This window comes from Saccharopolyspora oryzae (genome assembly GCF_027853915.1).
In the GTDB taxonomy this organism is placed as follows: Bacteria; Actinomycetota; Actinomycetes; order Mycobacteriales; family Pseudonocardiaceae; genus Saccharopolyspora; species Saccharopolyspora oryzae.
Genome location: NZ_JAQGLA010000043.1, coordinates 1 through 57,376 on the forward strand (window position 1 = coordinate 1; position 57,376 = coordinate 57,376).

A 57,376-nucleotide genomic window follows, 5' to 3' on the forward strand; every position below is an offset into this window, starting at 1 on the left:
CTGGCGAGGACGGCCCAGCCGCCGTGTATTGGCATACATAAGGGTGGGCACCCGGAGTCCAGGCGGGCGCTGAGGTTCCGCTACCGGCACCGCCACGCAGGACGAGGATGGAAAAACCTCATTGAATTTGCGTCTCCCGGTCGGGTGGGGCTGCCGTCAGGTGGTCGAGGGCTCGGTCTCGTTCGCCGCGGTGTTGGTCTGCTGCTTGGCGTAGGACTTGAGGTCGAAGGCCGGGTCGGCTGCTTGTTCCGGGGTGAGGGGGAGGCCCTTCGCCAGGAGGCGGCGCGCGGCTACGTGGTCGGCGGGTTGGTTAGCGGACTCGACCGCTGCCAGGCTGCCGTCGCGGAAGCGGAAGATCGAGCACCTCCCGGCATCGGTGTCTCCGCGGAGGATGTTCTCGTCGCCGGGCAGTCCGAGTCCGGCGATCTGCAGCCGCAGATCTCCCTGGTTGCTCCAGAACCACGGAACGTCCTGGTAGGGCGCAGGCCCGTCGAGGATCACGCGGGCGACGTGCCGGGCCTGGTCGGTGGCGTTCTGCACGGATTCCAGCCGGCTGCGCGCCCCGAGGTGGTGGCTGGGGAAGTTGGCGCAGTCGCCGATCGCGTAGATGCGCTCGTCGTCGGTTCGCAGCGAGGCGTCGACGACCACGCCGTCGTCCACGGAGAGCCCCGCCTGCTCGGCGAGTTCCACGCGCGGCGTGACACCGACGCCCACCAGGACGAGGTCGGCCGGATACCGCCTGCCCAGCGAGCTGACCACCGCTGCGACCCGGCCGTCGCAGCCCTGGAACGACTCGACGCCTTCGCCGACCCGCAGATCGATGCCCGCTCGCCGGTGCGCGTCGGCCACGAAGTCCGACAGCGGCGCGGACAGCACTCGTCGCATCGGTCGTTCCGCCGATTCCAGCACCGTCACGTCGACACCGCGTTTGCGGGCCGCTGCGGCGAATTCGAGCCCGATGAACCCCGCACCGACCACCACCGCGGAGCGGGCTTGGTCGAGGTCCGCGCGGACGGCGCGCGCCTCGGCCAGCGTGCGCAGGTGGTGGACGCCGTCGAGGTCGCCGCCCGGAACCCGCAGCGTCCGGTTGGCCGACCCGGTGGCCAGCACCAGGTGGGAGTACGGCAGGACAGCGCCGCTGTCGAGGACCACCTCGCGCCGCGCCCGATCGATCGCCGTGGCGCGCGATCCGATCCGCACGTCGACGTCGATCCCGGTGAAGTGGTCGGCGGCGCGGATGGGCAGCGGTGCGGGTTCACCGCCGGGACGCAGGTAGTCCTTCGACAGGGGCGGGCGCTGGTACGGCGGGTCCTCCTCCTCGCCCACGACGGTGATGGCAGCGGTGCACCCCGCAGCACGCAGTGAATCGGCGACTTGGAGCCCACCCAAGCCGGCACCGACGATGACGACGCGATCCGGTGCGGTCAACGGTCACACCTGCCCGGCGGGGACGTCGACGTCGATCTGCTCCGCGTCCACGCCGAGCGCGATCTGGCAGCCCAGCCGACTGCGCTGCTCATCGCGGGGCGCAGCAGTGCATTCGAGCATCTCCTCCTCGTCCTCGCCGATCTCCGGCAGGCCGTCGAGGAACGGCTCGCGGACGTACACGTGGCAGGTCGCGCACATGGCCTGCCCGCCGCATTCCCCGACGATGCCGCGCACGCCGTTGCTCACCGCAGCCCGCATGATGCTGGTTCCGGACTCCGCCTCCACGGCGTCCACGGTCCCGTCCTGGTGGTGGAAGTTCACCTTTGCCATGGGAAGTTCTCCTCGCTAGTCCTGCCCTGGGTTCGACAAACGGCTCATCACCACAGCACCGGGAGCTGGAGCACGCCGCGGAACACCCACCCGCCCGCTCGCGCCGGTGCGTCCGGGTCCAGGCGCAGGTTCGGCAGCGCGTCGAACAGGCGCGGCATGGCGACACCCACGACGGAGGCGCGGGCGACCCAGGCACCGGCGCAGAAGTGGTTCCCGCCGCCGAAGGCGAGGTGCGGTTGCTTGGGGCGGTTGATGTCGTAGCGCTCCGGGTCGTCGAAGACCTTCGGATCCCGGTTGGCGGCGCCCACGACCACGCCGAGTCGGGCGCCCTTCGGCACCAGCACGCCTTCGAGAACGGTGTCCCGGGTGGATTCCCGGGGGTACATGCCGATGGGAGCGACCCAGCGGATGGACTCCTCGAACGCGGTGGACCACAGCGACGGTTCGGCCAGCACCTGCGCGAGCTGGTCCGGGTTGGACAGCAACGCCCACACCGTCGTGCCCAGCGCGTCCCGCGGCTCGTTGAGCCCGCCGCCGATGGTCATCTTCAGGTTGGCGCGGATCGCTTCCAGGGGGATCGGCAGGTGGGCCAGCCCGGACAGCAGGCTGTGATCGGGATTGTCCCGCAGGTGCGGCAGCATCTCGTCGATCGCGGCGTCGACCTCGCGCGACGACCGTTCGGCCTCGGCCCACACGTCGGGGTCGTCGGCGTAGTTCCCGGTCCCGTCGATCAGCGTTTGCGACCAGCGCTGGAGATCTTCCTGCGTCGCGTTGTGGAAACCCATGATGATCCGCAGGTTCTCGGCGGCGTAGGGCGCGGCGAACTCGGCGATGAGATCGGCGCCGGGACCGGCCTCTTCCAGGCGCTCCAAGTACGTCGCGCAGTTCTGCTCGAAGACCGCGTTCCAGTGCCGCTTGATCGTGTTCGGCCGGAGCACTCCGCCGTAGGACTTGCGGTCGACGTCGTGCGCGGGGTCGTCCTTGCGGAGCATGCTGTGCCCCATCGCCCGCTTCATGAGCGAGCCGGATTCGTCCGCGGAGAAGCGCTCCTGGTCCTGCTCGATGGTGTGGCAGGCGGCGTAGTCGGTCACCATGTACCGGTTCACCGCGGGAACCCAGTGCACCGGTGCTTCGGCGCGCATCCGCTGGTAGAGGGGGAAGGGATCGGCGTGCAGCTCCGGGATGGTGACCCAGTCCGCGACCGGGACCGGGCGGGCCTGCGTCGAATCGACCGTCGGCGTCATCGTTGACTGCCTCCACTTCGTCGAGGATCGCCTGCGAGCCTCGCATCGCGGATCAGCGCATGTAAACTTCAAAGTTGTTCGATATATCCACTACTGAGTAGTGTTTCCGGACTGGCCTGTGCAGATCGGTCCGGGAGGCGGCGGTGGCCAACTACACGCTTCGGCAGCTGGCGTACTTCGTCGCTGTCGCGGAAACAGGTTCGATCTCGGGAGCAGCGGGCGGGTTGCACGTCTCGCCCACGGCAGTCGCATCAGCGCTCACCGAACTGGAGAAGGTCTTCGGCACCCAACTCGTGGTGCGCCGCAAAGCCCACGGGGTGTCGTTGACGCCGTCCGGGAGCTACCTGCACTCCCGCGCCGCGGACCTGCTGCGCCAGGCCGACGACCTGGAGCTCAACGTCGCCAGCGGGGGAGCGGAGCTCAACGGTCCCCTGGTGATCGGCTGCTACTCCACCGTCGCGCCGACCGTGGTGCCGCCGCTGCTGGAGTGGTTCGCCGACAACCATCCGAAGGTGCAGGTGCGGGTGCTGGAAGGCAGCCAGGTGGAGCTGCCGAACCGGCTGCTCGCCGGTGAGCTGGAGCTGGCGGTGGTGTACGACCTGAACCTCCCGACGGGCCTGAACTCCGTGGTGCTCTACGAAGCCCCGGCCTACGTCCTCCTGCCCGCCGACCACCGCCTGGCGAACCGGCCGGCGGTGTCGCTGCGGGAATTGGCGGACGAACCGATGATCCTGCTCGACGTGCCGCCGGCGGCGCAGCACACCATGGCCCTCTTCGACCGCGCCGGCGTGGAGCCGAACGTCGCCCTGCGGGCGTCGGACTTCGAGCTGACCCGTTCGCTGGTCGCGCGCGGGATGGGGTACGCGATCCTGATCCAGCGGCCCGTCGTCGGCCAGTCCTACGAGGGATTGCCCGTGGTGGTCAAGGAGATCCGGCCGGCAGTGCGGCCGATCCGGGTGAAGGCGGTCTGGCCGGAGACCGTTCGGCTGACCGATCGGGGCCGGGCGCTGCTCGACTTCGCGCGCGACGCGGGCTTCGGGAACGCGCAACGGGGCAGGATTCCGGGCGAGACCTCGGTCGTCGTGCGGAGCTAGCGCGGGGAACGCGCTCGACGACACCGGCGCGGTGGAGGTCCACAGCGCCGGTGTCGCGGGGGAGCCGTCAGGCGCGGGGGCCGCCCGCGTTCGACGGGGTGCCCGGGGCGTGGAACGGGCCGGTGATCGCGAAGACGTGACCCGGCGACTGGATGTTGGCGAACAGCATCCGGCCGTCCTCGGTGAAGGTCGGGCCGGTGAACTCCTTGTCGACGCTCACCTCGTTGCGCGCCATCGGGTAGCTGTCGCCCTCCTTGGTGATGCCGACGAGGTGCTGGATGCCCTCGCCGTCCTCGGCGAGGATCAGACCGCCGTTCGGGTCGACGACGATGTTGTCGGGACCGTCGAAGTTCGCGTCCTCACCGGGGTTCGGGTTCACCTTGAAGATGGTCTTCAGGGTGACGGTTTCGGTGGCCGGGTCGTAGAACCACACCTGGCCGTCGTGCTCGTTGGCGCTGCCGTCGCTCGCCCGGGCGTAGCTGGCGACGAAGTAGTGGCCGCCGTCGCCGAAGTAGGCGCCCTCGAGCTTGTGGCTGGAGGTGACCTCACCCGCGCCGAACTGCTTGCGGATCGAGACCTCGGTGGCGAGCCGGTCCGGGATCCCGACCCACTTCACGCCGTAGCGGGTGCCCGGCTGGGTGGCCTCCGACAGGTCGGCGATCCGCTTGGTGCCCAGGTAGCAGACCATCACCTCCAGGGTGCCGGCGGTGTCACCGCCCTCGGAGAGCGCCAGCTCCCGCAGCGCACCCTTGCCTCCGGTGAAGCCGGCCGGCGGGGTCCACCGGTAGTAGAGGCCGTTCGGGTTGCCCGCGTCCTCGGTGAGGTAGATGCGGTTGTCGGCCGGGTCGAGGCTGATCGCCTCGTGCGAGAAGCGGCCGAGGAACTTCAGCGGCACCGGGTTCAGGTTGGCCTCGCGGTCGAAGGCGTCGACCTCGAAGCACCAGCCGTGGTCGTGCTGGAAGGCGCCACCGGCGCGCTGCTCGGTCTCCTCGCAGGTGATCCAGGTGTCCCACGGGGTGCGGCCACCGGCGCAGTTGTTGTGGGTGCCTGCCAGGCTGACGTACTCGTTGACCCGGTTGCCCTCGGCGTCCACGACGATGTTGGTGGTGCCACCGCCTGCGCCTGGGTCGAAGGTCAGGCCGTCCACTGTGGGCACCCGGTACGGTTCGCTGCCGCCGACCTCGTGGTTGTTGACGAGCACGAGCTGCCCATCGCCCTCGAAGATGGCGGTGCCGTCGGGGTCGGACGGGGTCGGCTCACCGGACTCCAGCTTGGTGACGCCGGTCTCGGCCACGATCTTGTACGAGAACCCCTCCGGCAGCGACAGGATGCCGGCCGGGTCCGGGACCAGGGGCCCGTAGCCGGCGACCCGCCGGGTCATCGCCGAAGCGGCGGGCGAGGCGATCGCCTCCACGCTGCCGGCGACCACGATGCTGAACACGCCTGCGGCGCCGGCGCGGAGGACGTCGCGGCGGGACATCGGTGCGGTCAAGACAGTCTCCCTCGGTAGTGCTGATTTCCTGCCGCGGGGCCCGCTGCCGGGAACGCCGGGCAGCGGGCCCCGGTGACTGGATCGACTTGCGTCAGCCGTCGGTGTCCCGGGCGGGGATCGCCGCACCCGGTACGTCGGCCGGGGCGTAGAACGTGTTCTCACCCGGGAACGGCTTCTGCCACCCGGTCGCCTCGTACCAGCCGAGGTGGTTCAGCTGCGCGGGGTTGAACGCGTCGACCTTGTCGGCCGTCCCGTTCGCCTGCTGCTGGGCCTTCCAGTCGGCCCACTGCGCCGCGAGTTGCTGCTTGTCGGCGGGCACCGAGGTGGTCGTCATCGCCGGCTGGGCCGGAACGTCCGCGCCGCACTCGGGCATCGTCTTCAGCCCGTCGGTCAGCGGCACCTGGTTGGGCACCGCGTTGTACGGCGTGAAGTCGGCGTGCGGGGTGAACGCCTGGCTCATCGGCGAAGCCGCGGTGTCCTTCTGGTTCATCGGCTGGATGCCGAGGATCTGCTCCACGGTGCGGAGCATGGTGATCTGGCTGCCGTAGTGGTTGTCCACCACGCCGTGGTTGGCCCACGGGCTGATGATCTGGACCGGCGCGCGGTGGCCGTCGACGTGGTCGGCGGCGGCCTGCGAGTCGTCCTCGACCACGAAGATGGCGGTCTCGGCCCAGTACTTGCTGTGCGAGATCGTGTCCACCAGCTTGCCGAGCGCGAGGTCGTTGTCGGCGACCTGGGCGGGACCGTTGGTCGCACCACCGGTGTGGTCGTTGGACAGCCACATCATGTTGAGGTTGGCCGGACCGTTCTTCTCGAAGTCCTGCTTCCAGACCTCGTACTTGTAGACGTCCGGGACGTTCAGGTCGAACTGCGGGAAGCCCGGCACCGACACCTCGTTCAGCGACGGGATCGCCGAACCGGTCTTGATCGGGTAGGCGCTGGGCTGCCCGGTCGCGGCCATGTTCTTCGCGTCGCACCAGTACGTCTGCCAGGTCGCCCCGGCGGGCTTCTGCTCGAAGTTCAGGAACTCGCCGAAGTTCTTGACGGACTTGCCCGCGTTCTTCGCGCCGGTCCAGATGAAGCCCGACCGCTGGTGTCCCAGCACGTCGTTCTCGGTGTCGTAGCTGCGGATGTACTCGCCCGCGGTCGACTCGGTGTACTCCGGGTTGTCCGCCTGCGTCACGAAGTTGTGGCCTTCGGCGGAGTTGGTGCCGGTGTCGTAGATGTTGTCGTACAGGCCGAACTGGCCGGCCAGCGCGTGGTTGTTCGGCGTGACCCGCTGACCGTAGGAGGCCAGCGACGGGTCGCCGTTGCCCTGCGGCATGTCGCCGAACATCTGGTCGTAGGTGCGGTTCTCCTTGACGACCCAGTACACGTACTTGATCGTCGAGGGGTCGCCGAGCCGGACCGGAACCGGCACCGGCGGCACCGAGCCGGTGCCGGTGGTCTTGGCCAGCGAGTTGCCGCGCCAGCCGTTCTGGGTGAACACCTTGCCGGTCTCGCCCTTGATCACGTCATCGCTGGGCAGCGCGAAGTGCGTCAGGCTCGACGTGGTGTCGTGCGTGCGGTGCTGGTTGGTGGTCGACCGACGGGCGTCGATGCCGCGAGTGTTCGACACGACGATCTCGCCGCCGACCTGGGCGATCTCCGACGGGGCGTAGTCGGTCGGCAGCAGGCCCACGAAGCCGGCCGGCTCCACCGGGTTGGCGTACTTGTACACCGCGACCGCGTTGGCCCGGCCCAGGGTCACCAGCAGGTGGCCGTCGTCGGTCAGCGTCGTCGCGGTCGGCCCGTACCCGACCGAGGCGTCGGCCCACGGCTGCGTCGCGATGGTCTGGGCGACCTTGCCGCTGGCCATGTCGATGACCGACACGGTGTCCGAGAAGGTGTTGGTGACGAACAGCGCGCCGTTCTTCGCGTACAGCGAGGTCGGGTGCAAGCCCACGTCGATGCTGGCCGGCGCGGCGGCCGGGTCGGCGACGTCGATGACGCTGACAGTGCCGGTGGTGGCGGAACCGGTGTCGCCGTTGGCCGGCACCTGGGTGCCGTAGGAGTTCATCGTCGTCTCGCCCGGCTGCGCCGGACGACCGCCCTCGTTGCTCACGTACAGCTTGCCGCCGGCGAGGAGCACGTCCCGCGGGGCGGTGCCCACGGTCCAGCTCCGCGTGATCGCCCCGGTCGCGACGTCGATCGCGACCACCCGGTTCTGGCCGTTGACCGCCGAGTACACCGTCGAGCCGTCGGGCGAGAACACCGCCTCGCCGACCAGCGCGCGCTTGCCGTCGACCGCGGCGACGGGCACGAACGCCGGGTTCGCCAGCGTTCCGTCGGGGTTCACGGTGAACTTGCGGTACCCGTCGGCCTGGCCCAGCCACAGCGACTTGCCGTCGGGGGAGTACGTCGGGCCTTCCTGCCCGATGTCGTTGCCCGGGATCCGGAGGTTCGCGGCTGCGTTGTTGCCGATCAGCTGCTGGACCTTGTAGCTCTTGAGGTCCACGATGGACAGTGCCATGCCGCCGTCGGTGATGGACGCCGCCATGTGCGTGCCGTCGGGGCTGATCGCCGAGGACATGATCTTGCCGTTGTTGATGACCATGCGCTCGCCGTAGGGGGCGAGGTACTGGTCGGAGGAGATGACCAGGCCGTTGTCGGTGGTCTGGCCCACCTGGTCGGTCCCGAACAGCTCGGTCTGGGCGAATCCGATGCCGGTGCCGGTGATGGCGACGACTACCGCCGATGCGCCTGCTGCGGCGAGGCGCACCGGACGGCCACCTCGCCAGGGGAACCGGGAACCGGTGCCCTCGGAGCGCCGACGATGACGCGTTACGTGCATTGCGTGGTTATCCCTTCGGGAGGGTGGGCAGCAGTTCGACGTTGCCGTCGAACTGCCAGAGCGGGTTCGGCGCGTCCCCGATCGGGGTGCGCACCAGGAAGTAGCCGTTCACTTCCTTCGGCCCGTCGCCGTCGGCGACGAACCGCCCGTCGGTGGCGACGTCGAGCTGGTAGATGGCCGATCCGGTGGCCTCGACGCCGGGGAGGTGCCAGGAGACGACGCAGCGCCAGTCGTTGCCCGGGCCTTCGGGGGCGATCTGGCCGCCGCCCTTGGTGCACGCCGCCGTGGTCATCAGCTGCGCTTCGGTGACGTCGGGCCGGTTGAGCTGGCGCGTTTGCAGCCGGTAGAGGTGGGCGAAGGCGGTGGCCACCGAGTTCTGCACCTTCTCCTGCTCGATCCCGGAGCCGGTGGCCCCGGTCGCCGGGGTCACGACCGCGGCGGTCGCGGCGAGAACGCCGACCAGCGGCAGCAATCCGAGCGCGATCGCCCGCCGCCCGCCGCCGTCGTGGGTGAGATCGGTGAAGTCCCGCCGCAGGAACAGCACGTAGGCCAGGGCAGTCGCGGCCACCGCCCACACCAAGCTGACGACGACGCCGATCACCAGCGGCTCGAGCTGCGGGGGAGAGGTGAACAGCCCGTTCCAGGAGATGAAGGCGTAGGTGGGCAGCGCGAGGCGGACCGCGACGGGAACCGGCATCATCTGCACGAACTGCATGGCGAAGGCGACGACGATCGGCATCAGCAGACCCATCGGCGACCGTCCCAACGCGACGGAACCGAGCAGCCCGATCGCCGCGAGCGCGAGGGTCGGCGCGAGCACGCAGGCCCAGGCGAGCAGCACCTTCCCCGCGGCGTCGCCCGGTGCGAGCACGTGCCCGTCGAGCCCGACGAGTTCCTGGCCACCGACCGCCACGATCCCGCCGACCACGCTGGAAACGGCCAGACCGGTCACCATGACCAGCAGGACGGTGAGGCTGGCGAGCGCCTTCGCGGCGAAGATCCGCCACGGCGAGCGGACCGCCACCAGCAGGTGGCGCCAGGTGCCGAGCCGGTCCTCGGAGGCGAACACATCACCGGCGACCAGCGACGCCAGCAGCGGAAGCGCGTACAGCCCCGAAAAGCCCAGCAGCACCAGCGATCCGGCCCACCCGGTGGCGTTCATCCATCGGCCGAAGAGCATGTCGACGGGCAGCGTGGTCTGCTGGCTCACCGCGATGATGAACAGCGCGGGGGCGATCCAGCAGGCCAGGACCAGCAGCCGCACCCGCCACTGCGAAACCAGTTTGACCAGCTCGAAGCGGTATGCGCGCGCCGTCGAAACCGGACTGGCGGCGGGAGCGGGGGCATCGGTGAGGGTTGCGGTCATCGGCTGGACTCCTGCCGCTCGGTCAGTGCGAGGAATGCCGCTTCCAGCGGCGAGACCACGGGCGCGAGCTCGCGCACCGCGACGCCTGCCTGGACGAGCCGCGCCACCAGGTCGTCGAGGGCGGGCACCTGCGCGTTCACCACGAGGACCTCGGAGTCCTGCCCGTCGACGATGCGGATCCCCGCGGCATCGGCGGCCAGGCGGCGGGCGGCCTCGGGGTCGGAAGTGCGGATCTTGTAGTCGAGTTCCCGGTCCTCGGCGGCGAGTTTGCCCAACGGCCCGGAGAACACGACCCGCCCGGTGGCGACGATGGTGACCTCGGAGCACAGCGCTTCGAGATCGTCCATCCGGTGGCTGGAGAGCACGACGGAGGTCCCGTCGTCCGCGAGCCGGGTGAGAACGCTGTGCACGTGCTGCTTTCCGGCCGGGTCGAGTCCGTTGGACGGCTCGTCGAGCACCAGCAGGCGCGGCTTGGTGAGCAGGGCGGCAGCGAGCCCGAGGCGCTGGCGCATGCCGAGGGAGAAACCCCGGACGCGGTCGTCGGCGACATCGGTGAGCCCGACCTGGTCGAGCACGTCGTCGATTCCCGCCGTCCGCGCGTCACGGCCGCGGAGCGCGGCCAGGGCGGCGAGGTTCTTCCTCGCGGTCAGCGAGGGGTAGAGGCCGGGGCCGTCGACGAAACCAGCGACCTCGGCGGGAGCGGCGAGCGCCCTTCCGGCCGGTGTGCCGAGGACGTCGAGAGTGCCGCTGTCGGCGACGGACAGGCCCAGCAGCAGGCCCAGCAAGGTCGTCTTGCCGGCGCCGTTCGGCCCGACCAACCCGTGGATCTGCCCCTGCACCACATCCACGTCGATGCCGTCGAGGGCGACGACGTCCCCGAAGCACTTGGTGATCCCGCGAGCCCGCACCGCCAGGGGTGTTTCCATGCGTCGCCTCCTTAAGCAACGCTGAGAAACTTAGGCCTGGGAACAAACGGGAACGAGGACAACTGGCTGAACGTTCAGGAAACGGAGGGCGGCAAGGGGCCGCGAGACCGGCGTCATGACGGCGGTGAGCATGCGCGCGCCCCCGGACGGTGAACGTTCCGAGGGCGCGGAGGCTCCGCTGGTCCGGAGCGCGTGAAGTCCTGACTAGGCGGAATCCGGCCTGGAGGTGACGTACTCGGTCATCGTGCGGAGCTTGTGGTCGCGGGAGACGCGCTCGATCTCCTGCTGGGATGCGTCAGCGCGGATGAGCGCGATGATCCGGTCGTGCTCGTCCACAGAGGACATCGTCCGGCTGGGGACGAAGGTGAAGCTGGAGCGCCGGATGCCCGACATCCGCTGCCACTCCCGGTGCAGGAGGTCGAGCAGGTGCTGGTTCGGGCAGTTCTCGCACAGCACCCAGTGGAAGCGGTGGTTGAGCTCGGTGAACCGCACCGGATCCAGGGTTCCCTCGCACATCTCCCGCATCTCCGCGTTGAAGGACGCCGCGTCCTCCAGCTGCTTCGGCGTCACGTGCGGGGCGGCGAGGCTGGTGGCCGCGCCCTCGAGGTAGGCGAGCGTTTGCATGGCGTTCGCGTAGTCGGAGGTGTTGATGCCGGCGACCTGCGCCCCCACGTTGCGGGTGAACGTCACCAGGCCTTCGGCCTCGAGCCGCCGCACCGCCTCGCGCACCGGCACGGGACTCGTGCCGAAGTCGCGGGCGATCTGGTCGAGGACCAACCGGTATCCGCTGGCGTAGCGCCCGGACAGGATGCGGGCGTGGAGCTCCTGGTAGACCTTCTCCGACTTCGACAGCGCCTGCTGCTGCGCACCGGCTGTACTGGGCATCTCCCTCGTTCCGTCCTCGGGTGGCGACACCCGCGATCGTATACGGCGGGGGTGGTCCGGCTGCCCGGACCGCCCCCGCCGCGAGCGGTCATCGGTGGGTCGCCGCAGCGAGTTCGCGAGCTCCCGGGATGTCGAGCGCTTCCGGGCCGAGGGGTTTGCCGGTGCGGTCCTTGATGGTGAACGTCGCGGCCAGCCCGATCGCGGTGAGCGCGAACAGGTAGCCCGACACGGCCATGGCGCTGCCGAACGCGGCCTGCAGCCAGGTCGCGATCATCGGGGCGAAGGCGCCGCCCAGGACCGCGCCGAAGGCGTAGGACAGCCCGGCGCCGGAGTAGCGGACCTGGGCGGGGAACATCTCGGCCAGCATGGCCGCCTGCGGCCCGTAGGTGAAGCCGATGCCGATGCTGAAGACCAGCATCGCCACCGCGATCAGCAGCACGTTCTCGGTGTCGATCAGCCAGAACATGGGGAAGACCCACACCAGCAGGGTGACGAAACCGATCTTGTACACCGCGGTGCGCCCGATCCGGTCCGACAGGATCGCGGCCGACATGGTGGTGACGACCCAAGCCGCGCTGGTGAGGGTGACCAGGTTGAGGATCGTGGAGCGGTCCATCCCCAGCACCATCGTGGTGTAGGAGAGCACGTAACCGCCGGTCACCATGTAGCCGGCCGCGTTGTTCGCGGCGAAGGTGAGGGTGCCCTGGAGCACCTGCCGCCCGTTGAAGCGGAACATCTGCACGAGCGGCAGCCGGACCCGCGGCTGCGCATCGCCGGCTTCGGTGAACACCGGCGACTCGGCGACGCCCAGCCGGATCACGGTGCCCACCGCGATGAGCACGACGGACAGCAGGAACGGAACCCGCCACCCCCAGTCGAGGAACTGCTGCTCGGTCGTCGTCACGGTGATGATGCTGAGCACGGCGGTGGCGATCAGCATGCCGACCGGCACCCCGATCTGCGGGAATCCGCCGAACCGCCCGCGCCGGTGCGCCGGGGCGTGCTCGACGGCCATGAGCGCGGCCCCGCCCCACTCGCCGCCCGCGGAGAACCCCTGCAGGACGCGCAGCACGATGAGCAGGACCGGCGCCCAGATCCCGATCGACGCGTAGCTGGGCACCAGGCCGATCAGGGTGGTGGACACGCCCATCAGCATGAGAGTCAGGACCAGCATGGCCTTCCGGCCGAGCTTGTCCCCGAAGTGCCCCGCGACCACCGCGCCGAGCGGGCGGAAGATGAAGCTCACGCCCACGGTGGCGAACGCCATCAGCCGCCCGGCCAGCTCGCCGTACGAAGCGACGAACGGTTCGAAGAACAGGGGAGTCAGCACCAGGGCGGCGGCGTTGGCGTAGATGAAGAAGTCGTACCACTCGATGGTGGTGCCGACCAGCGTGCCCAGCGCGACCCGGCGGTGCTCCCGCCGAGTTCTCCCACCGGTCGGGTCCTGTTCGGGCATGACAGCTCCTTTGCTGTGTCCGGCGCGGTGCTGCACGACCTGTCCGCCGCCCCCATCAACTACGAAATCAAATATGATCTGGGATCTTGATGCTCCCGACCTGCTGTTGTCAATGGTCGGTCTGCCAGCGGGCGTCCTGAACCGGTTCCTCGGCGAAATAAGGAAACGTCCCCATCAGGGCTTGACGAGGTCTGAGCGTCGGCGGTCTGCCGGGGCGCGAGATGCCAACGCCTCTCTGCGTATTCGTATATGTTCGCGCGCGGTTTGCGCGAAAGGTCGGCCTGCTGGGGCTGGGCTCGCGCTGGCCGTTTCGCACCAGCGATGCCGCCGGATTCCGAATCGTGTTGACCTGTCTGGAATTCCTGTTCCGGCGGAGAGCGCTGGGCAGTTCCCCTTTCTCCTCGCACGGGTGCGGGCCAAGGTTCTTGCCTGGCCATCGCAAAGACAACTGTTGACAGATGTCATACAGATTTCGCAGACTCTGCTGAACGCCGGACCGCTGGTCGGGCTCGTGCTCCCGCGCTGGACGGCCTCACTGCGCCATCGCGATACGTCGAAGGGGTGTGCGGAAATCCCATGCAAGCTGAGCTGCTCATCAAGCAGGCCGAAGTGGCCGACGAGACCGGCGTTCGAACCGCCGATGTCGCCGTCGAGAACGGCGCGATCATCGCTGTCGCGCCCCGCCTGCCGGTCGAATCCGCCGGTCAGCAGGTGGACGGCACCGGTCTGCTGCTGATGCCGGGGTTCATCGACCTGCACGCGCACTCCGCGCTGCGGCCGTTCGACGACCCGCTGCTGGCGGCCAAGGTCGGCCAGGGGTTCACCACCGAGCTGATCTGCCCGGACGGCTTGGGGCCCGCGCCGCTGACCGACGCCGCGCGGACCGGCCGTGAACGGTACTTGCAAGGTCTCGAACCGAGCACCGCCGCCCACTGGGAATGGCGGAGCGCGGGCGAATTCCTCGCCGCGCTCGGCGAAGCGCGCCCCTCGACCAACATCGTCTCCTGCGTCCCGCACAGCGCCGTCCGCGAATGCGCCATGGGACCGGTCGACCGCAAGCCGGACGCCCGGGAGATGGCGGCCATGCGGGACCTGGTGGAGGCTTCGCTGGCCGAGGGCTGCCGGGCCGTCTCGTTCGGGATGATCTACGCGCCCGGCCTCTACGCGGACACCGAAGAGCTGATCGGCATCGCCGAGGCGGCGGCGAAGTTCGACGTTCCGCTGGTGCCGCACGTGCGCAACGAAGCGGCCGGGGTCATCGACTCGATCGCCGAGTTCGTGCGGGTCGCCGAGCTGACCGGCGCCGCGCTGCACGTGTCGCACGTGAAGCTCGTCGGCGTCGCGCACCTGCTGGCCGACCTGATCGACCTGCTCACCTCCGCACAGGAACGCATCCGGCTCACCTTCGACCAGTACCCGTACGGCGCGGGCAGCACGATCCTGTCCGCATTGCTGCCGCCGTACGCGTTCGACGGGGGGCCGGAGGCGGTGCTCGAGCGCGTTCGCGATGGGCGCGAGCGCGACCGCATGGCGCGGGACATGCACGCCGGGCTGCCGAACTGGGAGAACCTGTTCGCCGCTTGCGGTCCGGACAACGTCGTCGTCACGCAGGCCGCGGCACCGCGCGACGGCGATGTCGGCAAGACCGTGGCGCAGATCGCCGAGGAGACCGGCGCCGACCCCGCCTTCGCGGTGCTGGACCTGCTCGCCGACACCGGGCTCGACGCGGCCATGATCGACCACTACTCCGAAGAGGAGGTCGTCAAGGAGATCTTCGTGCGCTCCGGCGCGCTGGTCGGCTCCGACGGGGTCTTCAACCCGCACCCGCACCCGCGCCTCTACGGCACGGCACCGAGGGTGCTGGGCAGATTCGCGTTGCGGGACAAGCTGATCACGGTTCCGGAAGCGGTCACCCGGTTGTCGGCAGGCCCGGCGCGGCTGCTCGGCCTGGACGACCGCGGCGCCGTCGTGGAGGGACGACGAGCGGATCTGGTGCTGCTCGATCCGGCGCGCTACGTCGACAACGCCACCTACGACGAGCCGCACCGGACCCCGGACGGTGTCGAACTGGTCACCGTCGGCGGCACCCCGGTCTGGAGCCGCGGTCACCACACGGGTGCGCGCCCAGGCGCGGTCAACGGGGCGGTGAGCTGACGTGGACGAGGCACGGATCCAGGAGTTCCTGCTCCGGCTGCTGGCCGCGCGCAGCTACGCCACCGAGGAGGCGGCTGCCGCGCAGGTGCTCGGCGACGAGCTCGCGGCGGTCGGCTTCACCGTCGACGTCGACGACTGGGGAAACGTCATCGGCACCCTCCGCCTCGGCGACGGACCGACGGTGCTGCTCGACGCCCACCTGGACACCGTCGAGGTGCCGGATCCGGCGCAGTGGCAACACGATCCGCGGGGTGAGGTCGTCGATGGAGTCGTCTATGGCCGAGGCGCGGTCGACATGAAAGGTGCGCTCGCCGCCGCCGTGCACGGAGCAGCGGCGCTGCGCACCGAACAGCGCGGCACGATCGTGATCTCCGGGTCGGTGTGCGAGGAACTGGTGGAAGGGCCCGCGCTGAGCCGGGTCGTCGAGCAGGTGCGTCCGGACGCCGTGATCATCTGCGAGCCCTCGGCGAACCGGCTCGTGCTCGGCCAGCGCGGGCGTGCCGAGGTCGAGATCGAGGTGCACGGCAGGACCAGCCATTCCGCCTACCCCGAAGCCGGGGTCAACGCCGCCGAGGTGATGGCCGACGTCATGACCGCCGTCCGGCAGCTGCGGTTCGGCGAACACCCCGACCTCGGCCCCGGCATGATCGCGCTGACCAACCTCAAGTCGTTCCCCCATCCGAACGTCTCGATGGTGCCGGACCGGTGCGTCGCGACCTACGACCGCCGCACCGTGCTCGGCGAGCACGACGCCGACGTGCTCAAGCCCCTCCGCGAGCTCGCGGATCCGATCGCCGTGGCGGCCGGCGCGCGGGTCGACGTCCGCATCGCCACGACGGAATTCACGACGTACCGGGGAGTTCCGGTCGAAGCCGACTCGTTCGCCCCGGCGTGGTGGACCGACCCGGCGACGTGGCCCGCGCGGGACGCGCTCACCGGGTTGGCGGCTGCCGGACTGGACCCGACGCCCGGCTACTACGCGTTCTGCACCAACGGATCCGCGAGCGCGGGCAGGTGCGGCATCCCCACGCTCGGGTTCGGCCCCGGAGATCCGGACCGCGCCCACACCGTCGACGAATCCCTCTCCCTCGAAGACCTCCACCGCGCCGCGCGCGGCTATTCCGCCCTGCTCAGAGCCGTGCTCACCGCCTGAACGGCGGCGGGCGAAAGGGAAAGCGCCATGAACCTGATCGTGATCATCGTGGCGGTCTACTTGGCCGCCATGATCGGCATCGGACTGTACGCGAAGAGGCAGGTCAAGAGCAGCACCGACTACCACCTCGCCGGGCGCAGGCTCGGGGTGACGATGATGGCCGGAACGCTGGCTGCCACCGAGATCGGCGGTGGTAGTTCGGTCGGCGTCGCCAGCAAGGCCTACGGCGACTGGGGCTTGTCCGCCGGGTGGTACGTCGTGGCGGCGGGCATCGGGATCGTGCTGGTGTCCTTCGTGGCACCGGCGATGCGGCGCAGCATGGCGGTCACCGTCCCGGAGGTGATCGGCCGTCGTTACGGCGCCGCCAGCCAGACGATCACCGCTGTGCTCGGCAGCGTCGCGCTGGTCGCCCTCGCCGCGGTCCAGATCACGGCGACCGCCACCATCGTCTCGACACTCGGCGGCGTGGACCTCGAGTGGGCCATCCTCGCCACCGGCGTCGCCGTCATCGTCTACACGTGGATCGGTGGGATGTGGAGCGTCACGCTCACCGACTTCGTCCAGTTCTTCCTCATCGTCGGCGGTTTCGCCATCGCCGTGCCGGTCGCCCTGCACAACGCGGGTGGCTGGGAGTCCGTCGTGGCGCGACTGCCCGAGGGGCAGCTCGGGTTCACCAAGATCGGTGTCCCGACGATCCTCGGCCTCGTCGTCCTGTACTTCATGACGTTCTCCACCGGGCAGGAAGCGGTCCAGCGCTACTACTCGGCGCGGACACCGCGCGTCGCCGTGCTCGGGTCGTTGCTGTGCGGTGGTCTGATGACGGTCTACGCCTTCATCCCCGCGGTCCTCGGGCTGATCGCGCTGGCCGTGTACCCGGGGATCAACGAGAACAGCGCGCTGTCGACGGTCGCCGTCGGGCTGCTGCCGCCGGTCGTGGCCGGACTGCTGCTCAGCGCGGTGATCTCCGCGACGCTGTCCAGCGCGAGCGGCAACATGCTCGGCTCGTCGACCATCTTCATCAAGGACCTGCTGCCGAAGTTCTCCGCGAAGGTGACCGAGGAGAACGAGCTGAAGTACAGCCGGATCGGGGTGCTGGTGGTCGGTGTCCTGGCCACGCTGATCTCGCTGTGGAGCCAGGCGATCATCCCGCTGCTGATCTTCGCCTTCACGATGCGCTCGACGGGCCCCTTCTGCGCCTTCATCGCGGGCCTGGTCCTGCGGAAGACGAGTCGGCTCGCCGGTCTGGTGTCCATCATCGTCGGCACGGTCGCCGGATTCGCCTGGGAGGTCGCGGGAGAACCCTTCGGCGTCGCCGCGATCATCGCAGGCAGCACGTGCGGTGTGCTGTCGTTCTGGGTGATCCACGTGATCGACGCGCGGCGCGGGCGGCTGGTCGGCGATGGGGCGGTTCCCGCGCAGCAGGACGAGCGGGCGGCGCTGTCGTGACCGGCTCAGCTCTCGCGGCGGCGCCGCAGCTGGAAGGTGAACGAGTCGGGCAGCAGCCACGCTTCGCTGCGGTTGACCACCTTGCCCGCGGTGTCCCGGGTCAGCTCGCTGAGCTGGAGCAGCGGCGTGCCTTCCGGGCAGCCGAGCCGCTTGCGCAGGTCGCCGACCGCCGACACCGAGGTCAGCGTGCAATCCGAGTACTCGGCGAGGTCCCCGGCCAGCAGCAGGTCGAGCACCGAGCCCTGGAAGCCGGCCTGGATCGCCGCGAAGCCCAGCACGTCCTCGGGCACGTAGTCCACGATCCACGCGACCTTCTTGCGGCCGATCTTCTTGGTCCGGCTCACCTTGGTGGCGGGGCCGGGTTCGAGGACGTCGGCGAGCGGGTCGTCCGCGGTGTCGATCCGGGTGATCTCCAGGTCGTCGGTGAGGATCTCCTTGCCCGACTGGGTGGCGTAGGTGTCGAAGGACAGCAACCGATCGATCCCGGACCGGATGGCGTCCGGGCGGGGCAGCACGGTCGAGCCGGAGCCGCGCACGATCCGGATGTAGCCCTGGTCCTTCAAGCTCTGCAGCGCGGTGCGGATGGTGACGCGCGAGGCCCCGAACAGCCGCGACAGCTCGGTCTCGGACGGGAGCCGGTCACCGGGCTGGAGCTTGTTGGACAGGATGTACTCGTTGAGCAGGGCGTCGCGGATCTCCGTCTGCAGCGGTCGGCGCGCTCGGATCCGGGAGATGTTGTCGCCGACGTCAGGAGTGGGGGGCATCGATCGCCTTCCGCGAGGTAATGGGTTGGTCCGGCTGCTGAACGCAGGTTAACAGACCAACTTGTCTCAAGTAACTTGACAGTTGTCATACAGATTCTTAGCTTGGGCCGCAGGGCACCTGCGCTACGGAGGAGCAACATGTCGCACCCCCGCGTCATCCAGAACCCGCTCGTGGACCGGAAAGCCGTCCGGTCCCTCGTGGACGAAAGCCGGGCGTTCCACCTGTCGATGCCGGGGTACGAACCCACGGCGCTCACCGCCGCCCCGACCGCCGCGTCCCGGCTCGGGGTGCGGTCCGTGCACGTGAAGGACGAGTCCGGCCGGATGGGCATGCCGTCGTTCAAGATCCTCGGCGCGTCGTGGGCCACCTACCGAACTGTCCTGCGGGCCTTGGGCATTCCCGCCGATGCCGGGATCGGACTGCCCGAGCTCGAGCAGCGGTTGACCGCCCACCGCGGGCTGCGGCTGGTCGCGGCGACCGACGGCAACCACGGTCGCGCCGTGGCCAGGATGGCCAAGCTGCTCGGCATCGGCGCGCACATCCTGGTGCCCGAGGACATGGTCCAGGCGCGCATCGACGCCATCGCCGCGGAAGGCGCGGAGGTCGAGGTCGTGGCAGGCGGGTACGACGACGCGATCCGGCGCAGCGCCGAGCTCGCGGACGAGGACAACCTCGTCGTCTCGGACACCTCGTGGGAGGGCTACGTCGAGCCGCCGGGCTGGGTCATCGACGGCTACTCCACGATGATCGACGAAATCCTGCAGGAAGTCGGGTCCGGGGCCGCGCCGCGTCCCACGGTGGTGGCCGCGCAGATCGGCGTCGGTGCGTTCGCCGCGGCGGTGGTCCGCGGATTCGCCGCCAGCGGGGGAACCCGCCTGATCGGCGTCGAGCCGGTCAGCGCCGACTGCACGGCCGCCAGCATCGAGGCGGGCGAGGTCGTCACCATCCCGGGCCCGCAGCGCTCGATCATGGCCGGGCTCAACTGCGGCACGCCGTCGCTGATCGCGTGGCCGGACGTCTCGCGCGGCTTCGACCAGTTCGTCACCGTCACCGACGGCGCCGCGGAAGAAGCGATGCGGCTGCTCTACGCGGACGGGATCATCTCCGGCGAGAGCGGCGCGGCCGGGCTCGCCGGCCTGCTCGAACACACTGCCGCGCTGGGACTCGGCGCCGAGGACGACGTTCTGCTCATCTCCACCGAGGGCGCGACGGACGTGCCCGCCTTCAACCGCACCACCGGTGCGCGACTCGTCGAACAGGGGCAGGAATGACCGCGGACACCGCGCTCGTGCGCATCGACAAGGACCGCCTGTGGGACTCGCTCACCGAGCTCGGCGAGGTCGGTGCCTACCACGACGAGGACACCGATCTGCAGGGCGTGCGCAGGCTCGCGCTCACCGACGAGGACATCGCCGGGCGCGAACTCGTCATGGGCTGGATGCGGGAAGCAGGTCTGGCCCTGCGCCGCGACCGGATCGGCAACGTCTACGCCCGCCGGGCGGGCGAGGACGACTCGTTGCCGCCGGTGCTCGTCGGCTCCCACATCGACAGCGTGGCGACCGCCGGACGTTTCGACGGCTGCCTCGGCGTGCTCGGCGGGCTGGAGGTGGTGCGGACGTTGGACGACAACGGGATCTCCACCAGGCGCCCCGTCGAGGTGGCGATCTTCACCGAGGAAGAAGGCGTTCGCTTCGGCACCGACATGCTCGGCAGCGCCGTCGCAGCGGGCCGGATCCAGCTCGCCGACGCCCGGTCGCAAGTGGACCGGGACGGCGTCAGCGTCGGTGCCGAGCTGGACCGGCACGGCCTCGTCGGTGACGTGGCGGTGCCGATCCAGCCCCCGCACGCCTACCTGGAGTGCCACATCGAGCAGGGTCCGATCCTCGCGGCGGGCGGCAAGCAGATCGGTGTGGTGCGCGGCGTGCAGGCGATCACCTGGCTCGAGCTGACCATCGGCGGCCGGGCGGCCCACGCGGGTGCGACCCCGCAGCACCTGCGCAAGAACGCCGGCCTGGCCGCCGCGATGATCACCGTGCACCTCAACGGCATGGTGGAATCCGGCGACTACGGCCGGCTGCTCGCCACCGTCGGCCGCCAGGACAACTACCCGAACCTCATCAACATCGTGCCGGGCAACGTGCTGATCACCGTCGACCTGCGCAACCCCGACGGCGAAGCGATGCAGCGCTCGATCGACGACCTGCAGGCCTACTTCGCCGAGGTGGAGGAGACCACCGGCGTCACGATCACCTCGCGCACCACGGCCAGGACACCGCCGGTCGACTTCCCCGAGCACATGCAGGACCTGGTCGAGAAGCAGGCCACCGAGCTCGGCCTGACCTGCGACCGCATCACCTCGGGCGCAGGGCACGACGCGGGCGAGATCGCCGCCCTCAGCCCGGCAGGCATGATCTTCGTGCCGGGCCTCTACGACGGGATCAGCCACAACCCGCGCGAGTACTCCACACCGGAGGCCTGCGCGGACGGCATCAACGTCCTGCTCCGAGCGGTGCTCGAACTGGCCAACTCCGCGGACTGAGCCCGGTCTCGATCCCCTGCTTAGCAGCAGAATTCGATGAGAATGGGTGGCGCCGCAGCCGGTCGGGTGCGGCGCCACCTGGTGCTCAGTAGCGGAGTGACTCCTCGGATTCCTGGTTGCGGCGGACTTCGTCCTCGGTGAGCCAGGTCGGTTTGCGGCCGTAGTCGACGAACATCTGGAACTGGTCGTCGAAGTGCGGCCCGCGCGTGCCGTCAGGTGCGACGAACCCGTTCTGCCCCGGTGGCACGACCTCGCACCCGGCCATGCCGTCGGGCTGGGACACGACGAGGTTGTTCTCCGTGCCGCGGTTCATGAACACCGGCGTCTTGCGCTGCTCGTCCCGGCCGGCGGACGGCACGCCGAGGTAGTTGGACGTCGAGAAGACGTTCTGCGCGGTCGGTGCCAGCCAGTTGGCCGGGTCCGGGCCGTACTGCTGGCTGAGCGCGTCGTAGGTCCGCCGCAAGGCGTCGCGCACGACAGCGCTCCGGTCCCGGCCGCGCAGGAAGTCGACGTGCTGCGGGACGCTGGATTCCGCACCGAGCAAGGTGTTGAGCAGCACCTTCGTCCCGGGTTGGACGTTCTGGCTGCCGCTGGCGGGCTTGTCGCGGGTCGGATAGCCCGTCGAGCCGTACCGGGCGTAGGTCTCCGGTGGGAGGTTCGGCCGGACGACGTCGTCGAGCATGATCTGCAGCCAGGTCTGGATGATCGCGGTGCCCGCGCTGTCGTAGCGCCCGTCGCGGTCCTCGTCGGCGTTCATCCCGTCCCAGTCGGAAAGTTCCTGGTAGACCCGGTGTTCCGGGGAATCGGCGGGAAGCCCGGCCGCCGCGTCGGCGAGGAAGGGCGTGAAGTACGCCCGGTTGATGTCGGTCAGCGATGCGCGGCGCTGGATCTCCCACAGGTCGTCGGCGGTGATCGCCGGGTCGGCGGCGAGCTCGCGCTGCAGGACCTCGACGCGATCGGCGCGGCCCCAGGGCAGCGAATCCGAATTCGGGTAGCCGGGTGCGGGGGAGTTGTTCCAGTTGGCCAGATAACCGGCCGGTGGGTTGAGGACCTGCGGGTTCCCCGTGGCGGGCGGTTGCACGCCCCGCCACTCCATCTCGCCGGTTCCGCTGGCGGGCAGGCGCGGATCCTGGCCGGCGGGGCGGATCGGGAAGTGCCCGGCGAAGTAGTAGCCGATGTTCCCGCGGCGGTCGGTGTAGTACCAGTTGATGCTGATGGGCAGCGCTTCGGCCTGCCGGTGCCACTGCTGGTAGTCGCGGGCCTGCGTGGACCTCAGCCAGGTGAACAGGGTGTCGAGCTCCTGGCCCGCCCAGCTGCGCTTCTTGGCGTAGGCCACGCCGTTCGCGGTGTCGAACTGGGTGACCGGGCCGTGCACCGTGGAGAACACCTGGACCTGGCGCGGTGCGCCGCCCTTGACCTCGACGGTCTCGGTGCGCTGCGACATGGTGCGGTACTCGCCCTGGTAGAGGTACCGGTGCGGGTCGTTCGGGTCGAGCTTCTCCTGGTACATGTCGACGGTGTCGCCGTTGCCCGCGGTCGCGCCCCAGGCGATCGAACCGTTGTGTCCGAAGAGGACGACCGGGTAGGCGAACGGAGTGTTGCCCACGACGTCGAACCCGGCGCCGTGCAGGCCCACCGAGTAGGTGTAGGCGGGTGAGAACCAGCCGAACTGCGGGCCGTTGAGCAGCAGGCTGTTCGCGCCCTGGGCGCGTTGCCCGCCGACGAGCATCATGTTGGAGAACTGCGGCGGCTTCGCGGCTCCCGGGCGCAGCGAGTCGATCTGCTGGGCGGCCTCGTGCCACGCCGCCGAAGCGGTCGGCTTCGGCGCGATGTCCGGTGCCGGGGTGGAGGCCGGGGCGGTGACGCCGTCGAGTGTTCCGGCGAGGCCGTTGGGCCGGTCCAGCGCGGCTGGTGCGGTCGCGGCCGGGCCGGTGGGTGCTTCGATGCTCGCGGGCGCCTCGGGGTCGACGGGCCAGGCGATCTGGTCGAAGACCTGCCTGCCCTGCTCGGCGCCGTAGCGCTGCTGCAGCTGCTGGAGCATGGCGAGGTTCTTGATCTCCGAGTTGTAGTCGGAGAAGCGGATGTTCATCGTCCCGACCGTGATCATCGCGACGTCGACGCCGGTCCAGCGCGACGGTTCGAAGCCCAGGTCGAGGAACTGCTTGGGCATCAGGTGCGCGCGGTCGGCGGCGACCTGGTCGATCCAGGCGTTCATGCCGGAGGCGTAGCCGTCGAGCACCTGCCGGTCGCGGGGCGCCAGCTCGTCGTACTGCCGTCGGATCGAGGCGGGGTCGTAGTCCGAGCGCACCGATGCGTCGAAGTCGGCGTAGTCCGCGCCCAGGACTTCCGAGACCGAGCCTGCCGCGGCCCGCTTGGTCATCTCCAGCTGGAACAGCCGGTCCTGCCCGGCCGCGTGCCCGTACCCGTAGAACAGCCCGTAGGTGTTGTCGGAGTAGATGTGCGGCGTGCCGTACCGGTCCCGTTTGACGGTGACCGTGCCGTGGAGGTGCTTCTCCGGTGGTGGTTGCGCGGTCGCTCCGGAAGCGGGCAGCGATGCTGCGGCGACGAGCACTGGCGCGAGCAACGCGCCGACGAGACAGCGAGATCTGAACGCTCTCACTGCGTTCCGCCTTTCCCGATGGCCGACGGGCACGTGGTCCGCCGGCAGGTCCGTGCCGGCGGCGCGCAGGCCCCCGGCGAGGTGCGGGTTCGCCCGTGACGGCCGTGGCGGTCAGGTGTGCGCCGGCCTTCGGGTGTGCGGATCGCGCAGTGTGAACAGGGGTTTCCCGCGTGCGGCTTCCCGAACGTTCGGTCGGTAAACCGCGCACATCCTCGCAACGCGCCCCGGCGCTGTCAACGCGCGTGAGCGCGCGGAAGCGGTCCACGACGATGTTCGGGGTGGACGGCCGGGTCCGGCAGGACGAACTGACCGGCCGTCCACTGTGCACCTGCGATTCGGTGCGCCCCGATTCGGCGCGACCACGGGCTGCTGGCCGGTGGTCTGCGCCAGGGCGGTGCCGCACCTGGTCGGATGCGGCGCCGCCCGGTTCCCAGCGGTGCTGAGGCTTCCTCTCCCTCAGGCCCCGGTGCGCATGGTGCCCTCGTCGATGAAGCGCTGGTGCCAGGACAGCGCTTCGCCCAGCAGGTGCGGTGTGTGGCGGCCGTACGACGAGCTCATCGCGCGGTCGAAGTAGTCGCGCAGCGCCGGCCGGAAGTCCGGGTGCGCGCACTGGTCGATGATCCGCTCCGCTCGCTTGCGGGGCGACAGGCCGCGCAGGTCGGCCAAGCCCTGCTCGGTCACGATGACGTCCACGTCGTGCTCGGTGTGGTCGACGTGCGAGACCATCGGCACGATCGACGACACCGCGCCGCCCTTGGCCACCGAGGGCGTCATGAAGATCGACACGTAGGCGTTGCGCGCGAAGTCGCCCGAACCGCCGATGCCGTTCTGGATCCGGCTGCCCATCAGGTGGGTGGAGTTGATGTTGCCGTAGATGTCGGCCTCCACGATGCCGTTCATCGCCAGGCAGCCGAGCCGGCGCACGACCTCGGGGTGGTTGCTGATCTCCTGCGGGCGCAGCACGATCCGGTCCCGGAAGTCGGCCGCGTTCCGGTTGAACCGGTCCACCGCCGCCGGGCTCAGCGAGAACGCGGTGGCCGAGGCGATCCGCAGCTTGTCGGACTCGAGCAGCTGCAGCATCCCGTCCTGGATCACCTCGGTGTAGGCGGTGAGCTGGTCGAACGGGCCGTTCCCGAGCCCGGCGAGCACGGCGTTGGCGACGTTGCCCACCCCGGACTGCAGCGGCAGCAGGCCGCGCGGGATCCGGCCGACGCGCACCTCGGACTCCAGGAAGTCCAGCACGTGCCCGGCGATCCGCTCGGAGTTCTCGTCGGGCGGGGTGAAGACCGTGTTGCGGTCGGGAGATTCGGTCTCCACGACGGCGATCACCTTCTCCGGCGGGCACTCCAGGTACGGCACGCCGATCCGGTCCGCGGGGTGCGTGATCGGGATCGGCTTGCGCTCCGGTGGCAGCGCGGTGCCGTAGTAGATGTCGTGCATGCCGTCGAGGTGCTCGCTCTGCCACGAGTTGACCTCGAGGATCACCTTGTCGGCCCGGTCCAGCCAGGTCTTGTTGTTGCCCACCGAGGCGGACGGGATCAGGTGGCCCTCGGCGGTGATGCCGCTGACCTCCACGACGGCCACGTCCAGCTCGCCGAAGATGCCCTGCCAGGCCCGCTGCGCGACGTGCGAGAGGTGGATGTCGGTGTAGTCCATCCGCCCGGAGTTGATCCGTTCCCGGGTGACCGGGTCGGACTGGTAGGGCAGGCGCACGTCGATGCCGTCGACCTCGGCGAGGGCGCCGTCGAGCTCCGGGGCCGTGGACGCGCCGGTCCACAGGCCGATCTGCATCGGCCGGCCTTCGGCGTTCGCCCCGGCCACCCGCTTGGCCAGCGCCCCCGGTACTTCCTTGGGGTAGCCGGCGCCGGTGAACCCGCTCATGCCGACGTTGTCGCCGGGTTCGATCAGCTCGGCGGCCTCCTCGGCTTCGACGATCTTCGCCGCCAGTTGCCGGTTCCGAATCCTGCCGGTCACTTCCGCCCTCCCGCTGCGCTGGGGTCAAGGGTGTGCGCCGAGGGGTTCCCCTCCGCGGTTGAGCGGAGAGGAACCCGACGTGGCGAGGTGTGCCGGGATGTTAGGCACGGAAACGGCGCTGGAAGTCCGTGATGCACGCCACGTGAACATCCGTGGGCCCGGTCACCTTGTGCTGCGGATCTCATCCCGGAAGCCGTTGAGCTGCGAGAACAGCGACGGGGAGGTGGCGCCGCGGACTCGTCCGCCGATCTGCTCGCCGAGTTGGGGCGAGTTCGCGCCGCGACACCGGCAGTCGTCCAGCGAACATTCCTCGCCGTCTGCGGTCCGCCGAGTGGCGAGTGCGTCGCTGCGTCCCTTTTGTCGCTCGGTCGAGCTAAAAAACCGACACCATCGAGCGAGCAAATATGAGTAACATTCTCGTTTTGCTGGTCGCTCGGTCTTGTTCGTCCTGATCAGGCGCTGTTCTCCCGAGCGCGGATCCGACCGGCCGGTGCCGCCGGTGGCGAGGACGCGGCTAGCGTCCGCTCGGCACTTGATCATCCAGTTCGAGTCGTCGGCGGGTACTTCCCGGCCGGCGCCGGACGCTGCCGACAACAGGTGAGCAAGCGGGTCGGGAGCCGACACCACCGTGGATGGAAGCACCTCTGAACGACGACGACGCGGGAGGAACCCATGCGTAGAAGTGCTTGCCTCGCAGGCGCATTCGCCGCTGGCATCGGAATGCTCACCGGAGGAACTCCGGCGTTCGCGGACACCGCGGGCGACGAGGGCATCAACCTCGGCAACGGCAACAACACCAACGTGGCGCCGACCCAGGTGTGCGGCAACATCACGGTGACCGGCGGAGTCGTGCTGATCCTGGCCCCGGTGGACATCGACTGCGTCAACGCGCCCATCGTGGACCACCCGGAGCAGACGCCTCCGGCCGAGGACGAGACCCCGCCGGTGGAGGGCGAAGTGCCTCCGGTCGAGGAGGAGACGCCGCCGGTCGAGGGCGAGATGCCGCCGGTGGAGGACGAAGAGCCTCCGGTCGAGGAGGAGACCCCTCCCGTCGAGAACGACATGCCGCCGGTGGAGGAGGAGACCCCTCCGGTGCCGCCAGTGCAGGAAACCCCGCCGGTGCAGAGCGAGGCCCCGCCTGCTCACGACGTGCCCCTGGCGAAGCCGGAGCTGCCCACCGCGCCGTCCCCGGCGGTGGTGCGCGGACACGCCGCGGTCACCGGCTGATCGCGGACATCCGCCGGCCTGAACAGCGACAACACGCCGTTCAGGCCGGCCGGTGGCCGAGCTCAGCTCGGTGCAGCGGTGATCCGCAGTCGGCCGGAGCTCACCGGCTGTGGGGCGCCGGTTTCAGGCGGAAGTCGGATTCGATCCGGGAAGCGGTGGCCACCAGTCGCGGCACGATGTCGCGTCGCACGCTCTCCTCGGTCGAGCTGTGGGAGTGCAGCGAGACGTTGACCGCGGCGATGACCTTCCCGTCGGCGTCCCGGACCGGTGCCGCGACGCCGCGCAGGCCCTCCTCCAACTCGTCGTCGGAGATGACGAACCCCTGCTTGCGGACCTTGGCCAACTCGGCGAGCAGCTGCTCCCGCGTCGTCGTGGTGTGCGGGGTGAGCTGCGCCAGGTCCATCGACCGCAGCCGGACCTCCAGGTGCTCCGGCAGCATGCCGGCCAGCAGCGCTTTTCCCATGGACGTCGCGTGCGCCGGGAACCGGGTGCCCACCGGGATCGTCACCGCGAGCAGCTTCGGGCTGGGCACTTGGGCGACGTAGCAGATCTCGTCGCCCTCGAGCACCGCGAGCGCGGTCATCTCGCGCAGTTCCCGGGTGAGCCGGCGCAGGTGCGGTTCGGCGATCTGCGGCAGCGACCGGGTGGACAGGTAGGCGTAGCCGAACTCCAGCACCTGCGAGGTCAGCGCGAAGTGCCGCTCGTCGTGCCGCACGTAGCCGAGGTCGACGAGGGTGAGCAGGATCCGGCGGGCCCCGGCCCGGTCCAGCCCGCTGGCCTGGGCCACCTCGGTCAACGTCAGCTCGGACCGGTCGGGGGAGAAGGCGCGCAGCACCGACAGCGTCCGCTCCACCGAGCGCACGAAATGCCCACCGCGTTCTTCAGGCATGCCGCCCCTCCCGTTCCGACCTGCAATTTTAGAACCCGTTTCGGGTGGTGCTGCCAGGGTGGGCTGTGCCTCCGGCGCATCGGAGGCGAAAGGTCGAAAACGGGCACTCGAGGCATCGCCGAGGAGCGGGAGGACGCCCGCGTCGGGACCGCACGACGTGGTGTTCTCGGAATCGGCGTGATGGCAGCATGTTGTGCCATGACGCGGTCGTTCACCCTGGTCCAGCTCCGCTACTTCTGCGCGGTGGCCGAGTTGGAGAACATGACGGCCGCGGCTGCCGCGCTCAACGTCACCCAGTCGACGCTGTCGTCCGCGGTCGCCCAGCTGGAGCAGACGATGGGCACCGCGCTGTTCACCAGGCTCCCGCGCCGCGGCCTGCGCCTCACACCCGCCGGACGGCGCCTGCACGAGAGCGGACTGCTGCTGCTCGAGGAGGCCGACCAGCTGCCGGGGTTGGTGCGGGAGGAAGGACCGACGCTGGTCGGAGACCTCACCGTCGGGATCTTCGGGCCGCTGGCGCCGTTCCGGGCCTCGCTCATCCTCGAGGAGTTCGAGCGCGAGCACCCGGGGGTGCACCTGTCGTTCTTGGAGGGCGACCAGGAGTTCGTGCGTCGGGCGCTGCGCGACGGCAGGTGCGAGGTCGCGCTGATGTACGACCTCGGGCTCGGCGGTGAGCTGCCGCGCCGGGTGCTGCGGCGCATCCCGCCGCACGTCATCGTCTCGCCGGAGCATCCGCTGGCCGCCACCCCGCAGCGACCGGTGAGCCTGCGCGAGCTGGCCGACGAACCGCTGATCCTGCTGGACCTGCCGCACAGCCGCGAGTACTACCTCAGCCTGTTCAAGCTCCTCGGCGTCGCACCGAAGATCCGCCACCGCGCCAGCGGGTACGAGACGGTCCGGGCCTTCGTCGCCCGCGGCCACGGCTACTCGGTCCTCAACCAGCGATTACCGCACGAGCTCACCTACGCGGGCAGCCCGATCGTCCCGCTGCCCGTGCTGGAGGAGCTGCCGCCGATCGAGGTGCTGCTGGTGCGGCCCGCCGGCAGCCTCCCCACCCTGAAGTCGCGGGCCTTCGAGGAGATCTGCCTGCGCGTCTACGGCGTCGCGCCGGGGCCTTCCATCGACTGAGCCGATCGCGCAGTTCCACTCGAATCTGTTGGACAGATCACATCCGGCTGACCAGCATGGGCACACCTGCGACGGCGAGGTCTCCGGTTCCCCGCCGCACTTCCTGTTGGGAGCAGCCCATTGAGGACCAGCGCACCTACCGCTTCCGGCGCCCCGACCCGCGCCCCTTCGGGCCTGCAGAAGCGAGTCCTGGCCGGTGGCAGCGTCGGTCAGTTCATCGAGTTCTACGACTTCACGCTCTACGGGCTGTCCGCGGTCACCCTCGCCGCGCTGTTCTTCCCCGGTGCGAGCCCGCTGGCCAGCATGCTCTCCACGTTCGCCACCTTCGGCGTCGCGTTCTTCGTCCGCCCGCTCGGCGGTCTGTTCTTCGGCGCTCTCGGCGACCGGATCGGTCGGCGCAAGGTCCTGTACATCACGCTGCTGACCATCGGTTTCGCCACGACGATGATCGGCCTGCTGCCGGGCTACGCCACGATCGGCGCCGCCGCACCCGCCCTGCTGGTGCTGTGCCGCCTCGCGCAGGGCTTCTCGGCCGGTGGTGAGTCGGTGGGCGCACCGGCTTTCGTCTTCGAGCACGCCCCGCTGGACAAGCGCGGCTTCTGGCTCGGCATCACCCTGTCGGCGACGGCGCTGCCCTCGGTGTTCGGCGGAACCCTGATCTTCGTGCTGTCGAACGTCCTGAGCCCGGAGGCGTTCCAGTCCTACGGCTGGCGGATCCCGTTCCTGCTGGCGCTGCCGCTGGCCTTCGTCGGCCTGTGGATCCGCAGCCGGACCGAGGAGAGCCCGGCGTTCCAGCAGGTGCTGCGGAAGGCCGAAGGCCGCGAGCACGCCCCGGTCCGGGAAGCGTTCCGCGAGAACAAGGTCCGCATGCTGCAGGTCGGCTTCGTCATGGGCCTGACCGCGCTCGGCTTCTACTTCCTCAGCGGCTACTTCGTCTCCTACCTGCAGGGATCCGGTGGTCTGAGCCGGGAGGAGTCGCTGCTGGCCAACGCCGCGGCGATGCTGCTCTACGCCGTGCTGCTGCCCGTCGGCGGCATCGTCGGGGACCGGGTCGGCCGAAAACCCATGCTGCTGGCGGGATCCCTCGCCCTCGCGCTGCTGGCCGTGCCGTCGTTCAGCCTGGTCACCAGCGGCTCCCTCGGCCTCGCGCTGCTCGGCCAGTCGCTGTTCGTGCTTTGCTTGATCACCTACGGCGGCGGCTGCTACGCCTTCTTCGTCGAGATCTTCACGACCAGGACCCGGTTCACCTCGGCAGCGGTGAGCTACAACGTCGCGTACGCCCTGTTCGGCGGCACGGCGCCGTTCGTCGGCACCTACCTCGTCGGGCGCACCGAAGTCCCGTCGGCGCCCGGCTGGTACATGGCCGTCGCCGGGTTGATCGTGTTCGTACTGCTGATCGCCACCCGGGTGCCCGAGACCCGGCAGCGCGTGGACGTGGAGGTTGCCCGATGAACTCCGAATCCTTCCTGACCGACTTCCACCAGGTCGCCGCGATCGGGGCGACGCCGGCGAACGGCGTCGAGCGGCAGGCGGCGACACCGGAGGACAAGGAGATGCGGGACTGGTTCGTCGCCTTCGCGGAGGCGCGCGGCTGGTCGGTGCGCGTCGACTCGATCGGCAACCTGTTCGCCCTGGTGGAGTGGCATCCGGACGCCGACTACGTGCTGGTCGGCTCGCACCTGGACAGCCAGCCGCGCGGTGGCCGGTTCGACGGCGCCTACGGCGTGATCGCCGCCCTGCACGCTGCGGACCGGCTCGCCGCACGGGTCGCGGCGGGCGAACCGGCCCCGAAGCACAACCTCGCCGTCGTCGACTGGTTCAACGAGGAAGGCGGCCGGTTCCCGCCGTCGATCATGGGCAGCTCGGTCTTCGCCGGGCTGATGGACGAGCAGGAGATGCTGCAGGTCACCGACCTCGCGGGCGTCACCGTCGCCGACGCCCTGGACGCCATCGGCTACCGCGGCACCGACGAGCGGCCCACCCCGGTCGCCTACGCCGAGATCCACATCGAGCAGGGGCCGATCCTGGAGCGGGAGGGCATCGAGCTCGGCGCGGTGGACCACAGCTGGTACACCCAGAAGCTCGACGTCGAGGTGCTGGGGGAGCAGTCGCACACCGGCGCGACCGCGATGGCCGACCGCCGCGACGCGCTGGTGGCCGCATCCAAGGTCGTGGTGCTCGTCCACGACGTGACCCAGGACTTCGAGCCGGAGTCCATCGTGTCGTCGGTCGGCCAGCTCACCCTGGAACCGAACTCGCCGATCGTCGTGCCCCGCCGGGTCCACCTCGTCGCCGACCTCCGGGCCAACCGGCCGGAGATCGTCCGCGAAGCCCGCGCGCTGCTGCTGGAGCGGATCGCGGCGGTGGCGAGCGAGCACGACCTGACCATCGATGTCCGGGACTTCGACGTCCGGCCGGTGCAGAGCTTCCCGGAGGAAGGCCTGGAGCTCAGCGAGAAGGTGGCTGCCGAGCTCGGCATCGGCATCCGGCGGATCAACACCATGGCCGGGCACGACTCGGTGGCGATGAACCGCATCGTCCCGGCGCTGATGATGTTCATCCCGTCCATCGACGGCGTGAGCCACTGCGAGCGCGAGTTCACCAGCGACGAGCAGATGTCCGTGGGCGTGGACGCGCTCACCGAAGCGACCTGGGAACTGCTCCAGGGCGGGCTGGACCGGGAGGAGACCGGACGATGACGGAGTCCCGGGACGAACTCGCCCACCTCGACGCCGTGTCCGCGCTGCGGGCCTTCCGCAGCTTGGAGCTGTCACCGGTGGAGCTCCTCGACGCCGTCGTCGGCCGGGCCGAGCGGGTCAACAGCGGGATCAACGCGTTCACCGAAACCCTCCACGAGGAGGCGCGGGCCGAGGCGGAACGCGCTGCGGAGGCCTACGTCCGCGCGGCCCGATCCCAGGAACCCACGCCGCCGCTGCTCGGAATTCCCCTGGCCACCAAGGAGAAGCACAACCTCGCCGGACGGCGGATCGAGCAGGGACTGGCCACGCACGCCGGTCGGGTGGCCGACGCGGACCACCCCGTGGTCGAGCGCATCCGGCAGGCCGGCGGCGTCATCCACGCCCGCACGACCACACCGGAGTTCAGCTGCGCCACGGTGACGCACAGCGCCATGTGGGGCGTGACCCGCAACCCGTGGAACCTCGACGCGACGCCGGGCGGCTCGTCGGGCGGGGCGGGCGCTGCGCTGGCCGCGGGCATGACGACGCTGGCGACCGCGTCCGACATCGCGGGTTCGACTCGCGTGCCCGCGGGTTTCACCGGAACCGTGGGCTACAAAGCGCCGTACGGCCGGATTCCGGGGCTGCCACCGCTCGGCGGTGACTGGTACCGCGGCGACGGGCCGATGGGGCGCACCGTGGCCGACACCGCGCTGCTCGCGTCGGTCATGTCCGGACGGCATCCCGCCGACCACACCTCGTGGGGCCCGCAGGGCGTGCCGATCGCACTGCCGGAGGATCCGGTGGCTGCGCTGCGCGGTGTGCGGGTCGGCTTGTCGGTGCGGCTCGGCGACTTCCCGGTGGATCCCGAGGTCGAAGCCGCCACGCTGGACGTGGTGGTTCGGCTGGAGAAGGCCGGTGCCGTCGTCGTGCCGGTGGAGCTGCCGTGGACGAGCGACCAGGTGATGCGCACGATCTTCGCCCACTTCGGCCAGATCCTGGGGCCGGCGATGGAGCAGGAGTCCGGTGACGTGGAGACGCTGGCGCCCTACGCCCAGCGCTTCATCGCCGATGCCCGCCGCCAGGCCGAGCGCACCAGCCTCGTCGAGTCCCTGGCCCTGGACGCCGCGATGCAGCGCGACCTCGCCACCGCGATGGCCGACGTGGACGTGCTGATCTGCCCGACCAACGCGGTGACCGCACTGGACGCCGACGGCGACTACCTCGACGGCATCGACCTCGGCGGGCACCACCACGGGCACTACTGGGAGGCGCACCTGACCAGCCCGTTCAACGTCGCAAACCGGTGCCCGGTGCTGTCGGTGCCCAGCGGTGCGGCGGGCAACGGCGTGCCGACCGGGGTGCAGGTCGTGGGCCACCCGTTCGACGAGGAACCGGTGTTCCGGGTCGCCGCCGGAATCGAAGCACTCGTCCCCCGAGCACCCTGGCCCGCGCTCGGTCGGTGAAGCGGCACCGGCTCGAGCGAGGAGACCAAGCTCGAGCCGGTGCGGACTGCGGCCCGGTCAGCGCAGCTTGCCGACGGCGCCGTAACCGTTGGCGGGCTGCTCGTCGTTGGTCGTCGGCCAGTGGTTGATCGGGGTGAGACCGGGTTCGACCAGTTCGCACCCGTCGAGGAACGCGGCGATCTCATCGCGGTCGCGGACCACCAGCGGTGTCTTCGTGCTGCGGTACACGTTCTGACCGCGGTGGGTTTCGCTCTCGGTCATCGTGATGGGCGACCCGTGCGAGAGCGCCAAGTAGCTGCCCGGGGCGCAGGCCTCGCGGTAGGTGCGCAGGATCCGGGCCGGGTCGTCGGCATCGGGTACGAAGTGCACGATGGCCACGGCCAGCACCGCCACCGGCCGGGAGAAGTCCAGCAGCCCGGAAACGCCTGGTGCGGACAGGACATCGGCCGGGCGGCGGATGTCGGCTTGGGTGATGCTGACGTTCGGCTCGTCGACCAGGAGCGCCCGCGCGTGCGCGACCGCCACGGACTCGTGGTCGACGTAGGCGATCCGGGCGTCCGGGTCGTGCTGGTGGGCGATCTCGTGGACGTTGCCGACGGTGGGCACACCGGAACCGAGGTCGAGGAACTGGTCGATGCCCTGCTCGCACAGGTACCGCACGGCCCGACCTAGGAACAGCCGGTTCATCCGCGCGAACCGGCCGATCTCCGGGGTGATGGCCAGCGCCTTCTCGGCGGCTTCGCGATCGACGGCGAAGTTGGCCGCCCCGCCGAGGTAGTAGTCGTACATCCGCGCCACGTTCGGCGTGGAGACGTCCACCTCGGGTCCGCTGATCTCAGTTCTCGGGTGCGCGTCGTCGCTGCCGGTGCGATCCATCGTCGAGCCTCCCCATGCCGGGTCCGCGACACACTAATCGTTGTCGGAAACCGGAAGTGGGCGATTGGGCTATCCGGGCGAGCCGTTCGAGACGCCGACGCGTTCGGCGAGCCGGCCGATGTAGGCGATGACGTCCTCGGTCGGAGCGTCCGGCAGCCCGAACAGGACCTCGGTCACCCCGCAGTCCGCCCAGGCGGTCAACGCGTCCGGATCCGGTTTGCCGGCGAGCGCGACGACCTCCGGCTCGCCGTCGCGGCCCGCCTCGCTCCAGAGCTCCCGAAGTCGTCGCACCCGGTCCTCGACGTCGCGCTCGATCGGCGTGGTGATCCAGCCATCGGCGTGCCGCGCGACCCAGGCGAGGTTGCGCTCCGTGCCACCCGCGCCGAGCAGGACCGGGACGTGCCCCGCGCGAACGGGTTTCGGCCAGGCCCAACTCGGGCCGAAGCTCACGAACTCGCCCTCGTAGTGCGCCTCCTCCTGCGTCCACAGCGCCCGCATGGCGTCCAGGTACTCGCGCAGCGCGGTCCGCCGCCGGCCGCCGGGGATGCCGTGATCGGCCAGTTCGTCGGTGTTCCAGCCGAATCCCGCTCCCAGCACGACGCGTCCGCCCGACAGGTGGTCGAGCGAGGCGATCGTCTTCGCGAGCGAGATCGGGTCGTGCTCGGCCGGCAGGGCGACGGCGGTGGACAGCGTGATCCTCCGCGTCACCGATGCGGCAGTGGCCAGCGCGACCCACGGATCGAGAGTGCGCAGGTAGCGGTCGTCGGGGAGCTCGTCGCTGCCCGTGCCCGGATGGGCGGCTTCCCGCCGCACGGGGATGTGGGTGTGCTCGGGGACGGCGAAGGAGTCGAACCCCGCTTCCTCCGCGGTCCGCGCCGCCTCGGCGGGCGAGATGCCGCGATCGCTGCTGAACAGCACGATGCCGTATCGCACAGGTATGCCTCCGATCCCGCTGCTCCGCTCGAGCCCGATTAGAACACGTTTCACTCCGCTGCGGAACGGTCGAGCGCGGAAGCGGATCAGCGCACCTGCTCGAGGCAGGCAACGGCTGCGGAGGAACTGCCCGGCTTAGGTCTCAGCGCTTCGGAGCGGGGAGCGCGGCCAGGAGGTTCTCCTCGGTCGTTCGGACCTGGTTGGCCAGTCCGGTCAGCACGGGTTCCAGGCCCTCGGGGGCTTCATCGCTGTCCGGGCGGGCCGGTGCCGGTGGTGTTCGGTCGTCCAGGACGTCGAGGGCGGCACTGAGGTGTTCGGGAGCGGTGAGCGCTGCGGTGGTGCCGAGCGTGGAGAGGTCGTTCAGGGCGGCTCGGTAGCGGTCGAGTTCGGCGAGCTGGTCGTCGTCGAGTTGTTCGCGGTCGGGCGTGAGCTCCGCGCGGGCTCGCGCTGCAGCTCGGTTCAGGGCGACCGTTTCCGGACTCGTGGCGCTGCCCGGTTCGGTCAGCGCGCGCAGCGCTCCTGCGGTTTCCACCCGCGCGGTGACGATTCGGCGTTGCAGGGGTTCTGGGCGCAGGCCCGGGACGACGGCGAAACCGATGACGACGCCGATGGTCGCCGCGGCGAGCGTCAGCAGCGCGTACTCGACCAGGGTGTGGACCGGGTCGGTGTGCCGCAGGGACGTGTTGAAACCGACCGTCACCACGACCATGAACGTGTAGGCGTAGGTCGGGCGGGCCATCATGTTCCACAGCCCGATCAGCAACGCCACCCCCGCGACCACGGGCAGGTACGGGGTGGGCACGACCAGGACGATCACGGCCGACAGGGCTGCTCCGGCGAGCAGGCCGATGACGCGCGGTCGGGCCTTGGACAGCGTTGCGCGCCAGCTCGCCTGCAGGATGCCGAAGGTCGTCATCAGCGCGGTGGCGACCAGCGGATCACCTGGCGGCAGGTACGAGGTCAGGACCAGGGCCAGCAGCAGCCCGAACGCCGTGCGCACCGCGTGCCGGACCTGGATCGAGCGCAGCCGCACGCTCGGCTGCAGGACCGCTTCCCGCAACCGGTGGTGCCGGTCGGCCAGCGGGACCCGCGAGGTGTCGCGCTCGTCGACGGCCCGCTCCACAGCATCGAGGGCGGCCGAGGCATCGGAGAGGAGCCTCGTGCCGGAGGCCGCTTGCTCTGCGCTGGCTTCCGGAGCGGGTTTCTTGGCGCGAATTCGTTCGGCGAGGCCCTCGGCCCGAGTGCGTGCGGAGGCCAACGCCTCGTCGAGTTCTGCCCGGCCTGCGCGCTGGATCGCCTCGGCCGAGCGCAGGGCCAGGCGGTAGCGGGACGCCGCGCCGAGCGCAGCACCGAGCCAGCGGCGGCGGCCATCGGCCAGCCACGTGTCGAAAGCGGCGTCCAGGTCGGGAACTTCGGCGTCGAGGACGTCGGCGATCTTCGCGCGGGTCGCCTTGGACGGGTCCGAGATGCCGAGCAGCACGCGCAGCAGGACGGCGATCACCACACCGGTCACGGCGGCGACGACGACCTGCCAGGGGCCGACGGGTCCGAGCAGCGCCATGCCGTAGGCGAACAGCGTGACCATGCCCAGACCGAGGCCGACCGTGACGAACCGCGGCCCCCGCACCGGCAGCAGCGCCGCGACGAACACGATCACCACGATGACCGCGATCGCAGCGGGCCGGGAGACCTCCCCGAGCAGCCGCGGCACGATCGCCGCGAACAGCAGCAGCGGGCTCAAGGCCGCCGCCAGGCGCAGATCGGGCCGCAGCGGACCGCCGAGGAAGGCGAGCAGGGAGAACAGCGCGACGAACCCGCCCACGACGGAGGCCGATCCGGCGCCCACCGCGTAGCCGACGAGGAACGTCGGGACCAGGGCCACCGCGAACAGGACGAGCAGCAGCGGGCTTCCTTTGGCCCGGGTGGACGCGCTGTCGGTCTTGCTCATCTGCTACCTCGGGGTGCGGATCGGGTGGGGCGGTCGGTGCGCGCAACATGATCGCCCGCCCGAGTGCTCCCCGCAGAGTACGGTCAGCTGCTCACCACCGGGTAGAACAGGGGCATGCCTGAAGACGGTGTTACGGCGCTGGTGGTGCCGCTGCCGGAAGCTGATCGACTGCTGGCCGCGGTGGCGGCGCGGTTCCCGGATGCGGTGCGGCCGGTGCCCGCGCACGTTTCGCTGCTGTACCCGTTCGTGCCCGCTGAAGCGCTCGACGACCGGGTTCTGGCCGCTCTGGCCGAGGTTTTCGCCGGTCAGCCGCGATTCGGGGTGGAGCTCGGCGAGTGCCGTCGAGCAGGCGGATTCGTTTCCCTGCGGCCGACTCCGGAAGACGGGTTCACCGCGCTGACCGGCCGTATTCGCCGGCGGTGGCCGGATCTGCTCCCGTACGGCGGCCGATTCGGCAGCGACGTCGAGCCGCACCTGACGGTCGCGCTGAACACCTCGGACGAAACGGCGGCGGCGGTGGAGCGCGAGATCGTCCCGGAGTTCGCGCCGATCCGGGCCGAAGTCGGCGAGGCCTGGCTGATCGGCTTCCAGGGCGGGTGGGAGTTGCGCCGGCGGTTCGACTTCACCGGCTGACGCCACGCCGTCGCCGGTCCTCGGTCAAGCGGTCCGATGCGCGTCGACCCAGTCCACGATCTCGTCGAGGACCTGCTCCTTCTCGGGCTCGTTGTGGGACTCGTGGTAGAGGCCTTCGTGGAGCCGGTAGGTGAGATCCGCCGAACCGGCGCGTGTGCGCACCAACTCGCTGGCGGTCGGCGGCATCAGCTGGTCCGCGCCGCCGTGCAGGACGAACAGCGGCATGGTCAGCGAAGGCAGCCGTTGCGGCATGGCTTCGGCGGTCCGCATGATCTCGACGGCGGTCCGCGCGCGCATCCTCCCGTTGTGGTTGAGCGGATCGGCGCGGAAGGCCCGCACCACCTCGGGATCGCGGCTGATGGTGTTCGCGTCGATGCGCCGCACGCCGAGGTCGGGCAGCAGCTTCGACAGCAGCGGTGCGAACGCCTTCTCCACGCCCGACACCGGGCCGGGGTCGAGCGCCGGGGCGGAGATCACGGCACCGGCGATCCGGTCCAGCGGCGTGCCGGTGAGGTACTGCAGCGAGATCAGCCCGCCCATGCTGTGCCCGTAGACGAACATCGGAACGTCGTCATGGCGCTCACCGGCCAGCCGTGCCAGCAGGTCGACCCCGGTGACAGCGGCGGCCATGCTGCCGATGTTGCCACGGGTGCCGGGCGATCGGCCGTGCCCCGGGTGGTCCAGGGCGTAGACGGCGTAGCCGCCCGCTCCGAACCGCTCGGCGACGTGCCGGAACCGGCCGCTGTGCTCGTGCACGCCGTGGACCAGCACGACCACCCCGGCCGGCTGGTCCACGGTCCAGCTCTGCCAGTACTGCCCCGAGGACAGGGTTCCTTCGGAGTGCGTCGTCTTCGGCAACGCCTCGTCGTGGGGCTTCGTCATCGAGCACCTTCCCGGCCGACTGCGCTTGCGGAGTGCCTCCGCAAGCCTCGTCCGGTGATCGATTCTCGGCAACCCCGGGATCCGCTCAGCAGATCACGGTGCTGGCTTGGCATCGAGCTCAGTCGAGTCTGCTGTGAACTGAGGAGAACGATGCGGCAATGGTTGTTTAGACGGCCTCGGCCGCCCGTAACGGTATTGCCTGGTCGGGATCCGGCCAGGGGCAGACAAGACGTCGAATCGTCTGCTCCAAGTCACTCGTCTCAGTCGCCAATCGGCCATCACGCGAAATTTCTTCATGCGAGTACTGGCACTCATGGTGGGCTGCCGCGATGTATGGGGTGTCGGTGTTGGGCCGACCGTGACGTAGGAAGGTGGCGATGGGTGTGAAGGCAGACGACGTGCCCGGGCAGCAGGAGGTCGTTCTGGAACGGCCCTTGACGGGTCTGGCATTGGCAGTCGCAGACATGCGCAATCAGGCGATTCGTGCGCGTGATCGCGGGAGGGCGATGAACAGGATGGCCACCACGCTGGCTATGTCTGGAGGGAACGCTCGCGTGGAGGTCGATGAACCGGACGGTGCGCGTTGGTCGATGGTCGTCACTGCGCCGGTGTGCGGCCAAGCGGACGTGCACGGGTGAGCGCGAAAGATCCCGGTCAGGAAGGCGATGAGGAGGACCTCGCGACCTTCCTAACGTCTCACTGGGATGAGCTTTACCGAGTTGTCCGACGCAGAGTGGGCAACCACCACGTAGCCGAGGACATTCGGCAGAACGCGGCCAAGGGTTTCGTGATCTGGTGGCGTAAGCGGCAGCCAGTGCAGACGAACGAGAGGACGCCGATGCTGTTCAGCATCGCACATCGGAAGATCGCCGGCTATTACCGTGAAGGCTCGCGGCGTCCGGTCACACCGATGGAAGGTGGACCGCTCGCAGACGACGCTACTATCTCGACTGAGGAGGAGGTGCTCGCTGAGCTGGGCTACCGCGAGCTCATGCAGGTGCTCTCGTACCTGACTCCTGCACAGCGGCGCGCCTTCGAACTGGTCCGCGTGGACGGCCTCAAACATCGGACAGCTGCGGAGATCATGGGTATCAGTCTGTCAGGTCTGCGAAAGCACTTGGACGCCGCCAGGAAGAATCTGATGCGACGTATCGATGGACTTTCCGAGCCCTTCAATATTGCGGCGTCCAGAGGGAGTTCCCATGACTGACCACCAGGGCACGCACATGTTGAAGCCGTTCGATATGGACCTGCTAAACCGGGCTGTCGAGGAGATGGATCCAGCAGACAGGGATGCTGAGCTGGTAGCGGCCGACCGAATCGCTGTCGGGCACGCCGCTGAGAGCCTCGGTGCCGAGTATTTCTCGCGCGGCGATCTTGATGCCGCCCATCGTTGGTACGGTCTTGCTGTCGACTGCGGAGTGCCGAATGCTCCAGAAACCTTGGCCGACATCGCGATGCTTCGCGAGGCCATCGAGGCACCCGAAATCCGTTGTGCTGCCGCCAACACCTCGCTCGCGCCTCTCAGTGGGGGAGTTGACACTGAGCAGATACCCGTAGCCGATGAGATCTCCAATGCGGCGAGCATAGTTCGAGCAGCCAAGGACGCTGCGGCCCGCATCATCGATGACGCTCATGCTCGCGCGGACCGAATTGTTGCTGATGCCCGTGATTCCCGAGAAGCTGCGCGGGAAACCTCGCGCAGTATCGCTGACTTACTCGATCACGGGTGGTCGAGCGGCCAGGTGGATGCTGGCACTCGCTCGGGCTTGCTTCTGTGTGCTGCTTCTACCGGCAGTGGCAAGACGAATACGATCATGAATCTGATTGATAAGTTGGCCCGCGACGGGCGTCGCACCTTGCTTGTTGCGCCTACGAAGGCGGCCGCTGAACAGGTGGCGCGACACCTTGCCAGGAGATCGCCGTTCTTCCGTGACGCTGAATCTATCTTCGATACGGATGACTGGTCACGGGCCGAGATAAGTCTGGCGTCCGAGTTGGTTCAGTGTGTGGGGCGACTGAACCGGGGCGGCGATCCCCGCATCGGGAGTGCGATGTCCGCGGATTATCGCCAACCTGTTGTGCCGACCTTGACAGCTTCTGCATGCGACGCCAGCGCTTGTTTCACTGCCGAGTTCGCGTCGTCCTTCCGCGTTCTCGCTCGCGATATCGGACCTGATACCGAGCTTTTGCAGTGGAAGAGCGTCCAATCCCGCGCCGTCTCGTACTGGAGGAGGTTGCTCGAAGTATCTGCTGTCTTGTCGGCTGCGGACATACGTGGCAAGGCATGCCCGCATTGGCGACAGGTCTTGGGCGACGTGGGGTGGTCTGTGCAGGCGGATGCAGAGCACGACGTCGAGTGGCTCAAGCTGCTGAGAACTGAACTGAACGAGGGATCGTCGCTGGTCGAGGTTGCTGAGCGCCTGCTTCACCTGCTCGATTCGGCGGGCAAAATGCGGATGGATCCGGAGGCCCGGCGAGATCAGCTCACGCCGGGCCCCGAACTGATCCGGGCACTCGATCAACTAGATCCGGTCGGGAACAGGTCGGACGTGCTCGCGCGATAAGCGGAGTCACCGGACATTCCCGGCCTTGTGTTCGCCGGTGGCAGGCCCGAATGATGTAAAGGACGACGGCGTCCGAGGCTGTCTGGCGCCGTTCTTCGACCAAGTTCCGTTGGTGATGGTTCCGGTTTCGTCCGGCGGACGGCGAGGGGTCAGTACCCGGCTCCGGCTTCTTGCAGGGCCTTCCAGAAGCCGTGGACGATCTCGTCGCCGGGGAGGCCGAAGGTGTTCAGCACGTTCGCCCAGGCCAGGGCGTCTCCGGACTGCGTGAGACCGTCCATCGCGCCCTTGTAGACCTCGTTGTCGTTGAGCAGTTCCCGGGGCATCGGGGCCGGGAACGCGGCCGGGCCCCACGTGATCGGCGCGGAGGGCGGGAGCACGAGGTCGCCGACGTCGGCGAAGTTCGCCGGGCGGGCCCAGTAGTTCCGGTTCGGGTCCGCGTCGCCGTAGGCGCCGTGCGCGGTGGGCAGCCGCTGCATCTCACCGGTGAACGCCTGCGCGTTGGAGATGGGGTTCGCGGCGTTGCACACGAGGTCGTCCTCCCGGCAGATGCTGGCGACCTTGACGCCGCGGAAGTCGCGCGGGCCGGGGGTGTGCATGCCCGGGCCGTCGGGAGCGACCGACATGATGCCGCCGGAGGGGCCCTGCGACGCGGTGTCGGCGACGTGCCTGCGCGGGTCGGCGATCAGCACGGCGTTGAGCAGCTCGTGCGGGACCTCGTTCTTCGCGGCCAGCAGCTCGACCGCATCACCGGAGATCAGCGCGCCGAACGAGTAGCCGACGAGGGTGACCGGCGAACCCGGGCACGCGCGGTGGAAGTCGAGGACCTTCTGCGCCAGGGCCGGGGCAGCCACCCGCCGCGTCTCGTCGAGGCTGTGCGGGTGCACGCCCGGCACGATCCCGTCGTCGTAGCGGAACTTGTCCATCTGCGCCCCGGCGGGCACGGTCGTCCCCGCGTCGTCCCAGGTCTTGCCGGTCAGGCCCCGGCCCCGACCGTCGGTCAGGACGTACAGGTGGCTGCAGTCCGCCGATGCGGTCTGCACCGGTTCGGCCGCCGCGACGTCGGCGGCCGCCAGACCGGTAGCGGTCAAGGCGACGGCGGACAGCGCCAGGCACGCCCTTTTCATCAGATGCATGCGAAACCTCTCCGATCGCGCGCGACGTCGACGTGCATTCCCCGAATGCGCGTTCGCGGCGCTGGACCATTTCAGGCGAATCGAGCCGGTTTACGGGGAGCATGCTCGCCGGGCGATGATCGCGAGTCAACCGGGTTCAGCGTGGAAATTGCGGTCGTCGACCGAATTTCACCGCCGCTTCATCGCCGCCCCGACTCGTCGCGCGGGTGAAATCCCTGGTAGCAGCCCAGGATGACACTGCCATCGAGTTTCTCCCCGAGGTATTCCGCAGGACCAATCGTGCTGCACAGCTGGGAAAATGTGAAAATCTGCCCGCTGCCCCGTGATTCGATCCAGGTGAGGAATTCGCCCTACTAAATGGGGTTCCCCGATTCACCGCGAGAGGTCAATCCGCAACGCGAGGTGCCAAGCGGTCTCGCAGTCGGAGGCCGATGACGGTTCCGGTTCCGTCGCGGCGGACGTCGATGGTCGTGCCGCGTTCGGCGGCCGGTTCGGTGATCACCAGTTCGTCCGCGCCGCACCACTCGACCCGCTCGATCGACGGCGGTTCCAGGTAGTAGCAGCCCGGTCGAGGTTCGGGCCGGTGGATGCGCACCGCCGCGCCGCCGTCCGGGTGCGGGGCGAGCTCCATGCGGTAGAAGGTCGCGTCGAACTCGCCGACCAGCTCGGTCGCGTCGGCGGGGGAGACCTCCGGTGGGGTTTCCGGCTCGACACCGGCCAGTTCGCGCAGCAGCGCGGCGCGGACCTCCTGGTTGACCTGGTCGCCGGACGTTCCGTTGGTCAGCAGCACGAAGGCGGCTCCGCGCTCGGGGATCAGGCACAGCTGCGTGCAGTACCCGATGGTCAGGCCGCCGTGGTGCACCAGGCGCACGCCGTCGACGTCGTCCAGCCGCCAGACCAGGCCGATCCGCTCGGTCGGCCCGCTGCGCTCGCGCTGAGGCGCGAAGGGTTCGGCCGGGGTCGCGCCGCCCAGGTGGTGCTCGGCGTAGCTGAGCATGTCGCGCACGCAGGACACCAGCCCACCGCCGGGCACGTCCCAGCCGGGCAGTTGCCAGCCGCGCTGCCACCCCGCGGTGCGGGCCACCTCGAGCGGATCGCTGCGATGGGGCGCGGCCACGCGGTGGGTGATCACCTCGTCGGCCGCGGTGAAGGTGTGCGACATGCCCGCGGGTTCCAGCACCTCGGTGCGGACCAGGTCCGCGTAGCGCCGGCCGGTGACCACTTCGAGCAGCCGGCCCGCCACGATCAGCCCGGCGTTGCTGTAGGAGTAGTCGCTGCCGGGGGCGAACACCAGCGGCAGTCCGGCGATGTGCTCGACCCCGGTGGCGATCGAGTCGTCCGCGCCGTCCGCGAGCAGCCGGGGGCCGTTGAGGATCAGGTGGTCGCCGAACAGCCCCGACGAGTGGGTGAGCAGGTGCCGGATCGTGATCCGGCCGTCCAGACCGGAGTCCGGCAGGTGGTCGACGACCGGGTCGTCCAGTCCCAGCCGCCCGGACTCGGCCAGCTCGGCGAGCATCGTGGCCACGAACGTCTTGGACACCGAGCCGATCTGGAACAGCGTGCTTTCGTCGACCTGCAGCGGATGGTCCACATTGGTCACGCCGAAGCCGAAGTGCCTGCTGCCCTCCGGGGTGAGCACCCCGACGCCGACGCCGGGCACGCCCCACTGCCGCATCAGCGGCGGGACGATCTCGGTCAGCAGGTCGGCGATGTCGGTCATGCGGGTGCACCATCCTCTGCGGGCGGTCGGAGTGATTCGCCGGGGCGAAGCGGGAAGAAGCAGGACGTGGCCCGGTGGCCCGACTCGACCAGCGGGGGAGCGTCCTGCGCGCACTGCTCCTGGGCCTTCGGGCAGCGCGGGTGGAAGGCGCAGCCGGTCGGCGGATGCATCGCCGACGGCACGTCCCCGGCCAGCACCACGCGCCGCCGTCGCGCTTCGGCTTCCGGGTCGGGCAGCGGGATCGCCGACAGCAGCGACGCGGTGTACGGGTGGGCCGGGGCGGCGAAGAAGTCCGCGCGGTCGGCGACCTCGACCACCTTGCCCAGGTACATCACCGCCACCCGGTCGCACAGGTGCTTGACCACGGACAGGTCGTGCGTGATGAACACGTAGGTGAGGCCGAGCTCGCGCTGGAGGCCTTTGAGCAGTTCGAGGATCTGCGCCTGGATCGACACGTCCAGCGCGGAGACCGGCTCGTCGCAGATCACCACCTTCGGCCGCAGGGCGATCGCGCGGGCGATGCCCATCCGCTGCCGCTGGCCGCCGGAGAACTCGTGCGGGTAGCGGTCGCGGTGGTCCGGGTGCAGCCCCACCAGCTCCATCAGCTCCGACACCCGTCGCCGCACGTCGGGCTGCCGCTGGATGCGCAGCGGTTCGGCGATGATCTCGCCGACGCTGAGCCTGGGGTTCACCGACGCGGACGGGTTCTGGAAGACCATCTGGACGTCGCGGCGCAGCTGGGCCAGCTCGGCGCCCCGCTTGGCGAAGACGTCCTCGCCTTCGAGCAGGACCTGGCCGCTGGTCGGGGTGGCCAGCCGCAGCAGCAGCCGGGCGAGAGTGCTCTTGCCGCAACCGGATTCGCCGACCAGGCCGAGGGTTTCGCCCTTCCGCACGCCGAGGTCCACGCCGTCGACGGCCCGCACCAGGCCGCGGCGCTTGCCGAACAGCCCGCCGCGCACGGGGTAGTGCAGGGCCAGGTTCCGGGTTTCCAGGAGGTGTTCGCTCATCGGCCCGCCTCGTTCGGTTCGTCCAGCGCCGCCGCCAGCGCCCGGAACTCCGCCGCGGTGTGCACGCACGCGGCCCACCGGCCCTCGGCCTTGCGGTCCAGCACCAGATCGGTCGTGGTGCACCGGTCGTCGGCGAACCGGCACCGGGGCGCGAACGGGCAGCCCGGTGGGAGGTCGGCCAACGACGGTGGCTGCCCGCGGATCGGCTCGGGCGCGAGGTCGGCGTCGAGCCTGGGCACCGCGCGCAGCAGGGACCAGGTGTAGGGCATCAGCGGGTCCTGGAAGAGCTCCTTCGGGGTGCCGGACTCCACAGCGCGCCCGCCGTACATCACCAGCACGCGGTCGGCGATCTGGGAGACCACCCCGAGGTCGTGGGTGATCACGATGATCGACATCCCGTGCGCCGCCTTGAGCTGCTCGAGCAGCTCAAGGATCTGGGCTTGGATGGTGACGTCCAGCGCGGTGGTCGGCTCGTCCGCGATCAGGACCTTGGGTCGTCCGGCCAGAGCCACGGCGATCATGGCCCGCTGCCGCATCCCGCCGGAGAGCTGGTGCGGGTAGTCCCGGGCGCGCCGCTCGGCGCTGGGCATCCCGACCTCGTCCAGCGCCTGCACGGCGCGCCGCAGCGCCTGCTTGCGCGAAACCCGCTCGTGGCTGCGGACCGCTTCGGCGATCTGGTCGCCGATGGTGAGCACCGGGTTGAGGCAGGTGGTCGGGTCCTGGAAGATCATCGAGATCTCGCTGCCGCGGATCGCCCGCAGCTCGCGCTCGTCGGCGCTGAGCAGGTCGCGGCCCTGGTACCGGATCCGGCCGCCGGTGTAGCGGCACGGCGGCGACGGGTTGAGCCGCATGATGGACATCGCGGTCACGCTCTTGCCGGAGCCGGATTCCCCGACGATCCCCAGCGTTTCGCCTTCGTCCACGGAGAACGAGACGCCGTCGACCGCGCGGACCACGCCCTCCGGGGTGTGGAAGTGGGCCTGCAGGTCCTCGACTTCGAGCAGGGGCATCGTCATCGCACCGCCTTCGGGTCGAAGACGTCGCGGAAGCCGTCGCCGATGAAGTTCACGCACAGCACCGCGAAGGCGATCGCCAGACCTGGGAAGACGATGGCGAACTGGCTGGTGAGGAACACGTGGAAGCCGGCGCGGAAGGCGTCGGAGAGCATGGCACCCCATTCCGGTGTCGGTGCCTGCGCACCGAGCCCGAGGAACGACAGCGCGGCGATGTCCAGGATCGCCGCGGCGAGGCTGAGCGTGGACTGGACGATCAGCGGACCCGTGCAGTTGGGCAGCAGCGTGCGCAGGAGGATCCGCGCGTGACCGGCGCCCATCGACCGCGCGGCCTGCACGTAGTCGCTGTCCCGCAGCCCGATCACCGAGGACCGGACCACCCGGGCGATCTGCGGGACGGACACGATGCCCACCGCGAGCACGGCGTTCCACAGGCTCGGCCCGAGCGTGGAGACGATCATGATCGCGAGCAGCACGCTGGGGAACGCCAGCAGGACGTCCATCAACCGCATCAGCACGGTGTCGTACCAGCCGCCCCGGTACCCGGCGAGCAGCCCGATCGCCGTTCCGGCCGCGGTCGCCAGCGCGACCGCCAGCAGCCCGGCGGACAGCGTCACCCTGGTGCCGTGGATCAGCCGGGACAGGATGTCGCGGCCCAGCTCGTCCTGACCGAGCAGGTGCGCGCCACCAGGAGCTCGGAAGCGGCCGGCGAGGTCCTGCGCGTGCGGGTCGAAGGGCGCGATGACCGGTGCCAGCACGGCGACCAGCACGAGCAGTCCGAGCACGACGACCCCGAACACGGCCAGCCGGTTGGCGAGGAACGCGCGCCTGCGCCGGGACGGCCGGCTCCGAGCGGTCGGCGGAGCGGTGATCGCCATCAGTACCTCACTCTCGGGTCCAGGACCGCGTACAGGAGGTCGACCGCCAGGTTGACCAGCACGAACAGCAGCGATCCGTACAGCACCACGCCCTGGATCAGCGCGTAGTCGCGCTGGTACACCGCCTGGTAGGCGATCTGGCCGACGCCCGGCCAGGAGAAGATCGTCTCGGTGATCACCGCACCCCCGAGCAGCAGTCCGAGCTGCAACCCGATCACCGTGAGCACCGGCAGCATCGAGTTGCGCAGGCCGTGGCGGAAGGTCGTGACCAGCGGGTGGACCCCCTTCGCCCGCGCGGTGCGGATGAAGTCCTCGGCCAGCGTCTCCCGCAGGCTCGACCGGGTCATGCGCATGATCACCCCGCACGGGATGGTCGCCAGCGCGAGCGCCGGCATCACCAGGTGCGCCAAGGAGTTCCGGAAGGCGGCCCAGTCACCCGCGATCAGCGAGTCGACCAGGTTCAGCCCGGTGACCGCCGGCAGCGTCTCGGCGGCGGGCAGCCGTCCCGGGAACGGCAGCAGGTGCAGGTTCACGCCCAGCACCACCATCAGCAGCATGGCCAGCCAGAAGATCGGCATGCTCACGCCCGCGACGGCGAGCACCGAGGCGACCTTGTCCAGCAGCGAGTTCGGACGGCTGGCCGCCAGCGTGCCGAGCGCGATGCCGACAACAACGGCGATGGCCAGCGCGAACAGCGTCAGCTCCAGCGTGGCGGGAAGGCGCGCGGCCAGCTCGGAGACCACGGGGCGACCGGTCGCAGTGGACTCGCCCAGATCGCCCTGCAGCGCTCGGACGAGGAAGAGCCAGTACTGCGCGAGGATCGGCTGGTCCAGGCCCATCTCGGTGCGCAGCTGGGCGATCTGCTCGGGGGTGGCGTTCTCGCCCAGGATGACCTGCGCCGGATCGCCCGGGATCATCCGCACGGTGCAGAACACGATCACCGACACCCCGAGCAGCACCGGGATCAGCTGGCCCAGTCGGCGCACGGCGTAGGTCAGCACGGTCGCTCACCTCCTCGGTGCCCGAGGCGCGCCTCAGCGGCTGAGCGCATCGAGGTCGTCCATGGCGATGTTGGTGCCGAAGCCCGCGACGGAGGAGCGCAGCGCGACCGGTGGGCTGACGTAGGCGATCGGCAGGACCGGTACTTCGTCGTGCACGATGCGCTGGACGTTGGCGTAGAGGGCACGTTGTTCCTCCGGATCCGTGGTGACCCTGGCCTCGGCGAGCAGCGCGTCGACCTGCGAGTTCTGGTAGAAGGACAGGTTCGAGGAGCTCTCCGGCGTGGCGCTGGCGCTGGCGTACCAGTAGTTCAGCGGGAAGTAGGAGTCCACGCCGATCGTGGTGCCGCCGTAGATGGCGATGTCGTGCAGGCCCTTGCCGGTCCGCTCCGAGTAGGTGGCCAGTTCGTAGGTGACCAGTTCGGCGGTGATCCCGACGTCGGCCAGGTTCGCCTGCGCGACCTGGGCGACTCCCTTGCCGTCCGGCAGGTACGGGCGGGCGGTGGACATGTACCAGAGGCTGGTCCGGAACCCGTCGGGCAGACCGGCTTCGGCCAGCAGCTTCCGCGCCAGCTCGGGGTCGTGGGGGTGCGGCTGGATGGAGCGGTCGACGAACGCGGAGATGCCGTACAGCGGCGCACCCGCCACCTCGGCCCGTTCGCCGAAGAAGTGCTCGACGATCGTCGGGAGGTCGATCGCGTGCGCGATCGCCTTGCGCACCAAGGGGTTCTGGAACGGCGCGCGGCGGGTGTTCATGGCGAAGTAGCTGAAGCACTCCTGCGGGTGCTGCACGACGGTGAAACCCGAGGTGTCGCGGATCGCGTCGGCGTCCTGGGGGACGATGCCGTTGACCGCGTCCAGGCCACCGCCGACCAGCGCCGCCACCCGCGCCGTGCTGTCCGGCATGGGGGTGAGCACCACGGTGTCCACCGGCCGGCCCGGTCCGGTCGGCCGCTTCCCCCACCAGGATTCGTTGCGGCGCAAGGTGATTTTGCTGCCGTGCTCCCAGGACGCCAGGGTGAACGGGCCGGTGCCCACCGGGCGTTCCCAGAACCCGTCCACGTCCTGCCGGATCGCGGTGGGGGAGGCGATGCCGAACTGCGCGCCCGCGAGGGTGGGCAGGAACGGTCCGTAGGGTTCCCGGAGCGTGAAGCGCACCGCGTGCGAGCCGACCGCCTCGACGCCGCTGATCACCGACTTGTCGTCGAAACCGCCGAAGAGGTTCTTGTAGTAGGCGAACTTGCTGCTCTGCGGGCCGCCGCCCCGGTGGTAGGGGTGGTCGCTCTCCCGCCAGCGGCGGAAGTTGAACACCACGGCTTCGGCGTCGAGCGGGGTTCCGTCGTGGAACCGCACGTCTTCCCGGAGCTCGAAGGTGTACTGCCGCCCTTCGTTCTCGGGCGCGGGCACGGCTGCTGCCAGGGCCGGCAGCAGCGTTCCGTCGGGGGCGTAGCGCAGCAGCGAGTCGAAGATCTGGTGGATCACCGCGTAGGACTCGCTGTCGGTCTGGTTCATCGGGTCCAGCGAGGTGGCATCCGCGCTCCGCCCGTAGACGAAGGTCGCGCCACCGGTTTCGGCCCGCCCCGCGGTTCCGCAACCCGCAGCCCCGAGCAGCACTGCTCCGGCCCCGGCGAGCTGGAGCAGACCGCGGCGGGTCAGCTCCGGCCCGGTCCGGGTGAGCTTGTGCGTCATCGCCGCTCCCTCGTGGTGTTTCGGTGCGCCAGGGATTTCCACGTGGCGCGAGATCCTCGTGCGGTCCCGCGCGTCCGGAGCAGAACGGTTCCGGCGTCCCGCAGGTCGTGCGGGTCGGTGCCGTGAATCCCTTGATCTCGCGTCGGGTTGGTCTAGAGTGTGGACTCGCCTGCGGATGAACAAGCTCATTCGCTCGATTCGCTCATTTTCATCCCGTGGAGAGCGAGAAACGTGCATCAGGACTTCTCCGAAGACGATTTGGCGCTCATTCATGCCCTCCAGCTGTGGCCGCGCGCGCCTTGGGCGGCGCTGGCCCCGGTGCTCGACGCCTCGCCGACGGCGTTGGCGCAGCGCTGGACCCGGCTCCGGGAATCGGGGCTGGCCTGGATCACGGCGTACCCCGAGTACGGCGAGCTCTCCGGCGGCGCGATGGTCGCGCTGGTCGAGATGAACTGCGCCCCGGGCGCGGTGGACGACGTGGCCGGACGGCTGGAGCGGACCCACCGCGTGCACAACGTCGAACACGCCGCCCAGGGCCGGGACCTGCTGCTGACGGTGGCCGCCAGCTCGTTCGGCGAGCTCTCCGCGCTGCTGCTCGACGAGCTGCCGAAGCTGCCCGGCGTGGCGTCGCTGCACTCCCACATCGGGACCAAGCGGCACATCGAGGGAAGCCAGTGGCAGCTGGACGCGCTGGACCGGGCGCAGCGCGAGGCGATCCGGCACGCCGGGCGGGCCGAGCGGGACCGTCCCAGCGAGTCGATCTACTTGCGCTCCAAGGTCTTCGCGCCGCTGGTGTCCGCCCTGGCGCACGACGGCCGGGCGTCCGCGGCGGAACTGGCCGAGCGGCTGGACCGGCCGACCTCCACGGTCCGCCGCCAGCTGGCCGCCCTGCTGCGCTCCCGGGCGCTCCGGCTCCGCTGCGAGGTCGCCCAGCTGCACACCCGGTGGCCGATCGCGGTGATCTGGTGGTGCCGGCTGCCCAACAGCGCGCTCCCCGAGGCGGTGTCCCGGCTGCGGGAGGACTCCCGGGTGCGGCTGTGCATGTCGGTGACCGGCTCGGCGAACCTCGTGGTCAACGCGTGGACGGCGAACATGGCGGACCTGATGAGCATGCAGGACGACCTCGAACGGCTGCTCCCGCCAGGAGGAATCGTGAACAACTCGGTGATCCTGCGGACCCGCAAGCGCGTCGGCTGGCTGATGCACCCGGACGGCCGCTGCACCGGTGAGGTCATCCCGCTCCCGGGTCCTTTGGCCGAAGCAGGCGCGGAGTCCTGACGTCGGGAAAGGCCGGCAGCTCGAAGCGATCTGTCCACATCAGACGGCACGAAGTCTGATGTGGACAGCTCCGCTCGGTGAGGTGTTAGCTCGTTGGCGTTGTCGGTGCAGTGAGCAGGCCTTCGGCGGCGTCCACGAGTTCGGCGATCCACGGCTGCGCGCGCTCGGCGGTGTCGTGCGGTCCGGCTCGTTCGTGGTCGGCGATCGTGTGCACGACGAGGTGCTCCAGCATGCGCAGGCGGGCCCGCGCCGTTGCTTCCGGCAAGTGCGACAGGTGCCGGCGGAGACCGCGCCACACCAGTCGCAGGCTCGTCGCGGTGTCCCAGTCCCAGGCGGTGGAGTGGTGGGGATCGGCCGAGAACTGCGCGAGGAACCGGGCGTAGTAGCCGTGCGGTCCGGCCGCGGTCGTCGCGAGCGGGACGATGAACGCCTCCAGCAGCGGGCGCAGTTCGTCGTCGGGCCGCTCGACCTGCATCTCGGCGAGGTGTTGCAGGCGCTGCTCGTTGATGGTGCGCATCCGGTGGTCGAAGATCGCTTCGATCAGCGCGGACTTGTTCCCGAAGTGGTACTGGGCCGCGGACGTGTTGCGCTGGCCCGCCGCGGCGCCGACCTCGCGCAGCGACACCTCGCCGATGCCGCGCTCCGCGAACAGCCGCTCGGCGGCGAGGATCAGCTGCTCGCGCGTGTCGCGCTCAGGCGTGGCCGGGCTCGCCATCTCGTCTCCTCGGGGTGCGCTCGAGCGGTTCGACCCATTGTGACAGGTGCCTTGTGTGATTAACACATGCGCTTTAGCGTCTGGAACACGCGGTTTAGCCTTGCCCGCACCGCCCGGACGCACGCCGGCCCTCGAAGGAGGAGCACCGCCATGACCGCACCCGAGCTGGACTGGGACGACGACACCGATCGGCAGAACGCCACCCGCGGGCTGCTCGGCCGCCTCGACCCCTGCGTCATCCGCGATGCATCTGGGCGCGTCGTCTGGGACATCGAGCGGTGGTCGTTCCTCGCGGAGGACTGCCCCGGCACGGCGCACCCCGGGCTTTGGCGGCAGGGGCGGCTCAACGCCCTGGACGGCCTGTTCGAGGTCGTGCCCGGCGTCTACCAGATCCGCGGGTTCGACGTCTCGAACATGACGCTGGTCGAAGGCGACTCGGGAGTCGTCGTGGTCGACCCGCTGATCAGCGAGGAGTGCTCGGCCGCGGGGCTGGCCCTCTACCGCAGCCACCGCGGTCCGCGGCCGGTGACCGGGGTCGTCTACACGCACAGCCACGCCGACCACTTCGCGGGCGTGGGCGGTGTGGTGGACCGGGCCGACGTGGCAGCCGAGCGCGTTCCGGTGCTCGCACCTGCGGGGTTCATGGAGCACGCGGTCGGCGAGAACGTCTTCGCCGGTCCGGCGATGCTGGCCCGCGCGCGCTACATGTACGGGAGCAGGTTGCCGGCCGGCCCCGGCGGCGCGATCGGCTTCGGGCTCGGGCAGGGCACGTCGACCGGGCGGACCGGCCTGATCGCGCCGACCGGGTCGATCACCCGCACCGGGCAGGAGTGGGAGGTCGACGGCGTCCGGATGATCTTCCAGCTGACGCCGGGTACCGAAGCGCCCAGCGAGATGAACTTCCTGCTGCCCGAGCACGGAGTCCTGCTGGTGGCGGAGAACGCCAACCACACGCTGCACAACGTGCTGACGCTGCGCGGAGCCGAGGTCCGCGACGCCCGGGCCTGGGCGGGCTACCTGACGGAGACGATCCAGCTGTTCGGCGACCGGGCCGACGTGCTGGTGGGATCGCACCACTGGCCCACCTGGGGGCGCGCCGAGCTGATCAGGTTCTTGTCGGAGCAGCGCGACGCCTACGCCTACCTCCACGACCAGACCGTGCGGCTGATGAACCGCGGCCTGACCGGCGCGGAGATCGCCGAGGAGTTGCAGGAGTTCCCGCCATCCCTGGCGAAGGCGTGGCACGCGCGCGGCTACTACGGCTCGCTGAGCCACAACAGCAAGGCCGTCTACCAGCGCTACATGGGGTGGTTCGACGGCAACCCCGCGCACCTGTGGCAGCACCCGCCGGCCGAGTCCGCCCGGCGCTACGTCGAGTTCATGGGCGGCGCGGACGCCGTGGTGGACAAAGCGCGGAAGTCGTTCGCGGACGGTGATCTGCGGTGGGTCGCCGAGGTGCTCGCCCACGTGCTCTTCAGCGATCCGGACCACGCCGCGGCCCGGCAGCTCCAGGCCGAGACCTTCGAAGAGCTGGGGTACGGCGCGGAGAACGGCACGTGGCGCAACTTCTACCTCTCGGGAGCTTGGGAGCTTCGACGGGATCCCGAGGAGCGCCGGACCACGACGGGCAGCGCCAACCTGGCGATGGTTCCGGCGTTGTCCGTCGAGCAGCTCTTCCAGTCCTGGGCGGTGCGCTTGAACGGGCCCGAGGCCGCTGCGCACCGCATCCTGCTGCGCTGGGAATTCACCGATCTGGACGAGACGTGGACGTTGCTGCTCGCCAACGGCGTGCTCACCCCGATCCGAGGAGAAGCACCCCGCGGCGAGCAGCCCCACTGCGCGCTGCGGCTGGAACGCGGGGTGTTCGACCGGATCCTGTCCGGCCAGGCGGACTTCCCGGGTTCGATCGCCGCGGGTGAGGTCGTCCCCGAGGGGGACGACCAGGCGCTGCGAACCCTGCTGGGGCTGCTGGAAGAACCGGCCCGATCGTTCCCCATCGCACTGCCCTGAGACCCCTGCTGCGGACCAGCGGCCCCGGGTGCTCCGCAAATTCAATGGAATTTGGACATCCGATTTCCATTGAATTTGCGTGACCCCCCTGGGAGGGCGTGAGGATCCGTTGCCGGCGGCTGGGTCGCGGTCGGTGAGCACAGTGGACGTCGGTGCGCGGGGATCGATTACAGTGGTGGGGTGGGGAAATCGGCTTCGGACGGCGATTGGGGAAACTCGGTCGGTGCGCGGGTGCGGGAGCTGCGCCGGGGGCGCGGCCTCACCTTGAAGCAGGTCGGCGAGCGCGCCGAGCTCTCGCACGCGTTCTTGAGCCAGTTCGAGCGCGGCCTGACGACCGCCAGCGTGAACACGCTGCAGCGCATCGCAGTGGCGCTGGGCACGACGGTGTCCGCGCTGCTGGCCACCCGCACCGAGCAGGAGATCGGCGTCCTGCGCGCGGGCGAAGGGGTCGCGGTGCCGAGGGCGGACGTGCCGGACGGCACCACGGTCCGGTCCCTGAGCCGCGCCGACTGGCCGGTGCAGCCGATCGAGTACACCGGCGGTCCGGTGGAGTTCGGCGACTACTTCGAGCACGTCGGGCACGAGATGCTGTACGTGGTGTCCGGGCGCATCGAGCTGGACTTCGCCGGTGGTCGGCGGGAGGAGCTCGGCCCCGCCGACGTGGTGACCTACCCGGGCAGCACCCCGCACCGGTGGCGGATCCTCGGCGATGAGCAGGTCCGGGTGCTGGTGATCGTCACCGATCGCTGAGGTCGGTTCAGCGCAGCAGCGGCACCACCTGTTCGCGGAAGCGGTGCATCTGCTCCTCGGCCATCGCGTAGGTGTGGCCCGGGAAGTGCGGGAAGACCACCAGGTGCTCCAGCCCGAGGGAGTCCTTGTGGTGCTGCACGGTCTCGGCGACCTCCTCCGGGGTGCCGACCGCCCACATCTTCTGCTCCGTCGACTGCTGCAGGGTCGGCACCAGACCGGGTCGCGCGGGCTTCCCGTCTTCTCCCCGGTAGCCGCGGCTCCACCCGAACGGTGCCAGCAGGTTCCAGAACTCGTCGTGCCCGGCACCGCCGATGCGCCAAGCGGTCTCGTGGTCGTCGGCGATGTGCACCGGCAGCACCAGGATCCGCTTGGCGCCGCTGGTGAGCTCGACGTCGTGGTGCTGCTGGTACAGCTCGGCGTAGCGCTCCCACTGGTCGCGGACGAACCCGTGGTACTGGTTCCACCAGACGCAGCCGTGGCCGACTTCGGCGGCGTAGCCGAGGGTGGGCGGGCTGGTGACGGCCTGCCAGATCTCCACCTCGTGCAGCGGGCCGGGCAGCAGCGTCAGGGTGTCCACCGAACCGTCCGGCCCGTGCGTGCCGGGAGGCGGAAGCTCGAAGAACTTCCCCTTGTAGGAGAAGGTTTCGTTGTCCAGCGCGGTGCGCACGACCTCCATGTACTCGGCGAACACCTCGCGGTTGTGCGCGTCGATCTCCTCGCGCTTGGCGTCCGATTCCAGGTAGCCCATGTCGGCCTGGTGCATGCCGAGGCTGCGCAGCTCGCGGGGGACCGTGCCGCGCCCGACGCCGAGCACCGCGCGCCCGCCGGAGAGGTTGAGCAGCGTGCTGAAGTCCTCAGCGAGCCGGAGCGGATGCCACTGGGGGACGATGTTGAACATCGCGCCGACCTGGATGTGCTCGGTCTTGGCGACCAGGTGGGACTGCAGCATCAACGAGTTGGGGACGATCTCGTACCCCTCGTGCTGGAAGTGGTGCTCGGCCAGCCAGTAGCTGTCGTACCCCAGCTCCTCGGCGCGCACGCCGAGGTCGACGAGGTTCTGGGTCGCCTGCCACACCTGCCGGCGGGTCGCGCGGCGCTGCCCGGCGGGCAGCGGGTTCCCGGCCAGCACGTCGGGCATCTCGACCGAGCCGAAGAAGAACACCCCGTAGCGCAAGACGACCTCCAAAATGTAAGTGTTACCAACATTTCATGGCTCAGTGTCGCGCATATCCACTCCGAGTCAAGCGCCGATTCTCGTCCTTGACTTGACGTAACCGCAGGTGCACGATCGTTTGAAATGTTGGCTCTACCAACATTTCGTCACCGGTCCTGCGCCATCCGCGCACCGCGGTGCGTCCCAGGGAGGCCGTCATGGTCGAAGACCCCGCCAGAGCCGCCACCGAACCCACCGGTCCACCGCGCCGGGTCGCCGTCGAGCAGAAGGGGATCGAACCGGTCCTCGACGGCGAACGGCACGGATCACCGCTGTCGGCCTTCACCTTGTGGTTCGCCGGCAACCTGCAGTACTCGGCGCTCGCGGTCGGCGCGATCCCGACCGCGTTCCTCGGGCTGAACTTCGCCCAGGCCGCGCTCGCGCTCGTCGTCGGCACCCTGATCGGCAGCCTGCTGCTGGGCGTCGCCGCCACCATGGGGCCGCAGGCCGGAGCGCCGCAGATGGTGCAGTCCCGGGGCCCGTTCGGCTACTTCGGCAACTTCCTGCCCGTCGCGCTGCTGTTCCTGACCGGGTTCGGCTACTTCGCGGTGAACACCGTGCTCGGCACCTACATCGTCCGGGAGCTGTTCGGCATCCCGTTCCTGGCCGCGCTGGTCGTGGTGGCGCTGGTGCAGATCGTCATCGCCATCATCGGCCACGACTTCGTGCACCGCGTCGAACGGGCCCTGGTCGTCGTGATGGCCGTGCTGTTCCTGATCATCACCGGGTACGGCATCGCGCGCGGCGACTTCGCGGCGGGCGGTGATCCGGGCGCGAACACGCTCACCGGGGCGATGCTCATGACGGTGGCGATCAGCTCGTCGCGCACCTTCGGCTGGGCGATCGGTGCCTCGGACTACACCCGTTACCTGCCCCGCGAGACCAGCAGGCGTCGACTGCGGTGGTCGGCGTTCGGCGGTGCGGCCATCGCCGGGCTGTGGATGCACCTGCTCGGCGCCGCGATCGGCACCGCCATCTCGCCGAGCAGCCCGACCGATCTCGTCACCCAGCTCATCCCGAACGGACTGGCGGTGCTCGCGCTGCTGGCCCTGCTGGCGTCGACCGTCGCGGGCAGCGTGCTCGACATCTACTCCGGCTCGCTGGCCCTGCTGATGGCCGACATCCCGCTGCGCCGCTGGGTTTCCGCGCTGCTGACCGGGATCCTGGGCGCGGCGCTGGGGTGGTGGGCCGGGCACACCGAGGGGGCGGTGTTCGAGAACTTCCAGAACTTCCTGTTCCTCGTGGGCTACTGGATCGGCCCGTGGCTGGGTGTCGCGCTGGTCGACTTCCTGGTCCACCGCAAACGGGGCGTGGACGTCGACGTCTTCTACGACCGCTCTCGGCGGGTCCGGCCCGGGCTGCTGGCGTTCGGGATCGGCGTGGTGGTCTCGATCCCGTTCATGCACCAGAGCCTGTTCACCGGACCGATCGCCGCCGCGCTCCCGCAACTCGGCGACATCACCTACTGGGTCGGCGGCGTGGTGGCCGCGGCGGCCTACTACTTCCTGACCCGGGAACCGGAGGCGAGATGACCGGCAAACGCGGCCTGGGGCCGCTCTTCTACGGCGACGTCGAGCAACCGTGGAGCCGCGGCGCTGCCGCCGGGGAGTTCCTCTTCCTCAGCGGGATCGACGGGGTGGTGGACGAGCAGGGCAGGGCCGTCGCGGGGATCGCCGAGCAGACCCGGACGACGCTGGACCGGATCCGCGCGCTGCTGGCCGACGAAGGCGCTGAACCGGACGACATCGTGCAACTGGACCAGTTCGTCGCCGACCCGGCCGAGCGCGCCGAGTACATGCGTGCCCGCGACGAGTGGTTCGCCGAGCACGCGCCGAAGCTGCTCGACGAGCGCTCCTACGCCTCCCTGCTGATCTACCCGGCGCTGGCCACTCCGCAGATGCGGGTGGAGATCCGCGCAGTGGCGCGGAAGAAGGAGGAATCGTGATCGTGTCCCGCTCGTTCGCCGAGTTGAGCGCCGCCGACGTGAGCACCGTCCGCTCGTCGTCGGTGGCGGTGCTGCCGGTGCGGGCCGTGCTGTTC

At 69.8% G+C, this 57,376-nt stretch carries 46 protein-coding genes; 20 read left to right on the plus strand and 26 right to left on the minus strand.

Translation table 11 applies throughout. The features are described from left to right. Positions 1-156 precede the first annotated feature (156 nt). Genes OU415_RS23010 through OU415_RS23020 form a run of 3 tightly spaced genes read right to left on the minus strand, consistent with a single transcriptional unit; the run spans position 157 to position 3,002 of the window. Positions 157-1,428, minus strand: coding sequence for an NAD(P)/FAD-dependent oxidoreductase (locus tag OU415_RS23010; protein WP_270951141.1), 1,272 nt, complete (start codon positions 1,426-1,428; stop codon positions 157-159). Positions 1,429-1,431: 3 nt separating this feature from the next. Then, entirely contained in the window at positions 1,432-1,758 is a 327-nt protein-coding gene (locus OU415_RS23015; protein ID WP_270951143.1) for a 2Fe-2S iron-sulfur cluster-binding protein, read from the minus strand. 47 nt (positions 1,759-1,805) lie between these two features. Beyond that, a complete protein-coding gene (locus OU415_RS23020) occupies positions 1,806-3,002 on the minus strand; it encodes a cytochrome P450 (RefSeq protein ID WP_270951145.1) in 1,197 nt (398 codons plus the stop codon). 143 nt (positions 3,003-3,145) lie between these two features. Between OU415_RS23020 and OU415_RS23025 the strand changes: the two genes are divergently transcribed. Then, a complete protein-coding gene (locus tag OU415_RS23025; protein ID WP_270951147.1) occupies positions 3,146-4,096 on the plus strand; it encodes a LysR family transcriptional regulator in 951 nt (316 codons plus the stop codon). Between the two features lie 67 nt (positions 4,097-4,163). Here the strand turns inward: OU415_RS23025 and OU415_RS23030 are convergent, their stop codons facing one another. The 6 genes from OU415_RS23030 to OU415_RS23055 form a co-directional block, all read right to left on the minus strand. Beyond that, on the minus strand, positions 4,164-5,588 hold the full coding sequence (locus OU415_RS23030; RefSeq protein ID WP_270951149.1) for an alkaline phosphatase PhoX: 1,425 nt from the start codon (positions 5,586-5,588) through the stop codon (positions 4,164-4,166). 91 nt (positions 5,589-5,679) lie between these two features. Then, complete coding sequence (locus tag OU415_RS23035; protein ID WP_456300265.1) at positions 5,680-8,349, minus strand: phosphoesterase; 2,670 nt, start codon at positions 8,347-8,349, stop codon at positions 5,680-5,682. A gap of 79 nt (positions 8,350-8,428) precedes the next feature. Further along, positions 8,429-9,787 (minus strand): ABC transporter permease, encoded by a 1,359-nt coding sequence (locus OU415_RS23040; RefSeq protein WP_270951152.1) that lies wholly within the window; start codon positions 9,785-9,787, stop codon positions 8,429-8,431. Continuing rightward, positions 9,784-10,713, minus strand: a complete 930-nt coding sequence (locus OU415_RS23045) for an ABC transporter ATP-binding protein (RefSeq protein ID WP_270951153.1) — start codon at positions 10,711-10,713, stop codon at positions 9,784-9,786. The genes OU415_RS23040 and OU415_RS23045 overlap by 4 nt, the downstream gene beginning before the upstream one ends. Positions 10,714-10,917: 204 nt before the next feature. Beyond that, on the minus strand, positions 10,918-11,598 hold the full coding sequence (locus tag OU415_RS23050; protein WP_270951155.1) for a GntR family transcriptional regulator: 681 nt from the start codon (positions 11,596-11,598) through the stop codon (positions 10,918-10,920). Between the two features lie 88 nt (positions 11,599-11,686). Next, positions 11,687-13,054: an MFS transporter gene (locus tag OU415_RS23055; protein ID WP_270951156.1), complete on the minus strand. Its 1,368-nt coding sequence runs from the start codon at positions 13,052-13,054 to the stop codon at positions 11,687-11,689. 576 nt (positions 13,055-13,630) lie between these two features. Here OU415_RS23055 and OU415_RS23060 point away from each other — a divergent pair. Genes OU415_RS23060 through OU415_RS23070 form a run of 3 tightly spaced genes read left to right on the plus strand, consistent with a single transcriptional unit; the run spans position 13,631 to position 17,807 of the window. Further along, positions 13,631-15,208 carry an N-acyl-D-amino-acid deacylase family protein gene (locus OU415_RS23060; protein ID WP_270951158.1) on the plus strand — a complete coding sequence of 526 codons (1,578 nt, stop codon included), beginning with the start codon at positions 13,631-13,633 and terminating at the stop codon, positions 15,206-15,208. Between the two features lies 1 nt (position 15,209). Continuing rightward, positions 15,210-16,361 carry a YgeY family selenium metabolism-linked hydrolase gene (locus tag OU415_RS23065; RefSeq protein ID WP_270951160.1) on the plus strand — a complete coding sequence of 384 codons (1,152 nt, stop codon included), beginning with the start codon at positions 15,210-15,212 and terminating at the stop codon, positions 16,359-16,361. A 27-nt stretch (positions 16,362-16,388) separates the two neighbouring features. Next, a complete protein-coding gene (locus OU415_RS23070; RefSeq protein WP_270951162.1) occupies positions 16,389-17,807 on the plus strand; it encodes a sodium:solute symporter family protein in 1,419 nt (472 codons plus the stop codon). Between the two features lie 5 nt (positions 17,808-17,812). Here OU415_RS23070 and OU415_RS23075 read toward each other — a convergent pair whose 3' ends face one another. Then, positions 17,813-18,571 carry a GntR family transcriptional regulator gene (locus tag OU415_RS23075; RefSeq protein WP_270951164.1) on the minus strand — a complete coding sequence of 253 codons (759 nt, stop codon included), beginning with the start codon at positions 18,569-18,571 and terminating at the stop codon, positions 17,813-17,815. 138 nt (positions 18,572-18,709) lie between these two features. Here OU415_RS23075 and OU415_RS23080 point away from each other — a divergent pair, with 138 nt between their 5' ends. Beyond that, positions 18,710-19,843 carry a diaminopropionate ammonia-lyase gene (locus OU415_RS23080; RefSeq protein ID WP_270951165.1) on the plus strand — a complete coding sequence of 378 codons (1,134 nt, stop codon included), beginning with the start codon at positions 18,710-18,712 and terminating at the stop codon, positions 19,841-19,843. Further along, entirely contained in the window at positions 19,840-21,111 is a 1,272-nt protein-coding gene (locus OU415_RS23085; RefSeq protein WP_270951166.1) for a Zn-dependent hydrolase, read from the plus strand. Before OU415_RS23080 ends, OU415_RS23085 begins: the two co-directional genes overlap by 4 nt. A gap of 85 nt (positions 21,112-21,196) precedes the next feature. Here the strand turns inward: OU415_RS23085 and OU415_RS23090 are convergent, their stop codons facing one another. Next, entirely contained in the window at positions 21,197-23,695 is a 2,499-nt protein-coding gene (locus OU415_RS23090; RefSeq protein WP_270951168.1) for a penicillin acylase family protein, read from the minus strand. Positions 23,696-24,187: 492 nt separating this feature from the next. Beyond that, positions 24,188-25,705, minus strand: a complete 1,518-nt coding sequence (locus OU415_RS23095; protein WP_270951170.1) for an acetyl-CoA hydrolase/transferase family protein — start codon at positions 25,703-25,705, stop codon at positions 24,188-24,190. A 672-nt stretch (positions 25,706-26,377) separates the two neighbouring features. On the opposite strand from OU415_RS23095, the gene OU415_RS23100 reads away from it, so the two are divergent. Further along, positions 26,378-26,932 (plus strand): hypothetical protein, encoded by a 555-nt coding sequence (locus tag OU415_RS23100; RefSeq protein WP_270951172.1) that lies wholly within the window; start codon positions 26,378-26,380, stop codon positions 26,930-26,932. A gap of 100 nt (positions 26,933-27,032) precedes the next feature. On the opposite strand, the gene OU415_RS23105 is transcribed toward OU415_RS23100, so the two are convergent. Further along, on the minus strand, positions 27,033-27,821 hold the full coding sequence (locus tag OU415_RS23105; protein WP_270951173.1) for an IclR family transcriptional regulator domain-containing protein: 789 nt from the start codon (positions 27,819-27,821) through the stop codon (positions 27,033-27,035). 198 nt (positions 27,822-28,019) lie between these two features. Between OU415_RS23105 and OU415_RS23110 the strand changes: the two genes are divergently transcribed. The 4 genes from OU415_RS23110 to OU415_RS23125 all read left to right on the plus strand — a co-directional run bounded on the left by OU415_RS23110 (position 28,020) and on the right by OU415_RS23125 (position 33,093). Further along, positions 28,020-28,949, plus strand: a complete 930-nt coding sequence (locus OU415_RS23110; RefSeq protein WP_270951174.1) for a LysR family transcriptional regulator — start codon at positions 28,020-28,022, stop codon at positions 28,947-28,949. A gap of 120 nt (positions 28,950-29,069) precedes the next feature. Beyond that, positions 29,070-30,401: an MFS transporter gene (locus OU415_RS23115; RefSeq protein ID WP_270951175.1), complete on the plus strand. Its 1,332-nt coding sequence runs from the start codon at positions 29,070-29,072 to the stop codon at positions 30,399-30,401. Beyond that, on the plus strand, positions 30,398-31,648 hold the full coding sequence (locus tag OU415_RS23120) for a M20 family metallo-hydrolase (protein ID WP_270951177.1): 1,251 nt from the start codon (positions 30,398-30,400) through the stop codon (positions 31,646-31,648). Before OU415_RS23115 ends, OU415_RS23120 begins: the two co-directional genes overlap by 4 nt. Continuing rightward, a complete protein-coding gene (locus OU415_RS23125) occupies positions 31,645-33,093 on the plus strand; it encodes an amidase (protein ID WP_270951179.1) in 1,449 nt (482 codons plus the stop codon). The genes OU415_RS23120 and OU415_RS23125 overlap by 4 nt, the downstream gene beginning before the upstream one ends. Before the next feature lie 57 nt (positions 33,094-33,150). On the opposite strand, the gene OU415_RS23130 is transcribed toward OU415_RS23125, so the two are convergent. From OU415_RS23130 to OU415_RS23140, 3 genes are all read right to left on the minus strand, one after another. Next, positions 33,151-33,969, minus strand: a complete 819-nt coding sequence (locus OU415_RS23130; RefSeq protein ID WP_270951180.1) for an SAM-dependent methyltransferase — start codon at positions 33,967-33,969, stop codon at positions 33,151-33,153. Between the two features lie 69 nt (positions 33,970-34,038). Continuing rightward, on the minus strand, positions 34,039-34,902 hold the full coding sequence (locus OU415_RS23135) for an LLM class F420-dependent oxidoreductase (RefSeq protein ID WP_270951181.1): 864 nt from the start codon (positions 34,900-34,902) through the stop codon (positions 34,039-34,041). A gap of 142 nt (positions 34,903-35,044) precedes the next feature. Then, the gene (locus OU415_RS23140) at positions 35,045-36,850 is read right to left on the minus strand and encodes an FUSC family protein (RefSeq protein WP_270951183.1); all 1,806 of its coding nucleotides are present in this window, start codon (positions 36,848-36,850) and stop codon (positions 35,045-35,047) included. 114 nt (positions 36,851-36,964) lie between these two features. On the opposite strand from OU415_RS23140, the gene OU415_RS23145 reads away from it, so the two are divergent. Beyond that, entirely contained in the window at positions 36,965-37,483 is a 519-nt protein-coding gene (locus OU415_RS23145; protein ID WP_270951184.1) for a 2'-5' RNA ligase family protein, read from the plus strand. Positions 37,484-37,507: 24 nt separating this feature from the next. Here OU415_RS23145 and OU415_RS23150 read toward each other — a convergent pair whose 3' ends face one another. After that, positions 37,508-38,365, minus strand: a complete 858-nt coding sequence (locus OU415_RS23150) for an alpha/beta hydrolase (protein WP_270951185.1) — start codon at positions 38,363-38,365, stop codon at positions 37,508-37,510. 383 nt (positions 38,366-38,748) lie between these two features. Here OU415_RS23150 and OU415_RS23155 point away from each other — a divergent pair, with 383 nt between their 5' ends. The 3 genes from OU415_RS23155 to OU415_RS23165 are packed head-to-tail and all read left to right on the plus strand — an operon-like array spanning position 38,749 to position 40,932. Next, positions 38,749-39,003, plus strand: a complete 255-nt coding sequence (locus OU415_RS23155) for a hypothetical protein (protein ID WP_270951187.1) — start codon at positions 38,749-38,751, stop codon at positions 39,001-39,003. Beyond that, positions 39,000-39,575, plus strand: coding sequence for an RNA polymerase sigma factor (locus OU415_RS23160; RefSeq protein ID WP_270951188.1), 576 nt, complete (start codon positions 39,000-39,002; stop codon positions 39,573-39,575). Before OU415_RS23155 ends, OU415_RS23160 begins: the two co-directional genes overlap by 4 nt. Next, positions 39,568-40,932 carry a DEAD/DEAH box helicase gene (locus tag OU415_RS23165; protein WP_270951190.1) on the plus strand — a complete coding sequence of 455 codons (1,365 nt, stop codon included), beginning with the start codon at positions 39,568-39,570 and terminating at the stop codon, positions 40,930-40,932. The genes OU415_RS23160 and OU415_RS23165 overlap by 8 nt, the downstream gene beginning before the upstream one ends. Before the next feature lie 149 nt (positions 40,933-41,081). On the opposite strand, the gene OU415_RS23170 is transcribed toward OU415_RS23165, so the two are convergent. The 7 genes from OU415_RS23170 to OU415_RS23200 form a co-directional block, all read right to left on the minus strand. Then, positions 41,082-42,056, minus strand: coding sequence for a cutinase family protein (locus tag OU415_RS23170; RefSeq protein WP_270951191.1), 975 nt, complete (start codon positions 42,054-42,056; stop codon positions 41,082-41,084). 394 nt (positions 42,057-42,450) lie between these two features. Beyond that, positions 42,451-43,785: a serine hydrolase domain-containing protein gene (locus tag OU415_RS23175; RefSeq protein WP_270951192.1), complete on the minus strand. Its 1,335-nt coding sequence runs from the start codon at positions 43,783-43,785 to the stop codon at positions 42,451-42,453. After that, on the minus strand, positions 43,782-44,792 hold the full coding sequence (locus tag OU415_RS23180; RefSeq protein ID WP_270951193.1) for an ABC transporter ATP-binding protein: 1,011 nt from the start codon (positions 44,790-44,792) through the stop codon (positions 43,782-43,784). The genes OU415_RS23175 and OU415_RS23180 overlap by 4 nt, the downstream gene beginning before the upstream one ends. Then, on the minus strand, positions 44,789-45,808 hold the full coding sequence (locus tag OU415_RS23185; RefSeq protein ID WP_270951194.1) for an ABC transporter ATP-binding protein: 1,020 nt from the start codon (positions 45,806-45,808) through the stop codon (positions 44,789-44,791). Before OU415_RS23185 ends, OU415_RS23180 begins: the two co-directional genes overlap by 4 nt. Beyond that, positions 45,805-46,683, minus strand: coding sequence for an ABC transporter permease (locus tag OU415_RS23190; RefSeq protein WP_270951196.1), 879 nt, complete (start codon positions 46,681-46,683; stop codon positions 45,805-45,807). The genes OU415_RS23185 and OU415_RS23190 overlap by 4 nt, the downstream gene beginning before the upstream one ends. Continuing rightward, positions 46,683-47,684, minus strand: a complete 1,002-nt coding sequence (locus OU415_RS23195) for an ABC transporter permease (protein WP_270951198.1) — start codon at positions 47,682-47,684, stop codon at positions 46,683-46,685. The genes OU415_RS23190 and OU415_RS23195 overlap by 1 nt, the downstream gene beginning before the upstream one ends. Before the next feature lie 33 nt (positions 47,685-47,717). After that, on the minus strand, positions 47,718-49,370 hold the full coding sequence (locus tag OU415_RS23200) for an ABC transporter substrate-binding protein (protein WP_270951199.1): 1,653 nt from the start codon (positions 49,368-49,370) through the stop codon (positions 47,718-47,720). 231 nt (positions 49,371-49,601) lie between these two features. Here OU415_RS23200 and OU415_RS23205 point away from each other — a divergent pair, with 231 nt between their 5' ends. Beyond that, the gene (locus OU415_RS23205; protein ID WP_270951200.1) at positions 49,602-50,648 is read left to right on the plus strand and encodes an Lrp/AsnC family transcriptional regulator; all 1,047 of its coding nucleotides are present in this window, start codon (positions 49,602-49,604) and stop codon (positions 50,646-50,648) included. Between the two features lie 85 nt (positions 50,649-50,733). Here OU415_RS23205 and OU415_RS23210 read toward each other — a convergent pair whose 3' ends face one another. Further along, complete coding sequence (locus tag OU415_RS23210) at positions 50,734-51,363, minus strand: TetR family transcriptional regulator (protein WP_270951201.1); 630 nt, start codon at positions 51,361-51,363, stop codon at positions 50,734-50,736. A 150-nt stretch (positions 51,364-51,513) separates the two neighbouring features. Between OU415_RS23210 and OU415_RS23215 the strand changes: the two genes are divergently transcribed. Together OU415_RS23215 and OU415_RS23220 are read left to right on the plus strand one after the other, a co-directional pair. Then, positions 51,514-53,373 (plus strand): alkyl/aryl-sulfatase, encoded by a 1,860-nt coding sequence (locus OU415_RS23215; RefSeq protein WP_270951202.1) that lies wholly within the window; start codon positions 51,514-51,516, stop codon positions 53,371-53,373. 180 nt (positions 53,374-53,553) lie between these two features. Next, the gene (locus tag OU415_RS23220; RefSeq protein WP_270951203.1) at positions 53,554-54,123 is read left to right on the plus strand and encodes a helix-turn-helix domain-containing protein; all 570 of its coding nucleotides are present in this window, start codon (positions 53,554-53,556) and stop codon (positions 54,121-54,123) included. 7 nt (positions 54,124-54,130) lie between these two features. Here the strand turns inward: OU415_RS23220 and OU415_RS23225 are convergent, their stop codons facing one another. After that, the gene (locus OU415_RS23225) at positions 54,131-55,309 is read right to left on the minus strand and encodes an LLM class flavin-dependent oxidoreductase (RefSeq protein ID WP_270951204.1); all 1,179 of its coding nucleotides are present in this window, start codon (positions 55,307-55,309) and stop codon (positions 54,131-54,133) included. Positions 55,310-55,494: 185 nt separating this feature from the next. On the opposite strand from OU415_RS23225, the gene OU415_RS23230 reads away from it, so the two are divergent. Then, the gene (locus OU415_RS23230; protein WP_270951205.1) at positions 55,495-56,868 is read left to right on the plus strand and encodes a purine-cytosine permease family protein; all 1,374 of its coding nucleotides are present in this window, start codon (positions 55,495-55,497) and stop codon (positions 56,866-56,868) included. Next, positions 56,865-57,281 carry a RidA family protein gene (locus OU415_RS23235; RefSeq protein ID WP_270951206.1) on the plus strand — a complete coding sequence of 139 codons (417 nt, stop codon included), beginning with the start codon at positions 56,865-56,867 and terminating at the stop codon, positions 57,279-57,281. The genes OU415_RS23230 and OU415_RS23235 overlap by 4 nt, the downstream gene beginning before the upstream one ends. The last annotated feature ends 95 nt before the right edge of the window (positions 57,282-57,376 follow it).

Excerpts from the sequence above, each read along its gene's own strand:
- OU415_RS23015 (WP_270951143.1), bottom strand. The coding sequence starts at position 1,758 with ATGGCAAAGGTGAACTTCCACCACCAGGACGGGACCGTGGACGCCGTG.
- OU415_RS23020 (WP_270951145.1), bottom strand. The coding sequence starts at position 3,002 with ATGACGCCGACGGTCGATTCGACGCAGGCCCGCCCGGTCCCGGTCGCG.
- OU415_RS23040 (WP_270951152.1), bottom strand. The coding sequence starts at position 9,787 with ATGACCGCAACCCTCACCGATGCCCCCGCTCCCGCCGCCAGTCCGGTT.
- OU415_RS23045 (WP_270951153.1), bottom strand. The coding sequence starts at position 10,713 with ATGGAAACACCCCTGGCGGTGCGGGCTCGCGGGATCACCAAGTGCTTC.
- OU415_RS23050 (WP_270951155.1), bottom strand. The coding sequence starts at position 11,598 with ATGCCCAGTACAGCCGGTGCGCAGCAGCAGGCGCTGTCGAAGTCGGAG.
- OU415_RS23055 (WP_270951156.1), bottom strand. The coding sequence starts at position 13,054 with ATGCCCGAACAGGACCCGACCGGTGGGAGAACTCGGCGGGAGCACCGC.
- OU415_RS23060 (WP_270951158.1), top strand. The coding sequence starts at position 13,631 with ATGCAAGCTGAGCTGCTCATCAAGCAGGCCGAAGTGGCCGACGAGACC.
- OU415_RS23070 (WP_270951162.1), top strand. The coding sequence starts at position 16,389 with ATGAACCTGATCGTGATCATCGTGGCGGTCTACTTGGCCGCCATGATC.
- OU415_RS23075 (WP_270951164.1), bottom strand. The coding sequence starts at position 18,571 with ATGCCCCCCACTCCTGACGTCGGCGACAACATCTCCCGGATCCGAGCG.
- OU415_RS23080 (WP_270951165.1), top strand. The coding sequence starts at position 18,710 with ATGTCGCACCCCCGCGTCATCCAGAACCCGCTCGTGGACCGGAAAGCC.
- OU415_RS23085 (WP_270951166.1), top strand. The coding sequence starts at position 19,840 with ATGACCGCGGACACCGCGCTCGTGCGCATCGACAAGGACCGCCTGTGG.
- OU415_RS23100 (WP_270951172.1), top strand. The coding sequence starts at position 26,378 with ATGCGTAGAAGTGCTTGCCTCGCAGGCGCATTCGCCGCTGGCATCGGA.
- OU415_RS23105 (WP_270951173.1), bottom strand. The coding sequence starts at position 27,821 with ATGCCTGAAGAACGCGGTGGGCATTTCGTGCGCTCGGTGGAGCGGACG.
- OU415_RS23110 (WP_270951174.1), top strand. The coding sequence starts at position 28,020 with ATGACGCGGTCGTTCACCCTGGTCCAGCTCCGCTACTTCTGCGCGGTG.
- OU415_RS23120 (WP_270951177.1), top strand. The coding sequence starts at position 30,398 with ATGAACTCCGAATCCTTCCTGACCGACTTCCACCAGGTCGCCGCGATC.
- OU415_RS23125 (WP_270951179.1), top strand. The coding sequence starts at position 31,645 with ATGACGGAGTCCCGGGACGAACTCGCCCACCTCGACGCCGTGTCCGCG.
- OU415_RS23130 (WP_270951180.1), bottom strand. The coding sequence starts at position 33,969 with ATGGATCGCACCGGCAGCGACGACGCGCACCCGAGAACTGAGATCAGC.
- OU415_RS23140 (WP_270951183.1), bottom strand. The coding sequence starts at position 36,850 with ATGAGCAAGACCGACAGCGCGTCCACCCGGGCCAAAGGAAGCCCGCTG.
- OU415_RS23145 (WP_270951184.1), top strand. The coding sequence starts at position 36,965 with ATGCCTGAAGACGGTGTTACGGCGCTGGTGGTGCCGCTGCCGGAAGCT.
- OU415_RS23150 (WP_270951185.1), bottom strand. The coding sequence starts at position 38,365 with ATGACGAAGCCCCACGACGAGGCGTTGCCGAAGACGACGCACTCCGAA.
- OU415_RS23165 (WP_270951190.1), top strand. The coding sequence starts at position 39,568 with ATGACTGACCACCAGGGCACGCACATGTTGAAGCCGTTCGATATGGAC.
- OU415_RS23170 (WP_270951191.1), bottom strand. The coding sequence starts at position 42,056 with ATGAAAAGGGCGTGCCTGGCGCTGTCCGCCGTCGCCTTGACCGCTACC.
- OU415_RS23175 (WP_270951192.1), bottom strand. The coding sequence starts at position 43,785 with ATGACCGACATCGCCGACCTGCTGACCGAGATCGTCCCGCCGCTGATG.
- OU415_RS23180 (WP_270951193.1), bottom strand. The coding sequence starts at position 44,792 with ATGAGCGAACACCTCCTGGAAACCCGGAACCTGGCCCTGCACTACCCC.
- OU415_RS23185 (WP_270951194.1), bottom strand. The coding sequence starts at position 45,808 with ATGACGATGCCCCTGCTCGAAGTCGAGGACCTGCAGGCCCACTTCCAC.
- OU415_RS23190 (WP_270951196.1), bottom strand. The coding sequence starts at position 46,683 with ATGGCGATCACCGCTCCGCCGACCGCTCGGAGCCGGCCGTCCCGGCGC.
- OU415_RS23200 (WP_270951199.1), bottom strand. The coding sequence starts at position 49,370 with ATGACGCACAAGCTCACCCGGACCGGGCCGGAGCTGACCCGCCGCGGT.
- OU415_RS23210 (WP_270951201.1), bottom strand. The coding sequence starts at position 51,363 with ATGGCGAGCCCGGCCACGCCTGAGCGCGACACGCGCGAGCAGCTGATC.
- OU415_RS23215 (WP_270951202.1), top strand. The coding sequence starts at position 51,514 with ATGACCGCACCCGAGCTGGACTGGGACGACGACACCGATCGGCAGAAC.
- OU415_RS23230 (WP_270951205.1), top strand. The coding sequence starts at position 55,495 with ATGGTCGAAGACCCCGCCAGAGCCGCCACCGAACCCACCGGTCCACCG.
- OU415_RS23235 (WP_270951206.1), top strand. The coding sequence starts at position 56,865 with ATGACCGGCAAACGCGGCCTGGGGCCGCTCTTCTACGGCGACGTCGAG.